The organism is Kitasatospora sp. NPDC101108 (assembly GCF_055584725.1).
The window spans coordinates 1-56,645 of record NZ_JBVJLM010000024.1 but is presented as its reverse complement, the minus strand read 5'-3'; the positions used below and the strand labels follow the sequence as shown (position 1 = coordinate 56,645).

The following is a 56,645-nucleotide window of genomic DNA, read 5'->3' as shown; positions in this document are numbered from 1 at the left end:
CCGCCGCCGCTACGGAGGCGGCTTCCTGACCGCGCTTTAGCGGCGGTTAGCCGGGGGTTTGGGCCCGTCACCTAGGGTCGGTGCCCGTGGCCGGGACCGCTCCGCCGTCCGCACCGTGCCGGACCCGCGCCCCGGAGGAGAGGTGAGGCGCCCTTGAGCACCGACGCGTCCCCGCTGTGGACCCCGCCGGAGGACGTCCTGACGCGCTCCCGCATCGGCGACTACCTGCGCTGGCTCGGCCACCACCGGGGGCTGCGCTTCGTCGGCTACCACGAACTGTGGCAGTGGTCGGTCGACGACCCGGCGGGTTTCTGGTCGTCGGTCTGGGAGTACTTCGAGGTCGCCCCCGGGCCCTCGCCCGCGCCCCTGGCCGGCCCCGCGACCATGCCGGGGACGGCCTGGTTCCCCACCGCCCGGCTGAACTACGCGCAGAACGTCCTCCGGATGCCGGGCGCCGAACCCGACCGGCCGATGGTGTTCGGCCACTCGCAGACCAGGAAGCCCGTCGTGCTCACCGCGGAGCAGCTCCGCGACCAGGTGGCCCGGGCCCGGCAGGGGCTGCACCGGCTCGGGGTGGCCGAGGGGGACCGGGTCGCCGCCTACCTGCCCAACATCCCCGAGGCCCTGGTGCTGCTCCTCGCCTGCGCCGCCCTCGGAGCGGTCTTCTCCTCCTGCGCCCCGGAGTTCGGCGTCCGCTCGGTCCAGGACCGGTGGCGGCAGATCGAGCCCAAGGTCCTGGTGGCAGTGGACGGCTACCGCTGGGGCGGGAAGGACGTCGACCGCACGGCCGAGGTCGAGGCGATCCGGGCCGGGCTGCCCGGCGTCGAGCACGTGGTCTCCGTCCCGTACCTCGGAACGGGGCTGCCGTCCGGCCCGACCTGGGAGGAGCTGACCGCGCAGCCGGCCGAACCCGCCTTCGCCCCGGTGGACTTCGCGCACCCGCTGTACGTCCTGTACTCCTCCGGCACCACCGGTCTGCCCAAGCCGATCGTGCACGGCCACGGCGGGATCCTGCTCGAACACCTCAAGATGCTCGCCCTGCACCACGACCTCGGCCCCGGCGACCGCTTCTTCTGGCACTCCACCACCGGGTGGATGATGTGGAACTACCTCGTCTCCGGACTCGCCGTCGGCAGCGCCGTGGTGCTGTTCGACGGCAACGCGGGCCACCCCGACCCGGCGGCCCTGTGGCGGCTGGCGGAGGAGTCGGAGGCCACCTACTTCGGCACCTCGGCGCCGTTCCTGGCCGCGTGCCGCAAGGCGGGGCTCGTCCCCCGGGAGGAGGCCGACCTGTCCCGGCTGCGCGGGGTCGGGTCCACCGGCGCGCCCCTGCCCGCGGACTGCTACCGCTGGGTCTACGAGGCGGTCGACGCGAACCCCGACCGGCCGCTCCTGCTGACCTCCCTCTCCGGCGGCACCGACCTCTGCACGGGCATGGTCGGCGGGGTGCCCCTGCTCCCCGTCCACGAGGGGGAGATCACCTGCCGGTGCCTCGGCGCCAGGGTCGAGGCGTACGACGCCCAGGGCAGGCCGCTGATCGGGAGCACCGGCGAACTCGTCCTGACCCGGCCGATGCCGAGCATGCCGGTCGCACTCTGGGGCGACGCCTCCGGCGAGCGCTACCGCTCGACCTACTTCTCCGGCTTCCCCGGCGTCTGGCAGCACGGCGACTGGATCACCGTCACCGAACGCGGGAGCTGCGTCATCTCCGGCCGTTCGGACGCGACCCTCAACCGGGGAGGCGTCCGGCTGGGGACCGCCGAGTTCTACGCGGTGGTCGAGGAGCTCGACGAGGTCCTCGACTCCCTCGTGGTCCACCTGGAGGGACCGGCCGGCGACAAGCTGCTGCTCTTCCTGCGGCTCGCCGACGGGCTCCGCCTCGACGGGGCGTTGCGGGTGCGGGTCGCCCGCGAGCTGCGCACCGCGCTCTCGGAACACCACGTCCCCGATCACGTGCACCAGGTCCCGGCGATCCCCCGGACCCTCTCGGGCAAGAGACTCGAAGTCCCGGTCAAACGGATCCTGCGCGGCGAGAAGTCGTCTGACGTAGTGTCACCGGGGACGTTGGTCGATCCCGGCGCGCTGGCGGCCTTCGAGGACATCGCACCGCGCTACCGCGGTTGACCACGTGTTCTGACGACAGCACGGAGAGCAGGAGCGGAGCACATGGGCACGACGACCCTGGGCACGGCCGACTTCACCACGGCGATCGACGACCGCTACTTCGAGGACTACGTCCCGGGGTCGACCTACTGGTACGGCAGCATCACCGTGACCGAGGAGGAGATCCTGGAGTTCGCCCGGCGCTTCGACCCGCAGAGCTTCCACGTGGATCCCGCGGCCGCCGAACTCGGCCAGTTCAAGGGGCTGATCGCGAGCGGATGGCACACCACGGCCGTCATGATGCGGCTGTACGCGGACCACTACCTCAGCAAGGTCGCCAGCATGGCGTCGCCCGGGGTGGACGAGCTGCGGTGGATCCGGCCGGTCCGGCCGGGCGACGCCCTGTCGATGCGGGCCACGGTCGCCCAGGCCCGGGTGTCGCGCTCCAAGCCGGACCGGGGCCTGGTCCACACCCACGTCGAACTCCTCAACCAGCACGAGGAGCCGGTGCTGACGATCACCATCATGAACATGCTCCGCCGGCGGCCCGACGGGGCCTGACGCTCACCGCGGGAGGACCAGCACGATCTTGCCGAGGTGGCGGCCCGTGGTCATCCACCGGAACGCGGCCGCCGCCTCGGCGACGGGGAAGGCGCGGTGGGCCGGCGGCCGCAGTTCCCCGGCCGCGAACAGCGGTTCCAGTTCGGCGAGCAGCGTACCGACCAGGTCGGGGGCGGTCCGGCCCAGCAGGATGAGGTCGACGCTGTGCAGGCTGAGGTTCCGGCGGAACGGCGAGAGCGGGAGGGTCGATCCGCCGTGGATGTCCCGCTTGCCGAGCTCCACGAACCGCCCGCCGAAGCGCAGCAGCTCCAGGCCGGCCAGGAGGGACGGGCCCGGCAGGGAGTTGAGGACGGCGTCGACCCCCTCGCCGCCGGTGGCCGCGCGGACCCCGTCGGCGAACGCCGGCGTGCGCGAGTCCAGCACGTGGTCGATGCCCCGCTCGTTCAGCCAGGCCCGCTTCTGCGCGGTGCCGGCCGTCGCGAGGACCTCGGCGCCCAGGTGACGGGCGACGGCCACGGCCGCCTGGCCCACCCCGCCGGCCGCCGAGTGGACCAGCACCCGTTCGCCGGCCGCCAGTCGGGCCAGCCGGGCCAGGCCGTACCAGGCGGTGAGGTAGGCCACCGGCAGCGTGGCCCCCTCCTCGAAGCCCAGGTGGTCGGGCAGGCGGAGCACCCGGGCGGCCGGGACGGCGACGGAGCTGGCGAACGCTCCCTCGGCGAAGGCCATCACCCGGTCCCCCACCGCGAAGCCGCGGACCTGCTCGCCGACCCGGCTCACCACCCCGGCGCAGTCCAGGCCCAACTCCGGCGCGTCCCCGGGGTAGTTGCCGGTCGCGACGAGCACGTCCACGAAGTTCAGGGCGGCCGCGGCGACCCGGATCTCCACCTCGCCGGGCCCCGGCCGGCAGCGCGGCAGCTCCCGCGGCTCCAGCGAGTCGAACCGCCCCGGCCGGGCGATCCGCAGCCCGGTACGGGGGCGGTCCGCCGCGGGCGGGGTCAGCAGGTGCTCGGTCACTCGGCCGCTCCTCGGAAGAAGTCGACGAGCAGCCGGTTGACCTCGTCCGGCCGCTCCAGGAAACCGAAGTGGCCGCAGTCGGCCACCTCCTCGTAACGGCAGTCCGGGATCGCCCCGGCCACCGCCCGCCCCATCGCGGGCGGCATCACCAGGTCGTGGGCGAAGGCGACCACCATGGCCCGGCACCGCAGACCCGCGAGCGCCGGCAGCCGGTCCTCCCCCACCGTGGCCTCGAACTGGGCGGCCCAGCCCTCGCCCCGCTGCGGGAACATCGTGAAGGTCGCCAGCCAGTCCTCGGCCAGCCGGTCGTCGGCGAGCGTCACCGGGCCGAAGAGCTGGAGCATGGTGGCCACGGCCGAGTACGGCTCCGGGATCCCGCCCTTGGCCCGCATCAGCTCGGCGCCGCTCGCGGCCAGGGCGTCGCGGAAGGCGTCGGACCGCCCCCGGGTGGCCAGCAGCGCGACCGACCGCACGAGTTCGGGCCGGGCCAGCGCGAGCTCCTGGGCGGCCATCGCCCCCAGGGACAGCCCCATGACGTGGCAGGGGCCGACGCCCAGCGCCTCGACGAGGCCCGCCGCGTCCGCCGCCAGGTCACCCAGCCGGTACGGGCCGGGCGGGCAGTCGGACGGCGGCGTGCCCCGGCTGTCGAAGGTGACGACCCGGTAACCGGCCGCGGTCAGCGCGGGGACCTGGTGGCGGCCCCACAGCACCGACGGCGCGGCGGCCGGGCTCATCAGCAGGACCGGCTCCCCCTCGCCGTGGACGCGGTAGGAGATCCGGACCCCGTTCGACCGGACGACCGGCATGACGGCACCCTCCTCCGTTCCGTCCGATCCGTCGGCGCGCGGTCAGCCGGCCGCGGTTTCCGGTGCGCCGGATCCGGCGAAGAAGCGCTCCTCGATCCGGCGCAGCGTCTGGAAGTCCTCGACCGCCAGGTTCCGGCGGTCGACGGTGCGGCCGCTCGCGCTCTCGATCACCAGGACGAATTCGACGAGCGAGAGCGAATTGAGCAGTCGGGTGTCGAACAGGTCGAGGTCCGGGTCGATCTCGTCGAACTCCGGATTCTGGTTGAGTATCCAGGCGGTCACTTCACTGGGCAGCGTCGACATGACGACTCCTTTCGAATTCCCGACCACGGGGAGCGGAAACGGAGGAAGGGGGTGACCGGCGGAACCGGTACGGGGCTCAGCGCTTTCCGGCGGGCGTCGGGGCCCGGCGGACACCCAGCTTCGGAGTGGTGACCAGGAACAGTCCGGAGGCCGCGTCGTGGAGGTCGCCCGGCTCGATGCGCAGGGCCGCCAGGTTCCCCTGCTGGCCCGCGGGGGCGTCCCGGTCCGCCCGTTCGCGGGCCGCCTCGGCCTCCTCGATCAGCTCCGGCATGGCGGCGGTGCCCCGGGCGTCACCGGCGTCGAGCAGGTCCGTGAGACCGGCCGACAGCTCGGCGAAGGCGCCGTTGACGGTCCGGTAGCGCTCCTTCTCCCTGACCAGCCGCTGGGCCAGCCAGAAGTAGCTGTCCTTGCCGCGGTACTTCTCGTACACCCCCGAGACCAGCACCAGCAGTCGGGCGTAGGCGTTGCGGAACAGCGACTCGTAGAAGCCCTGGGCCTCGGCCTCGGTGATGGTCCCCTCGGCGTCGGCGATGACGGACGCCGAGGCGAGCAGCGCGCTGTACATCGCGAGGTGCACCCCGGTGGAGAGCAGGGGGTCGAGGAAGCAGGCGGCGTCGCCGACCAGGAAGTAGCCCGGCCCGCAGAAGCTGTCGGCCACGTAGGAGTAGTCCTGCTCGACGCGCACCGGGCCGACGAAGCGGCCGTCCTCCAGCAGGTCCCGCACCGCCTCCGTCTCCGCCACCAGGCTCCGGAGCATCTCCTCGTCCGAGGCGAAGTCCTTCCGCCGCTCCGCGAAGCGGGACTTGTGGGTGACGAAGCCGATGCTGAACTGCTTGTCGCGCAGCGGGATGATCCAGTACCAGCCGTCGTCCGAGGAGATCACGTTGAGGCCACCGGACGGCGTCTCCGGGAGCAGGCTGCCGCCGTCCCAGTAGCCCCAGATCGCGACGTTGCGGAAGATCTCGTGCGTGCGGCGGTTCCTGAAGTGCTGGTTCGACAGGACGCCGGCCCGGCCGGACGCGTCGACCAGGTAGTCGAACCGGATCGTCCGCAGCTCGTCGCCCTGCTCGGAGTGCACCCACTCCGCGGCCACCGGGCGGTCGCCCTCGAAGAGGACCCGCTTGACCTGGGCCCCCTCGACGACCTCGACCCCCTGCTCCTGGGCGTGCCGCAGCAGCACCTCGTCGAAGTCGGCCCGCTCGACCTGCCAGCCGCGCACGTCGGGGCCGAACAGTTCGGCCCAGTCGATCGTCCAGTCCTCGGTGCCCCAGCGGAGCAGCGCCCCGCGGCGGCTGGTGAAGCCCGCGGCGTCCACCTTGTCCAGGACTCCGGCGACCTCCATCATGACCCGGCAGGAGGACGTCAGAGACTCCCCGACGTGGTACCGCGGGAACCGCTCGCGCTCCAGCAGCGTCACGTCGAGCCCGGCACGTGCGAGCAGCGCGCCGGCCATCGAACCACCGGGCCCGCCGCCAATGATCAGGACCTTCTTCGGCATCGAATTCCTCTCGATCTCCTTCACGCGGGACCCACTGGCTACAGCGAATCACGCCGGACTTAACCCCCGGCCGGTGGGCGGCTAAATGGCTCCTTAACTCCCGCATAAAGCGGGCGGGTTGCGATTCGGAAGCGCCTGGACTCCCGGCGATGATTCCTCTTTGATGGGGGATCGGCCGGACCGGAGTCAGGCTCGTGGACGAATTGCGCCGCGCCCCGTGAGGAGTTCGTTTTGCATCACGCAACAGCCATGGCCGCCGGTGTCGACAAGAATCTCGACCTGACTCTCAGAGTCCTCCCGGCCCTCATCGTCATCCTCGTCGCCTCCGCGCTCTGCGGCCGGCTCGCCCAACTGGTGGCCCAGCCACGGGTCCTCGGCGAGATGATCGCCGGCGTCCTGCTGGGCCCGACCCTGCTGGGCTGGCTCGCCCCGGACGTCCAGGCCGCCGTCTTCCCGGCCGAGGTGAAGCCGATGCTGTACGTGCTCAGCACGATCGGGCTGACCCTGTACATGTTCCTGGTCGGTGCCGGCATGGAGCACGACGCGGGGACGGCGAGGGGGCTGTACCGGCGCGCCTCGGTGCTCGCGGTCTCGGGCATCGTGCCGGCGCTGGCACTGGGCGCGGGCGCCGGCCTGCTCTGGTGGCACGAACTCTCCCTGCCGGGCGTCGGCCGCTGGGAGTTCGCGTTCGTCATCGGCGGCGCGCTCTCCCTCACCGCGTTCCCGATGCTGGCCCGGATGCTGTACGAGCGCAACCAGCAGAACTCCCCGCTCGGCCGGATCAGCCTGGTCGCCGCGTCCGTCGACGACGCGGCGGCCTGGTGCATCCTCGCGGTGCTCTCGGCCGTGCACCTGGGGACGGGCGCCGGATCCGCCGTGCGCACCATCGGGCTGGGGGCGCTGTTCTGCGCCGTGATGCTGCTGGCGGTCCGCCCGCTGCTGAAGCCGCTGGCGCGACACGTGGTGCGGCACGGGGGGCTGGACGGCGGCGCGATGTACCTCGTCGTCCTGGTGCCGCTGGTGGCCGGCTGGCTCACCGACTGGATCGGGATCTACTCGGTGTTCGGCGGGTTCATCGCCGGGCTGGCCATGCCCCGGCACCCCGCGTTCCGCGCCGCCCTCCACGGCCGGATGCTGGACCTGGTCTCCACCCTGCTGCTGCCGGTGTTCTTCGCCTTCTCCGGGCTGAACACCCGGCTCACCGGGCTGACCGGGGCGACGATGCTCGCCGCCTTCGCCACCATCCTGGCGGCCGGGTTCTCCGGGAAGTACTTCGGGTGCTCGCTCGCCATGCGGTCGATCGGCTTCGGCTGGCGCGAGGCCTTCGCGGTGGGCGGGCTGATGAACGCCCGGGGGCTGATGATCCTGATCTTCATCAACATCAGCCTGGCGCAGGGCATGATCTCCCAGCAGGTGTTCGCGATGCTGGTCCTGGTCGCGGTGGCCACGACGGCCGGTGCGCTCCCGCTCTACCGCTGGGCGCTGCCCGACCGGCTGCAGCCCGCGCAGTCGCCCGCGGCCGAGCGGGCGACCGAACCGCAGCTCCGCTAGTCCGGGGGTCCGGGGGTCCGCCAGTCCGTGAGTCCGGGGGTCCGCCAGTCCGCCAGTCCGTGGGTCCGCCGGGGTTCCGGCCCGGTGTGCCGGGAGGGTGTCCGGCGGACCGGGCCGGACACCCCTACAGCGAGGCCCCGCCGTCGACCCGGATCACCTGGCCGGTGATGTACGAGGCGCGGTCCGACAGCAGGAACGCGACCGTCTCGGCGATGTCGTCGGCGGCGCCGAACCGGCCGAGCGGGATCCGCTCCAGAATCTTCGCCCTGGCGGGCACCGGGATGTCCTCCATCATCTGGGTCTCGGTGATCCCCGGAGCCACCACGTTCACCCGGACCCCGTACTGGGCGACCTCCCGTGCCAGGGACTTGCTCATCCCGATGACACCGGCCTTGCTGGCCGCGTAGTTGCTCATCGTGACGAAGCCGCTCAGCGCCACGATCGAGGAGATGTTGACCACGACCCCCGACCGCCGGCGCAGGAAGCCGTACATCACGGACTGACAGACGTTCCAGGTGCCGGTCAGGTTGGTGTCCACCACGTCGCCCCAGGACGCCGCGGGCAGCATGACCATCGGACCGTTCCGGGTGATCCCGGCGTTGTTGACGAGCGCGGTGACCGGACCGAGTTCGGCCTCCGCCTTCTTCACGAACTCGTCGACGGCGTCCCGGGAGCGCACGTCGCAGGCCCCGAAATGGCTGCGCACGCCCAGCGCCTCGACGTCCGCCGCGGTCCGGCGGGAGTCCTCGCTCTCGGAGCGGTAGCAGCCGACGATGTCGTAGCCCTCGCGGGCCAGCTGCAGCGCGGTGCTCCGTCCGATGCCGCGCGCGGCGCCGGTCACCAGGGCGCAGCGGGGGGCGGCTACGCCGTCGTCCGTGGTGCGCGGGCGGTTGCCGTCCTGCTGGGGCCGGTCGGGCATGCGGGCCTCCCTGTGGTGTCCGAGATCCGTCGGATCCCCAGCGAACCACCCGTCGACAAAACCTCGCTAAACTCCGGCCTACGCCGCACCGCGATCCGCGCCGACCCAGAACTCCGTCAGGTGCTCCAGCTTCGGATCGCGGGACAGCACGGCCCGTTGGAGGCGCTGCAGCCGGGCGCCGGGCTCCATCCCCAGGTCGTCGACCAGGATCCGCCGTATCCGGTCGTAGGTCGACAGCGACTCGGCCACCCGGCCGCTCCGGTACAGCGTGATCATGAGGTAGCCGTAGAGGTTCTCCCAGGTGGGCTGCTCCTCCAGCAGGGCGAGGAGTTCGCCGGTGAGCGCCTGGTGCCGGCCGAGGCTCAGTTCGAGCTGCACCCGCTGCTCGTAGGCCACCGTGCGCAGTTCGTCGAGGCGGCGCCCGATGTTCTCGAAGACGGGAGCCGATCGCAGGTCCTCCAGCGCGCTGCCCCGCCACAGGGCGATGGCCGTCCGCAGGGACTCGGAGGCGTCCTCCAGGTCGCCCTGGGCGCGCTGCGCCTGCGCCTCGGTACAGAGTCCTTCGAAACACTGGAAGTCGAGGGAGCCGTCGGGCAGGCTGAGCTGGTAGCCGGGCGGTCTGGTGGCGATCCGGGCGGTGCCCGGGCCGAGGCCCTGGAGGTGCTTGCGCAGCTTGGAGACGTAGACCTGGAGGGCGGTCGCGGCGGTGGCCGGCGGCGCCCCGGACCACAGCGCCTCGATCAGACGGTCGGTGGAGACGGCCTTCCCGTGGTGCACGCACAGGAACGCCAGCAGCGAGCGGACCTTGGGCGCACGCGGGCTCACCGACCTTCCGTCGGCCGTCTCGATTTCGACCGGTCCGAGAATGCGGAACAGCATCACATCACCCCTGCTTCGACGATCCCCCGTCAGGGCCTTCACGCGAATGCATGCCCGGTGACGCGAGCCTGCCAACCAGGTGGCGGCATGTGTCGGGCCGAGGGAGACGTCCGGCCTCAGCGCGTCCGGACCGGTCCGGGCGGCCGGGAGGCCGGGTCCAGCAGGCCGAACTCGCGGGCGGAGATCGCGAGTTCGGTGCGGTTTCGGACACCGAGCTTGTGCATCGCGGACTTGAGGTAGCCGGTCACGGTGTTGCAGGTGAGGCCCAGGTGGGCGGCGATCTCCGGGTTGGTGCGGCCGGTCGCCGCCCAGCGCAGCACCTCGTGCTCGCGCGGGGTCAACGGCCTCGCGGGGACGACCGGTCGGGGCTTCTCGCCGCTCCAGGCCGCGGCCCCGGCGAGTGCCCGGGTGGCCGCCGCCGCCAGCTTGCCGACGGCGGAGATCCGGACGTCGCCGAACGGCACGACGGTGCGCAGCGAGGCGTAGACCACGCCGTGCACCGTACCGCCGTGCAGCAGCGGGACGGTGAGCATCGCGTACAGGTCCTCGGCGGTGACGGCGTCGTCGTAGTGGTGCGAAATCGTCGTCGCCGCACGGTAGTCGGACACCCAGGTGGGCGCGCGCTCGGCCAGCGCCCGGCCGCCGAGGCCCAGTCCGGACGGGACGGCGACGTCGTGCAGCAGATCGGCCCGGGTGCCCGCCCAGTGGCGCAGCACCATACCGCCGTCGTTCCGGCCGCGGGCCGCGCCGCCGGGCAGCGGCTCGGGCACGCCGACCAGGCCGACATCGGCGCCGCACTCGGCCACCACCCGGCGGGCGAGGTCGCCGAGCACGGCGTCCCGGACCAGCTCGGCGGCGCGCGCGGCGAGTTCGGGGTCCTCGGCCTGCGTGGCGGGTTCGGGGACCTCGGCGCGCGCGGCGGCGAGCGTGTCCGGACGCGCGGCGCGGTTGTCCGGGCGCGCGGCGCGGGTGTCCGGACGCGCGACGCGGGTGTCCGGACGCGCGACGCGGGTGTCCGGACGCGCGACGCCGTCGACGGGTCGCGCAGCGGTGAGGGTGTCCGCAGCCCTGGTCATCGCGGAATTGTCACACGCGGTGGGTCCGGTGGCGAGAGGCCTGACGTGCGTGTTTCGTGGAGTGGCGGGCACCGGTGCCGGGCTCGGCGTAGGGTGCGGCGGCGGACTGCCGGCGGGTGGCAACCGCTCTCGACCGGAGGGACAGCCGATGACCGACCCGAACCCCGCGGGCGACGTCCTGCACGGCCTGCTGGCCGACCTGCGGGCCGAGAGCGCCGTCCTGGACGAGCTGGTGGCCGCCCTGCCGGCCGACGGCTGGGCCGGGCCCACCCCGGCCGAGGGCTGGACGGTCGCCCACCAGATCGCCCACCTGGCCTGGACCGACCACTGGACGGCGCTGGCCGCCCGCGACCCGGAGGGCTTCACCGCGGCGCTCGGCGGCGACTTCACCGCCCTGCTGGCCGCCGGGGCCGACCCGGTCGAGGAGGGCGCCCGGAAGGGTGCGGCCGCCGCCCCCGCCGCCCTGCTCGACCGCTGGCGCACCGGCCGGGCCGAGGTGCAGGCCGCGCTGGCCGCCGCCCCCGCGGACGTCCGGCTGCCCTGGTTCGGCCCACCGATGAAGCCCGCCTCGATGGCGACCGCCCGGCTGATGGAGACCTGGGCGCACGGCCAGGACGTCGCGGACGCGCTCGGCGTGACCCGGGAGCCCACCGCCCGGCTGCGCCACATCGCCCACCTGGGCCTGCGCACCCTCGGCTTCGCCTTCGCGGCCCACGGTCTGCCCGCGCCGGAACACCCGGTGCGGCTCGAACTGACCGCCCCCGACGGCGGCACCTGGGCCTTCGGCCCGGCCGACGCGGCGGACCTGGTGACCGGCCCGGCCCTGGACTTCTGCCTGCTGGTGACCCAGCGCCGCCACCGCGACGACCTGGCCCTCACCGCCACCGGCCCGGTCGCCACCGCCTGGCTGCCGATCGCCCAGGCCTTCGCCGGGCCCCCCGGCAAGGGTCGGGCGGCAGCCTCCGGCGCCTGAACGGCCCGGGGCCGGGCCGTGCACAGGGGTGGTCACGCTGTTCTCCGAACCGATCCGAACGGAACCGACCCGAACGGAACCGAACCGAACCGCGACCGCTACCACGCGCGGCACGACCGGAAGTCCGGTGATGCCATGCGCATCCCGGATCCGTTCGACTTCGAACTGGACCTGAGCGGCCTCGTGCGCTCCCCCGACTGAACGGCGCCGCCGCTCACAGGCCGATCCGCAGGGGAGTGAGCCGGGTGGCGACCAGATTGGTGGCGCCGCGGTCGCGCTCGACGTGGCCGTGGACCAACAGGCCCGCCCGGTCCAGGGCGGTGCGGCGCTGGGACTCCCAGACCGGGCGGTTGCAGATCACGTTGATCAGGCCGGTCTCGTCCTCCAGGCTGAGGAAGAGCACCCCGCCGGCCGTCGGCGGCCGCTGCCGGTGGGTGACCAGGCCGCCGACCACCACCGCCGTTCCCGGTGGTACGTCCGGGAGTTGGTCGGCGCGGAGCGCGCCGCCGCGGTCCAGGTGGGCCCGCAGGTGCTGGAGCGGGTGGCTGGTGGCGGAGGTGCCGGTGGCCCACAGGTCGGCGATGGTCTCCTCGACCGGGCTCATGCCGGGCAGGTCGGGCGCCTCGGTGCCGGGGGTGGTGCCGGGGAGCAGCTCGGCCGAGATCCCGGCGAACGCCCCCGCCGCCCACAGTGCCTGACGTCGCGTCAGCCCGAAGCAGTCGAAGGCGCCGGCCGTCGCCAGCGCCTCCAGGGCGGGTGCGGGCAGGCCGGTGCGACGGGCGAAGTCCTCCAGGTCGGCGTACGGCTGTCCGGCCGCGATCGCCTCGGCCTGCAGGGTGCCGATGCCGCGCACCGTCTCCAGGCCGAGCCGGATGGCGGGTTGCGGGCGGCCGGCGGTCAGCGGCGGCGCGGGGGTCGGGCCCCGGTACGGTTCCAGGGTGGGGCGCGGGCCGCTGGCGTTGACGTCCACCCCGCGCACCCGGACGCCGTGCCGCCGCGCGTCCGCGACCAGGCTGAGCGGCGAGTAGAAGCCCATCGGCTGGTTGGCCAGCAGGGCGCAGGTGAAGGCCGCCGGGAAGTGGTACTTGAGCCAGGCACTGGCGTACACCAGGTAGGCGAAGCTGATCGCGTGGCTCTCCGGGAAGCCGTAGTTGGAGAAGGCCTCGATCTTGCCGTAGACGTCCTCGGCCACCTCGGGCGGGATGCCGCGCTCGGCCATCCCGGTGAGCAGCCGGTCGCGCAGCCGGGCGACCCGCTCGTGCGAGCGCTTGGCGCCCATCGCCTGGCGCAGCCGGTCGGCCTCGGACGGGGTGAACCCGGCGCAGTCGATGGCGAGTTGCATCATCTGCTCCTGGAACAACGGCACCCCGAGGGTCTTGCCGAGGGCGTTCTCCATCAGCGGGTGGGGGCAGCCGGGCGGCTCCACCCCGGCGCGGCGGCGCAGGTACGGGTGGACGGAGCCGCCCTGGATCGGGCCGGGCCGGATCAGCGCGACCTCGACCACCAGGTCGTAGAAGTGGTCGGGCTTGAGCCGGGGCAGGGTCGCCATCTGCGCCCGGGACTCGACCTGGAACACCCCGACGGTGTCGGCCCGGCGCAGCATCGCGTACACGCCCTTGTCGTCGTCCGGGATGGTGGCCAGGTCGTAGCGCAGGCCGTGGTGTTCGGCGATCAGGTCACAGGCGTCGTGCAACGCGGCGAGCATGCCGAGGCCCAGCAGGTCGATCTTCACCAGTCCGGCACCGGCGATCGACTCCTTGTCCCACTGCAGCACGGAACGCCCGGGCATCCGGGCCCACTCGGTCGGGCAGATCTCCCCGATCGGCTCCTTGGTGAGCACCATGCCGCCCGAGTGGATGCCCAGGTGGCGTGGCAGGCCGTGGAGTTGGGTGGCGAGCGAGAGCACGTCGGCGGGGATGACGGCGTCCGCGCCGGGGGCGGAGCGGAAGTCGGTCTGCCGGCTGAAGGCGTCCACCTGGCCCTGCGGGTAGCCGAGCACCCGGGCGGCGTCGCGGATCGCCAATCGGGGCCGGTAGGTGATCACGTTGGCGACCTGGGCGGCGTGCTCGCGCCCGTAGCGGCGGTAGACGTACTGGATGACCTCCTCGCGGCGGCGGTTCTCGATGTCCAGGTCGATGTCGGGCGGCCCGTCCCGGGCGGTGGAGAGGAAGCGTTCGAACAGCAGCTTGTAGTGGATCGGGTCGACGGCGGTGATCCCGAGGGCGTAGCAGACCGCCGAGTTGGCGGCCGAGCCGCGGCCCTGACACCAGATGTCCTGGCTCCGGCAGAAGTCCACGATGTCGTGCACGATCAGGAAGTAGCCGGCCAGGTCGAGATCCTCGATCACGTCCAGTTCCTTGCCGAGCTGGCGACGGGCGGCGGCGTTGCCGGGGCCGAAGCGGGCCGGGCCGCCGGCCGCGACCAGGGCGCGCAGGTGGCCGATCTCGGTCTCGCCCTCGGGGACGGGGTAGCCGGGCAGTTCCGGGTCCAGCTTGGCGAAGTCGAAGGCGCAGGCCCGGCCGAGTTCGGCGGTGGCCCGCTGCACGCCGGGGAAGCGGGCCAGTCGGGCGGCCATCTCGCGGCCCGAGCGCAGGTGCGCGGTGCCGGCCGCCCGCGTCCAGCCGACCGCCTCCTGGAGGGTGCGGCGCTCGTGCAGGGCGGCCAGGCTCTGCGCGAGGCGGCCCTGGGCGGGGCCGGCGTGGTGGGCGTTGGTGGAGGCGACGACGGGCAGCCGCAGTTCGGCGGCGAGCGCGGCGAGGGCGTCGTTGCGGCGGTCGTCGCCGGGCAGCCACTGGTCGATCAGCTCGACGTGGACGTTCTCGGGGCCGAACGCCTCGGTGAGGGCGCGCAGTCGCCGCCGCGCCTCGTCCCGGTCGGGCAGCGCGGCCGGGACCCGGCCGAGCCGACAGCCGGTGAGCACCGCCCAGTGGCCGTCGTGCGCCCCGGCGAGCTCGGCGAGGTCGTACGCCGGGCGGCCCTTGGCACCGCCGGCCAGTTGGGCGGCGGCGATCGCGGCGGAGAGACGGCGGTAGCCGGCCGGGTCGCGGGCGAGGATCAGCAGGTGTTCGGTGTCGTGTCCGGCGTCGCGTCCGGTGCCGTGTCCGGTGGCGCGTTCGATGCCGTGTCCGGTGTCGTGTCCGGTGGCGCGTCCGGTGCCGCCTGCGCGGCTGATCGTCAGTTCGGCGCCGAACGCGGTGGCCACGCCCGTCCCCCGGGCGGCACTGGCGAGCCGCACGGCGCCGTACAGGCCGTCGTGGTCGGTGATCGCCAGGGTCTCCACGCCCAGCCGGGCCGCCTCGGCCACCAGGTCCTCCGGGTCGCTGGCGCCGTCCAGGAAGCTGAAGGCGGAGTGGACGTGCAGTTCGGCCCAGGGTTCGGCGTCCTCGGCCCTGGCGGCGGGGAATTCCTCGCCGGCTGGGGGTTCCTCGACCGCTGAGGGTTTCTCGGCGGGGCGGCGCAGCGGGACGACCGTGCGGTCCGGCGCGGCGCCGGTCATCCGGCGGTGCAGCTCGTTCCAGGGGATGGTGGGGTGGCTGGTGAAGCCCATCGGGGGTTGCCTTCGTCGTTCTCGTGCTCGTCCTGCTCCCCCCTGCCACGGGTTCCCGGGCCGCTAGTCGTAGCCGGCCTCCAGGTACCACGCACCCCCCTCCACGGTGAGCAGCAGCGCCCGGCCGCCGTCCACCACCATCTGGAACCGCGCCCGGCGGCGGGCGAGCGACTGGTCCCACCAGTACTCGACCGCCGGCCAGGGCCCCGTCCAGCCCGCCACCCGTTCCTCCCGGCCCCGGACCACGACCAGGGCCGGCCGGGCCGACACCCCCGCCCGGCCGTCCACCGTGACCGGCCGCCCGCCCTCGTCCAGCACCCGTACGGGCGCCGGCTCGCGCAGCACCACGGCCGGCCAGAGGTCCGCCGACCGCTCCGCGAGCCGCCCCGGCCAGGGCGCGTCGGCCGGGGCCGCCGCCTCGTACGGCTCGCCCCACGGCACCCTGACCTGCTGCTCCCCCGGGCCGCGCCCGCCGGCCGGCTCGATCCGGCGCAGCCCGGCGTGTCCGAGCACCGCCTGCACCCGGGCCACCGCGCGCTCCACCCGGTCGTCGGCGACGGCCTGGCCCCACAGGGCGAGCTGGCGGCCCTGGTCCGGGGAGAGGCCGTCGGGGGCGAGGCGGAGCAGGGTGAAGCCCGCTTGATCGGCCTGGCCGGGGCGGTCGCGCTGGTCGGGACGGTCGCTTTGGACACCACGGGTGCCCTGGTCGGGGCGGTCGCCCGTGAAGGTGCCCATGCCCTGCCAGGCCTGGAGTTGCCAGCGCACCCGCTCGGCCAGCGCCGTCGCGGACAGCCGGCCCTCGTGCCGCCACAGCCGCGACGCCGTCCGACCGTCCGCGCAGGCCACCTCGACGGCCACCCGGCGGCAGGTCAGCCCGGCCCCGGCCAGCCGCTGGTGCAGCTGCTCGGCCAGCGTGCGGGCGACGAACACCAGCGGCTCGGTCAGCGGCTCCGGCGGGTCGAAGCGCTGCTCGACGGCGAGGTCCGGCTCCTCGTCGCGGGGTACCAGCGGGCGCGGCTGCAGGCCCCGGGCCAACCGGTGCGCGACCGTCCCGGACGGGCCGAAGCGGTCCGCGACGGCCTCGGACGGCAGCGCGGCGAACGCCCCGACGGTGGGCAGGCCGAGCCGCCCGAGCAGTTCCGCCAACGCCTCGTCGCCCAGCGCACCCACCGGGTACGGGGCGAGGAACTCCGCCGTACGGCCGGCGGGGACCAGCACCCCGGCGCGGGCGGCGAGGACGGCGGCGAACAGGCCGTCGGCCACGCCGATCTGGGCGTGGGGCACGGTTCGGGGTGGTGTCGGTGCGGTTTCGGAGTCGGGTTCGGAGTCGGGTGCAGGTTCGGCTTCGGGTGCGGGTTCGGCTTCGGGGTGGTTCGCGGGTTCGGTCCCGGGCACCGTCACCGCGCCGGGGACGGCGTCCGGGACGGGCGGCCGTTCGAGGGCCTCCGTCACCGCCGCGCCGACCAGGGCCGCCAGCGCCTCCTCGCCGCCGAAGTAGCGGCCCGGGCCCTTCACCGGAATGGCGCACAGGCCCGGGCGGACCACCTCCACCCGGGGCGTGAACGCCTCCACCGCCGCGACCACCGGTTCGAAGCGGCGGGCCTCGGCCTCCGGGTCACGGTCGCGCAGCTCCAGCTCCGGGCAGAGCCGCTGGGCCAGCTTGAGCCGCTGCCCCTGCCGCACCCCGGCCGCCCGGGCGCCCGCCGAGCAGGCGAGGATCCGCCCGCCCTCGGTCACCGCCACCGGGTCGTCGCCGGTGACGGCCACCACCGGCCAGTCCGGGCACCAGACCACCAGCACCCGGGGGGTTCTTTCACTGCCGGGCATCGTCGACATGTCACACCACCGCCGCCACGAGCGGTTCCGCCGGCTCCGCCACGGGCTGCGGCTGCTCCCGGACCGGGCGCACCGCGCCGTGCTCGTCCGGCAGCCAGAGCCGGGCCGTCCGACCGCGCACCGCCGACCCGCGCCCCTCGGCCACCACCTCCACCTGCCGCCCGGCGAGCTGCCCGTGGCCGTCCCCCAGCCCGAACCATCGCCCGGACCGCACTCCCAGACGCAGCACCGCGCCCGGCCACGGGCCGGCCACCAGCAGCACGCAGCCGCTGCGCCGCAGCACGGCGGCCAGCCGGGTGGCCAGCTTCGGGGGCACCGGCCCGTCCGGGCGCAGCATGATCAGTTCGACCGCCCCGGCCAGCACCGACACCACCTCGGGCCAGTGCGGGCCCGGGTCGTCCGCGACCAGCAGGCGGCGCAGGTCCAGCCCGTACCCCTCGGCGGCGGCGAGCCCCAGGTCCGGCAGACCGACCGCCGCCGCCCAGCCGCCCTCGGTCTCCCGCACCCCGGCGGCCAGGGCCAGCAGCAGTCCGGCGTCCCCGCCCGCCACCGACACCGCCGTCCCCCGCCGCAGTCCGCCGTCCGGCAGCACCTCCCGCAGCGCGGGTGCCACCGGTACCAGCCCACGCCCCGGCGCCGCCTGCCCGTCCTCGGGCCCGGTGGCCGTCAGCGGCCCGGCAGCCGTCAGCGCCACCGGCCGCAGCGCGGGGCGTTCGGGCTGCTCGGCGGCAGATTCGAAAACAGATTCGAAAACGGGCACAACCCCAGGATCGAACATCCGTTCGTAAAGATTCAAGTCCGCCAGAGCACCCCGACCCGTCACGCTCCGTGTCGGATGCGGCGAGCGCAAGGCGGCGGATCGCCACCTTCGGCATCGACGCTCAGGTGCGGTTCGCCTCGGCGGCCGACCGGACGGCCTTCGCCGAGGAGCCCGCCCGGACCGTGCCACCCTGGTCAGCCGCTACCACGGCGAGCCCGCCTCCGGGGGCGCAGCCACCCCGTGGCCGTCGGACTGCACCAGGCCCCCGCGCCACCCCACCCCGGCACCGAACCGAGAGCCGGGGCCGAACCAGGAGCCGGGGGCCCACGCGTGGGTGTGGGCCCGTCCTTCGACGACTGACCATCAGGTGAGAAACCGGTGGACAGGCCCCCCGCGGTCAACAGACTGATCCCATGACGGTGAACGATGACAAGGACGACCTGCGGATCTACGTCCAGGATGCCCGCGACGCCCTGCTGTGGAAGCTGGACGGCCTCTCCGAGTACGACCTCCGGCGGCCACTCACCCCCACCGGAACCAACCTGCTGGGGTTGGTCAAGCACGTCACCGGGGCCGAAGCGCTCTACCTCGGCGAGACCTTCGGACGCCCCTTCCCCCTCCCCGAAGCGACCCCGCTGTGGATCGTCGGCACCGCCGAACCGAACGCGGACCTGTGGGCCCGGGCGGACGAGGGCACCAAGGAGATCCTCGACCGCTACCGCCGGGTCTGGGCGCACTCGGACGCCACCATCGCGGAGCTACCGCTGGACGCGATCGGCCAACTCCCCTTCGGCAACCGCCCGAAGCAGACCCTGCACCGGGTGCTCGTCCACGTCATCGCCGAGACCCACCGGCATGTCGGCCACGCCGACCTGGTCCGCGAGCTCATCGACGGCGCCACCGGCCAGCGCTCCGACGGTCCCAACACTGCCCCCGGCGACGCCGACTGGTGGCAGGCCCACCACGACCGTGTGGAACAGGCCGCCCGCCAGGCCGCCGGGCTCGCCTGAGTCCCGGACCCCCTACGGAGGTTCTTCGAGTATGGAGCAAGGAGCCGGAACGGCCGTCCGGTGCGGGGACTGCGGGGGCGTCGCCGTTCGGAGCTTCGGCCAGTTCCTGTACCTCGGCCGGGAGTTGTACTGGGACGCCGAGCTGCACTGCCCGTCCTGCGACCTGTACATGTGCGAGCACTCGGGCCCCGGGCCGATGCCCGAGGACCTCCGCACGGCGCTCCTGGCCACCCACGGGCCGGCCCGGCTGCGGCTCTCCGGGCCCCTCGGCGATCCGGTGGCGGCACTGCGGGCACTGCGGGAGGGAGCCGGGACTCCACTCGGCCGGACGCGCGAACTGCTCAACGAGCTACAAGAGTTCGGGTGGAACGGGACGGCCGTCGAGATGGCGCGGTGGCAGGTGCGGCTGGGCGAGCGGGGTGTCACGACGGAGTTCCAGAACGGCTTCGGGCGGGCCTACCGCTACGTGGGACCGCCGGAGCTGCGGGAGTTGGCGACGGGCGGCGGGCAGGCCGGCCAACCCGTCCGGACAGAGGGCGAGTTCGCCGCCTGGGTGGGCACCCGCCCGGCGGCGGAGCTCGCGGAGCCGTTCACCTTCGTGGTCGACCTGGGTGGAGCCCTGCGACTCGCACCGCGCCGTAGTGAGCACGTGGCCTGCGCGGATGGGGAGTTGGTGCTGAGCGCGGGCGAGATCGGGTTCCGGCGGTCGGACGGAGGCGGAGCCGACGGCGCGGGCGGCGCGGGCGGCGCGGGCGGCGCGGGCGGCGCGGGCGGCGCGGGCGGCGCGGGCGGCGCGGACTGGGAGGTCGGGACGGTCAGCAACCTCTCCACCGGCTACTGCCCGGACGTCGTCTCCTGGCCCGCCGTCGCCGCTGCCCTCGACCGGATCGGACTGCCGCATCCGGGCGGCTTCACCCAGGCCGTGGTGTTCCGCCGCTGCCCGGACTGCGGGCAGTGCGGCATCGTCCGGGAGGAGCACTACGTCTGCGTGTTCTGCGACGCGGACCTGCCGGAGCGGTGGAACGTGGACGAGGGGTGCTGCTTGCCGTAGCAGCGGTTCGCCGAAGGGGCGGTTTGCCGGAGCGGCGGTTCGCCGCAGGGGCGGTTCGCCGGAGCGGCGGTTCGCCGCAGGGGCGGTTCGCCGTAGCGGCCGTCGGCAGGGGCCGACCGAACCCGCCGTGGCAGTGTCGGGTCGGCCCGCTAGGGTCGGGTGGGTCAGGGGGCGGAACGGGGAAGGGTGGGGCACGTGGGGTGTGTGCGGGTGTCCGGGGTGCCGGGCGGGGTGGTGCACGAGGGGAGCCGGGAGTTCCTGGTGCGGGAGGGGCTGCCCGAGGCCGGGGCGTTCCTGGACTTCGGGGCGCTCGACGGCGGGCCGCTGAGGGCCGTCCCGACCGCCGGGGCGGACCGGCTGTTCGTCCTCGGGGAGACGGACTACTGCACCCCCTTCGCCGCCTTCGGCGACCTGGTGCTGCTGGACGGGACCACCGGCGAGGTGTACCTGGGCAACGGCGGCCAACGGCGGGACCGGCTGGCCTCCGACCTGGCCGCGCTGGCCGCACTGGTGCGGGAGATCGAGGCGGTGGGCGAGGCGGCCCGACGGCCGGAGGCACTGGACGGGCGGCGCGGGCCCGCCGTGGTGGCCGAGGTGACGGCCGGGGCCGAGCGGCGGCTGCGGGAGATCGACCCCCGGCTGTTCGACGGCGAGACCCCGCCCGCACACTGGGGGACGGCGCTGCTGGTGCGGGCACTGGGCTGGGGTGCGCTGCCCGGCGAGCCGGACGGCCCCGCGTACGAGGTCGGCCCGGAGCTGGTGGCCGAGCTGGCGACGCTCACCGACGAGGACGGCGGCGCGGGCCTGGTGCACCGGTTCCGGCCGGAGGGGCTGCCCGCCGCCCTGGTGCACGAGCCGACCCGGCGGCTGCTCACCGAGGTCGGGCTGCCGCTCGGCGGGGCGATGTTCGGGGCGTGCGCGGAGCCGCTGGTCACCATGGCGCAGGCGTACCCCGAGTACTTCGACGGCGAGGAGGAGCGCCCGTACCAGCGGGACTTCCTCGCCCTCGGGGACTGGCCGACCGACCTCACGATCGCCCTGGACGGCGCCACCGGCCGGCTCGAACTGCCGGACTGGTACGACGACGGCCAGCCCGAGGCCTACCTCAACCGCGACCTGTCCGCCCTGCTCTACGCGCTGTGGACGTACGAACGGCTGCGCGCCGAGTGGGAGCGCTGGGAGCACGACCGGAGCCGGGACACCTGGGCGGTGTTCGATCCGCAGTCGCTGCTGAGCACCGTGGTGGACCGGCTGGTCGAGGGCGTCGACCCGGAGGCCTTCGCCTCGCCCGGCCGCTCCTGGCGGCTGCTCGCCGAGGACGGGCACCTGGGCGGACTGCTCGGGTGAGCCGCTGAGTCCCTGAGGCACTGGGCCGCTGAGCTCCTGCGCCGGCGAGCCGCTGAGCTGCCGAGCTGCGGGATGCGGCCCGACCGGGGGCTTGCGCCGGTACGCTGCCCCGGTGACGAACATCCGTACGGCGGCGACCGGGCGAAGACGGACGGTGCTCCTCGGCATCAGCGCCGCACTGTCCCTCGCCTCGGCGGGCGCGCTGTACGCCCTGCTGTACGTACGGTCGCTGGACTACGGTGACCGCTGCGAGCGCGGCCTGGTCTCGGGCGGTGGCCGACTGCTGGAGACGGGCGCGTCCTGGCTGCCGCCGGACGCCTGGTGCCGGTTCGAGCACCGGAGCCTGTCCACCACGCCGTTCTGGGCGCTGCTGCTGTTCTACGTGCTGCTGACCGGGGTGGTCTGGACGGTCACCTCGCTGATGCGCGCCCTTCGTCCGCGCCCGACCCCGGGACCGGACTGGCAACCGGGGCACGGCGCCGGTCCGGGCTGGTAGCAGCCGCTTCCGTACCCGTCGGCGGTTCGGGCGGTCGGCGGCGGCGGCTGCGCAGCGGGGACAGGTAGACCGGCAGGAAGGCGGTCGCGAGCACCGCCCCGCCGAGCCAGAGCGTGGTGTGCGGCCCGAGGAGTTCGCCGAGCAGCCCGGAGATCGCGGAGCCGACCGCGAGCGCGCCGAAGAGCAGGAACCGGAAGGTGGCGTTCATCCGGCCGAGCAGCGGGTCCGGGGTCATCCGCTGGCGCAGGCTCACCCCGAGCACGTTGTCCATGCCGGTCTTCAGCGAGACCAGGAGCCAGCCCGCCCCGGCCAGGAGCAGCCACGGCCCGCCGCCGATCAACGGCACCAGCAGGCCGGCGGGCGCCAGGCACAGGCCCGCCAGCGCGAGGGTGCGGCCGTCGCCGAACCGGGCGGAGACCGGGCGGGCGCAGCGCGAGCCCAACAGGATGCCGACCCCGCCGGCCGCCCAGAACAGGCCCAACGCGCCTGCGGGAAGGTGCAGTTCCCGCACGAAGAGGACCGGGAGGAGCGTGTTGACCAGCTGCGATCCGAGGTTGTTGAGGGAGGCGGTGACGGCCAGCGCGCGCAGCTCCGGGGCGCCGAGGACGTGCCGCAGGCCCTCGGCGATCTGTCCGCCGAGGCCGGTGGCGGGGCCTGCGGCGGGGGGCGTTGGGGTGGGCGTCGCGGGGGTCGTGGGGATCGTGAGGGCGGGGATCGGGGTCGCGGGGGTTGGGGTCGCGGGGGTTGGGGTCGCGAGTGTTGGGATCGCGGGGCCGGGGGTGCGGCGCAGCGCGGTCAGTCGTAGCGCCGAGCCGAGGTGGCTGAGTGCGGTCACGGCGATCGCCAATGGCGCGGTGAGCAGTTGGACCAGCATCCCGCCCGCACCGCGTCCGGCGACGTTGCCGATCGCCATCAGGCCCACCACGGCGGCGTTCGCGTCCACCAGGTGCTTTCGGCCGACCAGCCCGGGCAGCACGCTCTGCGCACCGACGTCGAAGAACACCGTGGCGCCGCCGGTGAGCAGCGCGACCGCGTACAGCTGCCCGAGACTGAGCCCGCCGAGCCACCAGGCGAGCGGGACGGAGGCGTAGAGCGCGGCCTTCACCAGGTCCGCGACGACCATGACCCGGCGCTGGCGCATCCGGTCGACCCAGGCGCCTGCGGGCAGACCGATGAGCAGGAAGGCGAGGGTGCTGAGGGTGGCGAGCAGGCCGGCCTGTCCGGGGCCGGCGTCGAGCGCGGTGACGGCCACCAGGGGGACCGCGACGTAGCCGACGTTGGTGCCGAGTTGGGTGAGGGCGGTCGCGGCGAAGAGGACGCGGAAGTCGGGGATCCGCCAGAGGGAGTCGGGGCGCATGGTCCGTTTCAGTCGGTTTCAGTCGGTTTCAGTCGGTGAGCAGCGGAACGACGGTGCGGGGCTTCGGCCGGTGCTTCACCAGGAACACACCGGCCAGGACGACGGCCGTGCCGGCGACCGCCCGTACGGTCAGCTGCTCGCCGAGGAGCAGGGCGCCCAGCGCGGTGGAGACGACGGGCAGCAGGTAGCCGACGGTCGCGGCGCTGGTGGGACCCTCGGTGGCGATCAGGCGGTAGTTGAGGTGGAAGGTGAGCCCGGTACAGGCGACGCCGAGGACGGTGACGGCGGCCAGGCCGAGCGGATCGGCGCCGCCGAAGCCGCTGAACGGATTCAGCGGACCGCCTACCGGCAGGGCGATCGCGCTCAGTCCGGCGGCGGCGGTGAGCTGGGCGGCGGAGAGGGCGAGCGGGGCGGTACCCGTTCCGGCGAACGCCCGGGCCATGTAGGCGAAGGCGACCGCGTAGCTCGCGGCCGCACCCAGCAGGGCGAGCGCCCCGGGGGCACTGATGCCGCCGCTCTCGCGCCAGGGAGCGAGGATCAGCAGCACTCCGGCGAAGCCGAGCAGCAGGCCGGTGAGGCACCGTGAGGTGCGGGGATCACGGGGGCCGTGGGGGTCGGTGCTGGTCGATGGGTCGGTGCTGGTCGATGGGCGGTTGCTGGTCGCCCGGTCGGCGCCGGCGGCGCGGCCGGTGGTGATGGTTCGGTCGGTGCCGAGGACGAGGCCGATCAGCAACGACCAGAGTGGGGTGGTTGCATGCAGGACCCCGGCCGTACCGGAGCCGACGCTGCGTTCGCCGTACGCGGTGAGCAGGAACGGCAGGGCGTTGCAGAAGAACGCGGCCACGGCGAGCCGCCGCCAGAGGACGGCACCGCGCGGGAGGCGCTGCCGGGCGGAGCGGGCGAGCAGCAGCAGGACGGCGGCGCCGAGCGCGGCGCGCAGCACGGTGATCTGCACCGGGGTGAACCCGTGTTGCAGCGCGACCCTGATCCAGAGGAAGCCCGAGCCCCAGAACAGGGCGAGGACGGCCATCCGCAGCACGAGGTGCCTTCCGATAGGTGGTGGAGGAGGTTTCGGACGACGATCAGGCGGAGGGACCAAGTAGCACAAGCGAAAAGTTCTTCAGGATGCTTAAGCTGAGCTGCATGAATGCCGCCCCGCTCGACGTCCGCCGGATGCAGGTGCTGCGAGCCGTGGTCGACCACGGCTCGGTGAGCGCTGCCGCCGCCGCGCTCGGCTACACCCCGTCCGCCGTCAGCCAGCAGGTGACCACGCTGGAACGGGAGACGGGGACTGCCCTGCTGGAGCGGATCGGGCGGGGCGTACGGCCGACCGCAGCCGGGCTGCTGCTCGCCGGGCACGCGGCGGCCATCGACCGGCGGGTCGCGGAGGCGGGTGCGGCTCTGGCCGACCTGCGAGCCGGACGCAGCGGCAGCCTGACCGTCCGCTACTTCGCCACGGCCGGGGCCACCCTGGTGGCCCCGGCCGTCGCCGCCTTCCGCCGGAAGCACCCGGGCGTGCGGCTCGACCTGGGCCTGACCGAACCGACGGACCAGCTCACCGAGGTGCGGGACGGCCGGGCCGACCTGGCCGTGGTCTTCTGGTCCGGCGAGGCCCCGGCCGGCCTGCGGCTGGTGCACCTGCACGACGATCCGTACCGCGCCGTACTGCCCCGGGGACACCGGCTGGCCGCGCGGCGTGTCCTGGACCTGGCCGAGTTGGCCGAGGAGCCATGGGTGGGCGCCGAACCGCCCGGGCCCTGCCGGAGCCTCGTGCACGACGCCTGCGATGCGGCCGGGTTCCGCCCGGTGGTCGCGGTGGACGGCGCGGACTACCTGACCGCGCAGGGCTTCGTCGCGGCGGGGCTGGGGGTGTCGCTGCTCCCCGAGCTGGGCCTGACCCAGCGACACCCCGGCGTCACCGTGCACCGGGTGCGCGGACCGGAACCGGTCCGAGCGCTGCACGCCGCGGTGCGGGAGGGGGCCTGGGGGCAACCGGCGCTCGGGGCCATGGTGGAGGCGCTGCGCTCGGCGGCCGGCGGTGGGGGCCGCGCTGGGGCCGGAAGCCGCGCCGGGGCCGGGAGCCGGGCTGGGGTCGAGGGCCGGGCTGGGGCGGGGGGCAGCAGGGGGTCGGCGCCGTGACCGGCCCGGCGCTGCGGTGGGCTTGAAGTTGCCGCAGCGGCAGCTCCTACGGTCGTGACCAGGGCCGGAGGAACCGGCCCCGGTCCGAGCGAACGTGCACGTCGACGGACGTGGAATCGAGCGCCTGGAAGCGCAGGACCCGAGTGAGGAGACGGCAATGGCCTGGTCGATCGCGGAGGTCGCCCGGATGTCGGGCGTGACCGCCCGAACCCTGCGGCACTACGACGAGATCGGGCTGCTGCCTCCCGCCTGGATCGGCTCCAACGGCCACCGTTACTACGAGGAACGGCAGTTGCTGCAGCTGCAGCAGGTCCTCGTCCTGCGGGCACTGGGCGTGGGGCTGGCCGAGATCGCCCGGATCATCGGCGACCAGGTGGACGAACTGGAGTCCCTGCGGGGCCACCACCGTCGGCTGGTCGCCGAGCGCGACCGGCTCGACGCCTTGGCCACCACCGTCTCGCGCACGATCGCCGACCTGGAACGCTCCCGGAAGGACGGCACACCCATGACCAGCATCAACCGACCCGAGAACCTCTTCGAGGGGATCCAGCCCGCCGATGTCGACGCCAGCCTGCGCGACTTCCCCGAGCACCGCGAGGCGGCCCGGCACGCGACCGCCGCGATGACCCCGGCCGAGATCGAGGCCGGCCAGCGCGAGCGGACCGCGCGGATGGTCCACCTGGCGGAGCTGATGGCGGCCGGTCACCCGGCCGACGCCGAGCCCACTCAGCGCGTGATCGACGAGGAGTACCAGCTGCTCAGCGGGCTCCGAACGGTCCCGGTGACGGAGTACCTCGCCATCGCACGCTCGTGCACGGAGAACGAGCAGTGGAACGCGGCGTACGAGGCCATCACCCCGGGGCTGGCCGCCTACCAGCGCGCCGCCATGGAGGCGTACGCGGCGGCACGGCTCGCCTGAGCCGGCGGGACGGGGGCGCGGTCGGCGGCCGGTGAGGGCCGGGGCCAGGGACCCGGGGGACTGGCCCGGGAGGTGACTGGCCCGGGGGCACCGGGCCGGGGCCCGGGACCCGGGGGACTGGCCCCGGGCCACGGGTCCGGAGGCACGGGACCCGGGGCACCGGCCCGGTGGAAGCCGCCCGTCCTCTGTCCCGGCCACCCGGTGGTCAGCCCACCGGGTGACCGCCCCCAACTCCCCCGCCGTCGCCGCCGTCCCCCGGCCGTCCGTGCCGTCGCTGCCCCCACCGTCCCCGGCGCACCCGCCGTCACTCGGTCCGCAGGGCGGTGACCGTCCGGGTACGGGCGGCCCAGGTGGCCGGCAGCAGGGCTCCGGCCAGGGCCAGCACCAGGCCGCCGAGTATCAGCGGCCCCACCACCGATGGGGCGAACACGGTGAGGTCCGAGTCCGGCACATCGATCCCGGCGGCGCGGGCCATCGCGGGCATCACCAGGTGGTGCACCCCGACCCCGATCGGGACCCCGATCAGTCCGGCCAGCAGTCCGCTGCCGCAGACCGAGGTGAGCACCATGCCGATGGTCTGCCGGGGCGACATCCCGAGTGCCTTGAGCACCCCGAGGTCGTGCACCCGCTCCCGGGTGTCCAGCAGCACCGTGTTGAGCACCCCGAGCCCCGCCACCACGGAGAGCAGCAGAGTGAGCGTGCCGGCCAGCGTGTTCATCGCCAGCACCACGATGTTGATGTGGGCCTCCCCCGGATCGGCGCTCAGCCCCATCGGCGAGACGGCCGCGTCCAACCCGTCCGCGTAGGCCTTCACGTCGGTGCCCGGGGTCAGGTCGATGTGGAAGGTGATCGCCTCTGCGCGGATCGCGCCGCCGAGCAGCTCCAGTGTGGCCCGGTCCGTGAACACCACGTCCTGGGTGGTCAGGACCTCGCCGACGATCGTCACCGGGGTGTCGCGCCCGTGGTCGGTGAGGGTGACGGTGTCACCGACCTTCTTCTGGTCGGCCCGCAGGAAGGCCGCGCTGACCGCCACCTCGCCGGGGCCGCGGAACCAGCGGCCCGAGGCCAGTTGGAAGCCGCTCCAGGTGGCATCGCCCGCGAATGCCACCAGCTCGGAGCGTCCGGTGCTCCCGGCCACGGTGGCCGACACCGGCACACTGCTGTACCAGGCCTTGGTGCCGGGGCGGGACTCGATCGCCTTCGCCACGGCCGCCTCGTCCACGTGGTCGACGGGTTTGGCGCCGTCGAACGGGGCCTGGACCACGACCTTGCCCGCGCGGTCGGCCGTCAGCCCGTCCTGGAGGGAACTCAGGGAGAGCGTCAGACCGACGCACAGAGTGACCCCGACCGTACCGAGCACCACCGCGGCGGCGGTGGTGGCCGATCGACCCGGTCGGTTCAGCGGGGACGCAAGCCCGAGGCTGAGTGCGCGCGGCACCGGCAGTCGGCTGATCAGGTTCTGGGCCCGGGACAGCGGGCCCACCACTCCGGCCCGGTCAGCCGCTGCCCCGGCGGCCGCCCGCTTGGCGCCGGGCGCCGTCCGGCCGACCGCGAGCGCCTCCACCGTGCGCAGCCGTCCGGCCCGCAGCGCCGGCACCAGTGCCGTGCCGACCACGGCGCCCAGGGCCGCCACCGCGACCACCACGTCCACCCAGACCGGGATGCCGAGCAGACCGCCGCGCAGCGCCTTGTGGGCCATCCCGAGCACGGGTACGGACAGCAGGTTGCCCCCGAACACGCCCAGCGCGGTGCCGATCCCGGCGGGGATCAGCGCCTGGCCGACGTAGGCTCGCGCCACCTGGGCCGGCGTGAAGCCCAGGGACTTGAGGATGCCGATCCGCCGGGTGGCGGCGCTCACCGCGCCGCTGACCACGACGCCGATGATCAACACCGACATGGCCAGGCCGAGCACCCCGAAGGCGGTGACGAACGGGACGAAGGTCGAGGCCGTGCGGTTGGCCTCCTCCTGGGCGGGCCGGTAGGTGGTCGCCTTGGTGATCGCGCCGTTCGGCACCGCGGCGGCGATGGCCGCGTGGTCGGCCTCCATCTGGGCGTCGCTGCCGGCGTGGGCGAAACGGTAGAGGTACTGGGCGGCGGGCGTCGTGCCCGGCGCGGTCAGCCCGGCCACCTGCTCGGGGGCGACCCAGCCGTCCGCGCTCCAGGACACCGAGGCGGCCAGGCCGACCACCTTGAGCGTCGGGTGCCCGGGCAGGTCGGGGAGTTCCATACTGTCGCCGACGGCCAGCGGGGAGTGCCCGTCCAGGAACACCACCTCGCCGGGCCCCGCGATCCAGCGGCCCATGGTGATCCGCAGGTCGTCCATCGGGCCGTTCTGGGCGCGGCCGACCAGCGTCATCGACGGCAGCGGGCTGCCGGCCGGCGGGATCTCGGTGTCCGGGCCGGAGCGCGGCTGGACGGTCACGGCCGGGAGGGGGCCGGTCGAGGCCGTCACACCGGGCGCGTGCGCGGCCGCGGCGAGCTGGGCGGGGCTCGCCCTGGTCCGGTCGTACATCACATTGAGGTGCGCGCCGTGCTGGTCGGCGAAGGAGCGCTCGTACGGGCCCCGGGCGGCGACCAGCAGTCCGAGGGCGAGGATGCAGGCCGTCACCGACATCATCGTGGTGAGCACCATGACCAGGGTCTGGACCCGTTTGCGGCCGACGCCGGCCCGAACCACCTTGCTCATCGCGCTCATGCGCCCACCCCGCTCCGGCCCCCCGGCGCCGACACGGCCGCGGTGTCCCGGACCAGGCGGCCGTCGAGAAGTTCGATCGTCCGGTCGGCACAGGCGTCGGCGAGCGCGTTGTCATGGGTCACCAGCAGGATCGTCTGGCCCTCCGCGTTGAGCCCGCGGAGCAGGTCGCGGACGTCGGCGGCGGAGGCGGTGTCCAGCGCCCCGGTCGGCTCGTCGGCCAGCAGCAGCGGCGGGCGGTTCATCAGCGCCCGGGCCACCGCGACGCGCTGGCGTTCGCCACCGGAGAGCCGGCCCGGGAAGGCCTTGGCGTGCCGGGCCACCCCGAGCCGTTCCAGGAGTTCCCCGGCCCGGGCCCTGGCCTGTTCCCGCCGCATCCCGGCCAGTTGGGCCGGGAGCAGCACGTTGTCCTCCACGTTCAGGTCGTCCAGCAGGTTGAAGAACTGGAACACCATGCCGATCCTGGTCCGCCGGTACTCGGCCAGCGCGGCCTCGCCGAGTTCGTGGACGGCCACACCGTCCACCTCGACGCCGCCCTCGCTGGGGCGGTCGAGACCGGCGATCAGGTTCAGCAGGGTCGACTTGCCGCTGCCCGAGCGGCCGAGCACGGCCAGCGCCTCGCCGGCCCCCACCTCCAGGTCGAGCCCGGCCAGGGCGGGCCGGGCGCTGTCGGATCGGTCGTACGTCTTGCTGACGCCGCGGATCCTGATGATCGGCGCGTTCACGGGCCCTCCATGGTTCGGGGTCCGGTACCGGGGGACCCGGACCGGCTGACGGAACATCACGCTACGAATCCGCGGTCGGGTGCGGACAGCCGTCTGAGCGGCCTCCCGGGGGTGTATCCAGATACACCTCGAACTGGGTGTTCAGGCCTAGAGCATCGGGCTTCCGGGCGGGGCAGACTGACCCAGCGAAAGATCGGAACCGAGGCCCGCGGGGCTCCGGCGCCAAGGCTTCGGGCCCCCGGCGGGGCTCACGACGGAGGGGGTGCGGCATGAGGGCCGGATTGGTCGGCGAGGTGGCCCGGCGGGTGGGCCGGGCCTGTGTGGACGGCGTGCGCGCCTGGTACGTGGCGACGCTGGCCGTAACGGGGCTGATCTCGCTGCTGGCGGGGCCGATCCTGCTGGTCTCCGCGCTGTTCGGCCCCGCCGAGTCCCGGCCGTTCTCCTCACCCGGCGGGCCGCTGATCCTGCTCGTGGCGATGGCGCCGGTCGCCCTGTGGGCGCTCTGCTGGGCCACCGGGGGCGGCGGCCGGGCGGCCGGGGCCGTGCTGTTCGCCCCGGGCGCGCTCGCGGTGACGGCGGCCCACCTGTACGGCGGCGCCGCTCCCGGAAGCCGGTCCGTATCGCTCTGGCTGGCGCCCTCGCTGCTGGTGCTCGGACTGTTCGGCGCACGCTGGATCGCGACCGAGAGCCGGCGCGTCGTCGACCGGTGGAGCGGGCGGCCGGTCCCGGTGCCGTACCGCCGCCCGAGCGGCGATTCCGGCGCCTGGCAGCGGTTGCGGTCCGGCGGCTGGCTGACCGACCCGGCGACCTGGCGGGACCTCGCCTGGGCGTTCCTCACCGGCCTCGCCGTGCTGCTCACCGCCGCGGTCGTGCTGCTGACCCCGATCGCCCTGGAGATCTTCGGCCGGAACGGACTGCTGTTCCCGCTGGTCCTCGTCTACGGCGCGGGTGTCTGGGCGGCCCCGGTCGCCCTCCTGTGGGCCGCCCCGCCCGTCCTGCGGATCCACGAGAAGGCCGCCCGGTCCCTGCTCGGTCCCTCCCGGCGAGCCGAACTCGCCCGCCAGGTCAGCCACCTGGCGCGCACCAGGGCGGACACCATCGACGCCGGGGCGGCCGAGCTGCGCCGGATCGAGCGGGACCTCCACGACGGAGCGCAGGCCCGCTTGGTGGCGCTGGGCATGCTGCTGACCGTCGCCGAGCAGGTGAAGCACGACCCGGACGCCCTCGGGCCGCTGCTGGCCGAGGCCCGGACGTCCTCGGTGAAGGCGCTGGGCGAACTGCGGGACCTGGTCCGGGGCATCCACCCACCGGTGCTGGCCGACCGCGGCCTGGCCGACGCGATCGAGGCGACCGCGCTGGATCTGCCGCTGCCGGTCACCTTCACCGGTGGCCTGCCCGGCCGGGCCCCGGCACCGGTGGAGTCAGCCGCCTACTTCGCGGTGAGCGAACTGCTGGCCAACGTGGTGAAACACGCCGAGGCCTCGCACGTGTGGATCGAGATAGGGCACAGTGACGGGCTGCTGCGGATATCGGTCACCGACGACGGGCGCGGAGGCGCCGAACCGTCCCGGGGAACCGGCCTCAGCGGTACCGAACGCCGATTGGCCGCCTTCGACGGGGTGCTCGCGATCAGCAGTCCGTCCGGTGGTCCGACCATCGTGAACCTGGAGATCCCGTGCGCGTTGTCATCGCCGAAGACCTCTTCCTCCTCCGGGACGGGCTGACCCGGTTGTTGGAGGCCAACGGTATGAAGGTCACCGCGGCGGTCGAGAACGGCGAGCAGTTGCTCGCCGCCGTGGCCGCCGACCGGCCCGACATCGCTGTGGTCGACGTGCGGCTGCCGCCGACCTTCACGGACGAGGGGCTGCGGGCGGCACTGGCGGCCCGGAAGGCCCACCCCGGCCTGCCGGTGCTGGTGCTCTCGCAGTTCGTGGAGCAGCTGTACGCCCGCGAGCTGCTGGCCGGCAGTTCCGGCGGGATCGGCTACCTGCTCAAGGACCGTGTGCTGGACGGCGCGCAGTTCCTCGACGCCGTCCGGCGCGTCGCCCAGGGCGGTACCGCAATGGATCCGGAGGTGATCACCCGGCTGCTCACCCACAACTCCTCGGCCGGTCCGGTCTCCACCCTCTCCCCTCGGGAACGGCAGGTGCTGGGGCTGATGGCCGAGGGCCGCTCTAACGCGGCGATCGCCCAGCAGTTGGTGATCACCGAGCGGGCGGTCGCCAAGCACACCGCGTCGATCTTCGTCCGGCTCGACCTCCAGCCCTCCGATGACGACAACCGACGTGTCCTGGCCGTCCTGGCCTACCTCAACAACTCCTGAAGGCCCCGGACTCCTGAAGGCCCCCGAACAACTCCTGAAGTCTGGAACAGTCTCGACGCCCCTGGAAAGGAGCCGCCGATCACCAGCCACCACGCCATTGACAATCCACGAACAAGTGAGTGGTGACCCTCCGCGGTAGGGGGGCTCGCCCGCCACCGAACGGGTCATTTAGGCTGGTGGGGTGCTCATCCTTGTTCGCCGCCGTCACGTGGACCTGCTCCGCGTGACCAGCATGTCCTGTCGACGCTCCGGCTGAACCTCGCACCACCCACCCTCACGGCGGCCCCGAGCGGCCGCCACCACCTCCCGGCTACCGGAGCACCCGCCGCACCAGGCGCGGCTCCGGCCACCCCTGGTCGACCACCGGGACCAGCCGGGACGAGACCAGCGGATGTCACACATGACGCAGCAGTACACGCCCATATCCGGAACCGACGCCACCGCGGAGGCGCACCCCGAGGCCCTCCCGGTGATCGACCTCTCGCTCGCCGACGGCACCCCGGAGGACCGCCGCCGACTGCACGACGAGCTCCGCGCCGCGGCCACCGGCGTCGGCTTCTTCCAGCTCGTCGGCCACGGCGTCACCCCGGAGGAAACGGCCGCGCTCACCGGAGCCATGCGCGCCTTCTTCGCCCTCCCCGAGGCCGACCGGCTCGCCGTGAGCAACCTCAACTCCCCGCACTACCGCGGCTACACCCGTACCGGCGACGAGCGCACCGGCGGCAGCCAGGACTGGCGCGACCAGCTGGACATCGGCGCCGAGCTGCCCCCGCACGCCCCCGGCATCGGCGAGCCCCCGTACTGGTGGCTGGAGGGCCCGAACCAGTGGCCGGCCGCGCTCCCCGAGCTGCGCACCGCCGCGCTCGGCTGGATCGACCACCTCGGCGCGGTCGCCCGCCGCCTGCTGCACGAGCTCCTCGCCGCGATCGGCGCCCGCCCCGACTTCTACGACGACGCCTTCGCGGGCCACCCCCACCTGCGCCTCAAGCTGGTCCGCTACCCCGGCACCGCCCCGGACGGCGCGGGTCAGGGCGTCGGTGCCCACAAGGACTACGGCTTCATCACCCTGCTCCTCCAGGACACCGTCGGCGGCCTCCAGGTCGAGCGCCCGGACGGCACCTTCCTGGACGTGCCCCCGCTCGACGGCGCCTTCGTGGTCAACCTCGGCGAGTTGCTGGAGGTGGCCACGGACGGCTACCTCAAGGCCACCAGCCATCGGGTGGTCAGCCCGGCCGGAGCCCGTGAACGCTTCTCCGTCCCGTTCTTCTACAACCCGCGCCTCGACGCCCACATCAAGCCGCTCGACTTCCCCCTCGCCCACCACGCCCCCGGCGCCACCGCGGACCCGGCCAATCCGCTCTTCGCGGATTTCGGCTTCAACGAGTGGAAGGGCTACACCCGGGCCCACCCTGAAGTCACCCGCCGCCACCACGCCGCCCTCGCCTGACCCGCATCCCGTCCCCCATCCCCTGTCCCCCATCTCCCGGCCCCCGGTCTCTCGTCTCCCGTCGGAGCCTGACGGCCGACCACCGACGGCGAGGACCGGTAGCTCGGCAACCGAACCGGCACGCCCCCGCACACCGGGGCGCGTGCCGGTTCGCTCGTTCCAGCACCCCAACACCCCAGCACCTCAACCCCCCAGCCCCCCAGCACCCCAGCACCCCAGCACCCGATGGACCTGATCGCACCGCACTGTCACACTGCTGCTGTCACAGCAGGAATGTGCCAGCGCGGGAGGCAGCAGATGGGGGAGCACGGCGCCGGGGTGGGCGAGGTGCGGCTGACGGTGGACGAGTTGGCAGCGCGGGCCGGGGTGACGGTGCGGACAGTGCGCTTCTACGGCACCAAGGGCCTGCTGCCGCCGCCCGAGCTGGGCCCCCGACGGGTGGGCCTGTACGGCGCGGCGCACCTGGACCGGCTCGGGCTGATCGAGGAGCTGCAGCGGCAGGGGCTGACGCTGGCCGCGATCGAGCGGTACCTGGCGCGACTGCCGGAGGACAGCACACCGCTGGGCTTGGCGATCCACCGGGCACTGGTGGCGTCCTGGACGCCGGAGGCGCCCGAGGAGGTGGGCCGGGCCCAGTTGGAGCGGCGGGCCGGTCGGGGGCTGTCGGAGGAGCAGGTGGAACGCCTGGTCGCGATGGGTGCGCTGGAGCGGACGCCCGACCCCGAGGTGTTCCGCGCGGACCCGGGCCTGCTGCCGCTGGGCGTACGGATCCTGGACGTGCCGATCCCGTTGGAGACGCTGCTCGCCGCCCGGGCCGTGGTGCTGGAGCACAGCCGGGCCACGGCCCGGGAGTTGCAGCGGCTGTTCCGGGAGACGGTGTGGAAGCCGTACCGGGAGAGCGAGCCGGACCCGGCGGAGCTGGCCCGGATGAAGGAGCTGACCGACCACATCCAACCCATGGTGGCGCAGGCCCTGGTCACCGCGTTCCAGCGCTCCCTGCGGGACGAACTGGGCGAGGAACTGGGCGAGGAACTGGGTGAGGGACTGGGCAAGGAACTGGGTGAGGCCGTACCCCGCACGGCCTCGGCCTCACCCTGATCCACCCGCGGCCCCGGGTCAGTCGGTGAAGGTCCGCCCCTCCGCCGCGATCCGCTCCAGCAGCGCCGGCGGCGCGAACCGCTCGCCGTACGCGGCGGCGAGTTCGCGGGCGCGCGCCGCGAAGCCGGCCGGACCGCCCAGGTAGCCGTTGATGTACTGGAGGACGCCGCCCGTCCAGGCCGGGAAGCCGATGCCCAGGATCGAGCCGACGTTGGCGTCGGCGACCGAGGTCAGCACGCCCTCCTCCAGGCAGCGCACCGAGTCGAGCGCCTCGCTGAACAGCATCCGCTCCTTGAGGTCCTCGAACGGCACCTCGGCACCGGCACCGGCACCGGCACCGCCCGCGTCGCCGTCCCGCGAGAAGTGCTCCACCAGCCCCGGCCACAGCCGCCCGCGCTTGCCGTCCTCGCCGTACTCGTAGAAGCCCGCGCCGCCGCTGCGCCCGGGGCGGCCGAACTCGTCGACCATCCGGTCCACCACGGCGTCCGCCGGGTGCGGCGTCCAGGTGCCGCCGGCGGCCTCGACCGCGAGCCGGTACTCGTCGCGGATCTTGCGCGGCAGGGTGAGGGTGAGCTCGTCCATCAGCGAGAGCACCTTGGCGGGGTAGCCCGCCTGGGCGGCGGCCTGCTCGATCGAGGACGGGTGGATGCCCTCGCCGATCATGGCGACGCCCTCGTTGAGGAACTGGCCGATCACCCGCGAGGTGAAGAAGCCGCGCGAGTCGTTGACCACGATCGGCGTCCTGTCGATCTGCCGGACCAGGTCGAAGGCGCGGGCGAGCGCCTCGTCGCCGGTCTGCGGGCCGCGGATGATCTCCACCAGGCGCATCTTGTCGACCGGCGAGAAGAAGTGCAGGCCGATGAAGTCGCCGGTGCGCTCGACGCCTTCGGCGAGCACGCCGATCGGCAGGGTGGAGGTGTTGGAGCAGAGCAGCGCGTCGGGGGCGACCACGCCCTCGATCTCCTTGAACACCTTGTGCTTGAGCTCGGTGTTCTCGAAGACGGCCTCGATCACCGCGTCGCAGCCCGCCAGGTCGGCGGCCTCGGAGGTGGCGGTGATCCGGGCGAGCAGGGCGTCCCGCTCGGCCTCGGTGGAGCGGCCGCGCGCGATGGCCTTGTTCAACAGCCCCTCGGAGTAGGCCTTTCCGCGCTCGGCGGCCTCGACGCTGACGTCCTTGAGCACGACCTCGATGCCGGCCTTGGCGCAGGCGTAGGCGATCCCGGCGCCCATCATCCCGGCGCCGAGCACCGCGACCTTGCGGACCAGCCGCTTCTCGACGTCCTTGGGGCGCCCCGCACCGGAGTTGACCGCCTGCATGTCGAAGAACAGCGCCTGGATCATGTTCTTGCTGGTCTGCCCGCAGGCCAGCTCGGTGAAGTAGCGGGCCTCGATCACCATGGCGGTGTCGACGTCGACCTGGGCGCCTTCAACGGCGGCGGCGAGCACGTTACGCGGCGCCGGGTAGGGCGCGCCGTTCAGCTGCTTGCGCAGGTTCGCCGGGAAGGCGGGCAGGTTGGCGGCGAACGCGGGGGTGGCGGGGGTGCCGCCGGGGATCTTGTACCCCTTGACGTCCCAGGGCTGGACGGCGGTCGGGTTGGCCTCGATCCAGGCCTTCGCCCGGGCGGCCAACTCCTCCGGGCTGTCCACCAGTTCGTGCACCAGCCCGTTCTCCAGCGCCTGGGCGGGGCGGTACTGGCGGCCCTGCAGCAGGTACTTCAGCAGGGCGTCGGTGATGCCGAACAGCCGGACCGTGCGGACCACACCGCCGCCGCCCGGCAGCAGGCCGAGGGTGACCTCGGGCAGGCCGATCCGGCTGGCGGGGGTGTCCAGCGCGATCCGGTGGTGGCAGGCGAGGGCGATCTCCAGGCCGCCGCCGAGGGCACTGCCGTTGACGGCGGCGACGACCGGCTTGCCGAGGGTCTCCAGCTTGCGCAGCGAGCGCTTGATCCGCATGGACTTCTCGAAGACGGCCTCGGCGTCCTCGGGGCGGGCGGCGGAGAGCATCCGCAGGTCTCCCCCGGCGAAGAAGGTCTTCTTGCCGGAGGTGATCACGACCCCGCGCAGCGCGTCGGAGGAGGCGAGGCCGGCCAGTCGCTCGACCACGGCCTCGAAGTCGGCCGTGAAGGCCTCGTTCATGGTGTTGACGGACTGGGTGGGGTCGTCGAGGACGAGGGTGACCACGCCGTCCTGGTCCTGCTCCCAGCGGATGGTGGTGGTGTCGCTCATGAGTTCAAGGTCTCCAGGTCTACCGGGGAGGAGGGATCAGACGCGCTCGACGATGGTGGCGACGCCCATGCCGCCGCCCACGCACAGGGTGATCAGGCCGTAGCGCAGGTCGCGCCGCTCCAGTTCGTCGACGACGGTGCCGAGCAGCATCGCGCCGGTGGCGCCCAGCGGGTGGCCGAGGGCGATCGCGCCGCCGTTGACGTTCACCTGGTCGTGCCGGAAGCCGAGTTCGCGGATGAAGCGGAGGGCGACCGCCGCGAAGGCCTCGTTGATCTCGACCAGGTCGATGTCGGCGGCGGTGAGACCGGCCTTGGCGAGCGCCTTGCGGGTGGCCGGGGCGGGGCCGGTGAGCATGATGGTCGGCTCGGAGCCGGACACGGCGGCGGAGACGATCCGGGCGCGCGGGCGCAGCCCGTAGCGCTCGCCGACCTCGCGGTTGCCGATCGCGACGAGGGCGGCGCCGTCCACGATGCCGGAGGAGTTGCCCGCGTGGTGGACGTGATCGATGGCCTCCACCCAGTGGTACTTCTGCAGGGCGACGGCGTCGAAGCCGCCGGCCTCGCCGATCGCGGCGAAGGAGGGCTTGAGGCCGGCCAGGGTCTCGACGGTGGTGCCGGGGCGGATGAACTCGTCGCGCTCCAGCACGACCAGGCCGTTGCGGTCGCGCACCGGGACCACCGAGCGGTCGAACAGGCCGTCGGCCTGGGCCTTGGCGGCGCGGGCCTGGGACTCGGCGGCGAAGGCGTCCACGTCGGTGCGGGAGAGGCCCTCGATGGTGGCGATGAGGTCGGCGCCGATGCCCTGCGGGACGAAGTTGGTCTCGTACGAGGTCATCGGGTCGGCGAACCAGGCGCCGCCGTCGGAGGCCATCTTGACCCGGGACATCGACTCCACGCCGCCGGCCAGGATCAGGTCCTCCCAGCCCGAACGGACCTTGGCGGCGGCCAGGTTGACGGCTTCCAGGCCGGAGGCGCAGAAGCGGTTCTCCTGAACGCCGGCGACGGTGTCGGGCAGGCCGGCCGCGATGGCGGCGATCCGGGCGATGTCGGAGCCCTGGTCGCCGATCGGCGAGACCACGCCGAGCACGATGTCGTCGATCGCGGCCGGGTCCAACCCGGGGTAGCGGCGGCGCATTTCGTTGATCAGGCCGACGACCAGGTCGATCGGCTTGGTGCCGTGCAGCGAGCCGTTGGCCTTGCCGCGGCCGCGCGGGGTGCGGATCGCGTCGTAGACGTACGCTTCGGTGGTCACGATGGGATGCCTTTCGGGGCAGGGGTTCCTGAGGGTCCTGGGGTGCGGAGCGGGCGGGGTGCCTGAGCGGGGTGGGGTGACCGAGACGGGCGGGGGCGCCCGAGACGGGCGGGCGCTCAGCCGAGGACGGAGCGGCCGACGATCTCCTTCATGATCTCGGTGGTGCCGCCGTAGATCGTCTGGATGCGGCCGTCGGTGAACGCCCGGGCGACCGGGAACTCGCTCATGTACCCGTAGCCGCCGTGGAGTTGGAGGCAGCGGTCGGCCGTTCGCTTCTGCAGTTCGGTGGACCACCACTTGGCCATCGAGGCGTCCGCCGGGGTGAGCGCGTAGCGGTTGTGCTCGGTGATGCAGCGGTCGACGAAGGTCCGGGTGATCGCGCACTCGGTGGCGAGCTCGGCGATCTCGAAGCGGACGTGCTGGAGCTTGGCCAGCGGACGACCGAAGGCCTCGCGCTGCTTGACGTAGTCGGTGGTGATCTCGACCAGGTACTCGGCACCGGCGATGGCCGCGGCGGCGATGGTGAGCCGCTCCTGGGCGAGGTTCTGCATCAGGTGGAGGAATCCACCGTTGAGCTCACCGAGCAGGTTCTCCTTCGGCACCCGGACGTCTTCGAAGAACAACTCGGCGGTGTCCTGGGCCTTCTGGCCGATCTTGTCGAGGTTGCGGCCCCGCTCGAACCCGGGGGTGCCGCGCTCGACGGCCAGCAGGCTCAGCCCGTGGGCGCCGCCCTCGGGGGTGGTGCGGGCGACCACGATCACCAGGTCGGCCAGGATGCCGTTGGAGATGAAGGTCTTGGCGCCGTTGAGCAGGAAGTGGTCACCCCGGTCGACCGCCTGGGTGCGGATGCCCTGCAGGTCGGAGCCGGTGCCGGGCTCGGTCATCGCGATCGCGGTGATCAGTTCGCCGCTGCAGAAGCCGGGCAGCCAGCGGCGCTTCTGCTCCTCGGTGGCGAGCGAGGTGAGGTACGGGCCGATGATGTCGTTGTGCAGTCCGATCGCCAGCCCGGAGGCACCGGCCCGGGCGAACTCCTCGGCCAGTACGGCGGCGTAGCGGAAGTCCGGGGTGCCGCCACCGCCGTACTCCTCGGGCACCGCGATGCCGAGCAGGCCCTGCCGGCCGGCCGCCAGCCAGGCGGAGCGGTCGACGATGCCGGCCTTCTCCCAGCGGTCGTAGTGCGGCATCACCTCCTTGGCGAGGAAGGCCTTCACGGTGGCCCGGAAGTCCTCGTGCTGCTCGGTGAAGATCTCGCGCTGCAACGCTACTCTCCTTGCTCTGCTGCGGAGTTGAATGATTCCGCGCCGGGGGCCGCGGCGTCGAGGGACGGGACGGCCCAGTCCCGGGCCACCTCCGCGGTGTCCGCGCCCGGCCGGGCCGGCGGGAGACGCAGCGCGCCCGGGGTGACGGAGAAGCGCGGGGCGGGGGCGGGCTGGGTCAAGCCGTCCGCCTCGACGTACGTCCCGCGCGCCGACAGGTGTTCCTCAGCGGCTGCCTGACGCATCGTCAGCACGGGTTCGACGCAGGCGTCCGAGCCGGCGAAGACGGCCTCCCACTCGGCCCTGGTCCGGGTGGCGAAGCGGGCGGCGATCAGGGCGCGCAGTTCGGGCCAGCGGGCGGGCTCGTACTGGCCGGGTGCGTCCGGACCGAGCTCCAGCAGCCGGGCGAACTCGGCGTAGAACCGGGGCTCCAGGGCGCCCACCGCGAGGTGTCCGCCGTCGGCCGCCCGGTAGACGGCGTAGAACGGGGCGCCGCCGTCCAGCAGGTTGACGCCCCGACGGTCCTGCCAGTGGCCGGCCGCGAGCAGCCCCCACAGCATGCTGCCGAGGTGCGCCGCACCGTCCACGATCGCCGCGTCGACCACCTGGCCGGCGCCGGTGGCCCGGGCGTGGTGCAACCCGGCCAGCAGGCCGACGACCAGGTAGAGCGAGCCCCCCGCGTAGTCGCCGAGCAGGTTCGCCGGGATCCCGGGCGGCGCGTCGGCCCCTCCGGGCGAGGCGACCATCCCGAGCACCCCGGCCACCGCCGCGTAGCCGAGGTCGTGCCCGGCGGTGGCCGCCCGGGGCCCGTACTGCCCCCAGCCGGTCATCCGCCCGTACACCAGCGCCGGATTGCGCGCCAGACACGCCTCGGGCCCGACCCCGAGCCGCTCCGCCACCCCCGGCCGGTAGCCCTCGATCAGCAGGTCGGCCCGCTCGACCAGGTCCAGCACCTGCCCGGGCCCCGCGGGCGACTTGAGGTCGACCAGCACCGACCGCTTGTTCCGGTTGCTGAGGTCGTACGCCGGATCCGTCCCGAGCGGCGACGGCTCCGGCCGGTCGACCCGCACCACGTCCGCCCCGAGATCACCCAACAGCATCGCCGCGAACGGCCCCGGTCCGATCCCCGCGAGTTCCACCACCCGCACACCCGCCAACGGCCCTGGACCACCCGCACGGCCCGCCGGACTGCTCGTGTCACCCACTGGCTGCAGAACCCTTCGGGGTTTGACAGTAAAGCTGTAACACTCGCGATGATAGGCAAGCGACCCGCCGGTAACAAGACCTCGCCCCCGCCCCGGCGTCGCCGGATCCCCTTGGCGGACCCGAACGTGCCGGGGTAGGCCCACCTGCTTCCGGATGCACCGGAGCGGCTTCCGGGATCCTGCCCCTGACAGCGATGCGGCCTGGGAGCAGTTCCTCGCCGCCCGGGGGCAGGGCGGTCGAGTGCGAGCCGGTCCCGTGGGGAATTGGGCGGGCGGGTGGCCGTGTAATGGTCTATTGTGCGATCGGTCCATTACGTACGAGGTCGGGGGAAGCAGCATGACCACCACTGAGCAGGCCGTCATCACCGGGCGCACGATCGTTGCCGTGTCGGAGCGGCTGGTGTTGACGCGTCCGCAGGAGGGCGATGCCGAGGCGATGTTCGCGATCCACGGTGATCCGGAGACCAACCGGTACAACCCGAACGGGCCGCAGCGGGACATCACGCAGGCGCGGGAGCAGTTGGCCGGGTTCGTGGCGGACTGGCCGCGGGACGGGGTGGGGTACTGCATGGTGTCGACCCGGGAGGAGCCGGAGGTGATCATCGGGGTCGCCGGGCTGTTCCTGCACAGCCTGGACGGGGAACCGGTGTTCAACCTGTACTACCGGTTCCGGCCGTCCGCCTGGGGCAAGGGGTACGCGGCGGAGGCGTGCCGGGCGGCGATGGCGGAGGCGCTGCCGCGGTTCCCGGGGATCCCGGTGACGGCGCTGATCCGGGAGGACAACCTGCCCTCGCGCCGGCTCGCCGGGCGGCTCGGGCTGGTGGCGGACCCGGACGGGCGGGTGGACCAGGAGGACCGCCTGATCCACCGGATGGCGTGAGCGGCACGGCCGGGGATCCCCCGCCGGGGGGAGGAGGATCGCGCGCACGGCGGAGGTCGCGGGCCGGGCGCGGCGGCAGCCTGGGGGCATGAGGATCGATGAAGGGCGGGTCCGGGCCCGGGCCGGGCGGACCGCCGTGGCGACGCCCGGGCCGTACCCGACGCTCAAGGCTCTGTGGCCGACCGGGCATCCCGCGGGAACGGACGATCCCCGCGCGACGGCCCTGGTGCAGGCCGCACAGATAGTGACTGCTGTGCTGGGGCCGGCCGTCGGAGCGGTGGCGCCGGCCGAACGGGCGGCCGCTGCGTGCGGCCCTGTCGTAGAGTCACCCGGGTGGACACGGGGGGCGGCCGGATCCGGCGGGCGGGAGAGGTGTTGTTCGGGCGGCGCGCCCGGCTGCGCTGGGTGCACCTAGTGCTGGGCGGCGCGCTGCTCATGCCGTACTACCTGCTGTCGGTGGTGGCGCTCGGAGCGCTGAACCCCGACCAGGGGCACCTGCGTCAACTGCTGTTGCAGTTCCTCGCGTTGTTCACCTCGCTGCCGATGGCCGCGGTCACCGCGCTGGTGCCGACCGTCCGGGGACTGGAGGGGGCGGCGGCCCGGGCGCTGTGCGCGGTGGCCCGGCCGGAGGAGTTGGCCACCGGGCCGGCCCGGTCCTGGGCGGCCCGACGGCGCACCGCGCTCTGGTTCGTGCTGCACCTGTTCTCCGGCGGGGTGGTCGCCGGAATGACCCTGGCCGGGGTGCCGTTCGCGGTGGTGCTCCTGTTCGGCTTCGTCGGGGGCGAGGAACTCGCCCGGTACTGGACGGACCGCTTCCCCGACTGGATGCTCACCGGCCCGGTGCTCGGCCTCGCTCTGCTGCTGCTGATCGTCGGGACCAGCGCCGCCTGCGGCGCGCTGCTGGCCCGTTGGGCGCCCGTCCTGCTCGGCCCCACTCCGGAGGAGCGACTGGCCGCCGCCGAGCGCCGCGCCACCGTGCTCGCCCAGCGCAACCGGCTGGCCCGCGAGCTGCACGACTCGGTCGGGCACGCGCTCAGCGCGGTCGGCATCCAGGCCTCGGCGGCCGCCCGGGTACTGCGCACCGACCCTGACTTCGCCGCCGAGGCGCTGCGGGCGATCGAGGAGACCGCCCGCGGGGCGGTGGCCGAACTGGACACCGTGCTCGGGCTGTTGCGCGAGGAGGAGGACGCCGGCGCCGGACCGGCCGGGCCCACGCTCGAAGGACTGGACGACCTGCTGCGCCAACTCGCCCGCACCGGCGTGACGGTGGACGCCGAGCTGGCACCCGGCCTGGGCGCACTGCCGGCCGAGGTCTCCCGCGAGGCGTACCGGATCGTGCAGGAGGGACTCACCAACGTGCTGCGGCACGCCGGGCCCGCCCCGGCCGGACTGCGGGTCGCGCTCGACGCCGACCGGCTGGAGATCGAACTGACCAACCCGCTCGGCCCGACCCGCCCGAGCCGCCCCGGCGGCGGGCGCGGGCTGCGCGGGATCGGGGAACGCGCGACGGCCCTGAACGGCGGCAGCGCCGTGGGGCCGAGCGAGGACGGAACGACGTGGCGGCTGGCCGTGTGGCTGCCGGTGGGAGGGACCGCGGGATGAGTGACGAACACGAGACCGGGCACGAACGCGAGGACGAGCACGGTGGGAGCGGCACCGTCCGCGTGGTGATCGCGGACGACGAACGGCTGGTCCGGATGGGCCTGCGGGTGGTGATCGACGCCGAGCCCGACCTCACCGTGGTCGGCGAGGCCTCCGACGGCGCCGAGGTCGTCCCGCTGGTGCGCGAACTGCGCCCGGACGTGGTGCTGATGGACGTCCGGATGCCCGGCATCGACGGCATCCGGGCCACCGAGCAGCTGGTCGGCGGGATGGCCGAACCGCCGAGGATCCTGGTGGTCACCACCTTCGAGCACGACGACCACGTCTACGACGCGCTGCGCGCGGGCGCCGCCGGGTTCCTGCTGAAGCGGGCGCGGGCGGAGGAGATGGTCCAGGCGGTGCGGCTGGTGGCGCGCGGGGACTCGCTGCTGTTCCCGGCAGCCGTGCGCGAACTCGCGCTGCGGCACGGCGCGGACGGCCGGCGCGCGGCCGCCGCGGACCGGGGCCCGATCGGACGGCTGACCGACCGGGAGGGCCAGGTGCTGCGGCTGATGGCCACCGGACTGAACAACGGCGAGATCGCCCGGCAGCTGGTGGTCAGCCAGGAGACGGTGAAGACCCACGTCGGCAGCGTGCTGGCCAAGCTCGGCGCCCGGGACCGCACCCAGGCGGTGATCGCGGCGTACGAGTCGGGGTTCGTGCTCCCGGGCTGAGCCCGCGAGTCACCCGGCCGGTCCTCCGGGCCGCCGGGACTCCGGGCCTCCGGGCCGCCGTCCCTCCGGTCCGTACGCGGATTCCGAGCTCCCGCGGCGAGCAAGTAGAGTACGAAATTCCGCTCAACTGCCCGATACCTCCCGTATCGCCTGGAACGAACTGGTGGCCGCATGACCGTCCGGACCCGCCCGGCGCTGTGGTGGCGCGCGGGCATCGTGCTCTCCGCCGGCCTCGGCCTGGTCCTCGGGGAGTCCTCGCTGGTGTACTTCACCGTACAGAGCAACGTCATCGTGCTCGGCTACTTCATCGGCGCGGTGTACTGGATGGTCGAGCGCGGCACCGTGGACGCGCCCGCGCCCCGGCTGCGCGGGGCCGCGACCCTGTACATCCTGATCACCGGGTTGGTCTCGCACGTCCTGCTCCAGCACGGCGCCAACCCACTGCCCGGACTGGTCGGCGGGCCGGACCGGCTGGCGCACTGGTCGTCCTTCTTCCTCCATTACGTCACGCCGGTCATGGTGCTGGCCGACTGGGTGGTGCTCAAGCCGCGCAACGCGGTGGCCTGGAAGGACATCCCGCTCTGGCTGGCCTTCCCGCTCGGCTACGCGGCGGTCGTGCTCGCCCGGAACGCGCTGTTCGACGACTTCCCGACGCCCTACCCGTACTTCTTCTTCGATCCGACCACCAAGGGCTACGGCTACGTATGGGGCCAGATCGCCCAGCTGACGGTCGAGTTCGTCGTGCTCGGTGCCCTCGTGGTCGGACTGGACCGGCTGGGCACGCTGGCCGCGGGCAGGTTGAAGCCGGCCCGGGCGTAGCGGGAGAGCGGCGCGGAACAGGGACACGAACGGACACGATCGGAGCGGCCGGCCTCAGATCCGCCAGGAGCGGATCCGGTCGGCCGCTCCGTACACGTCCGCCCGGCCCCCGGCGATGTCACGGGCCGGCTCGACCAGCGCCCGTACGGCGGTTCGATCCCCTTCCCGGCCGGGTGCATGCGCCCAGGGCCGGGACCAGCACCAGCACCAGCACCAGCAGTAGCCGCTACATCGGATCCACCGCCCTCAGTCCGCCGTCCAGCTCCAGCCACCTGGTCAGCCCCAGGCCGCGCAGGAACGGCAGGTCGTGGCTGACCACGATCAGCGCGCCCCGGTAGGCGGCCAGCGCCTGGGTGAGCTGGCGGACGCTGGCGAGGTCCAGGTTGTTGGTCGGCTCGTCGAGCAGCAGCAGTTGCGGCGGCGGGTCGGCCAGCAGCAGGGCGGCCAGCGTCGCCCGGAACCGCTCGCCGCCGGACAGCGTGCCGGCCGGCTGGTCGGCCCGGCCGCCGCGGAACAGGAAGCGGGCCAGCCGGGCGCGGACGGCGTTGTCCCCGGCGCCCGGAGCGAACCGCTTGACGTTCTCCGCGACCGTCAGCCCGTCGTCCAGCAGGTCGAGCCGCTGCGGCAGGTGGCGCAGCGGCACCTGGGTGGTGACCATGCCGTCCAGCGGGGCGAGTTCGCCCGCGATGGTGCGCAGCAGCGTGGTCTTGCCGGAGCCGTTGCGCCCGACCAGGGCGATCCGCTCGGCGCCGCGCAGGTCGAGGTCGACGGTGGCGCCGTCGGGCAGCCGGACCTTCTGCAGGGTGAGCACCCCGCGCCCGGCCGGCACAGCGGTGCGCGGCAGGTCGACCCGGATCTCGGCGTCGTCGCGCACCGCCTCCTCGGCCGCGGTCAGCCGAGCCTTGGCGTCCTCCAGGCGCTCGGTGTGCATGCCGGTGAGCCGGCCCGCCGTCTCCTGGCCCTTGCGTTTGAGCATCCCGGCGAAGATGTGCGGGTCGTTGCGGGTGACCGAGCGCTTCCGGCCGTAGCCGGCGCTGCGCTCCAGCCTGCTGCGGGCCTCGACCAAGTCCCGCTTCTGCCGCTGGACGTCGGCCTCGGCGTTGCGCAGCAGCCGCTCGGCCGTCTCCTGCTGGGCCGCGAGGGTGCGCTCGTAGTCGTCGAAGTTGCCGCCGTACCAGGTGACTTCGCCGTCCCGGAGGTCGGCGATCTGGTCGACGTGCCGCAGCAGTTCGCGGTCGTGGCTGACGACCACCAGGACACCGTGCCAGCCGGCCACCGCCTCGTAGAGCCGCTCGCGGGCGGCCCGGTCGAGGTTGTTGGTGGGCTCGTCGAGCAGCAGCACGTCGGGGCGGCGCAGCAGCAGGGCGGCCAGTCGCAGCAGCACCGCCTCGCCACCGGAGAGTTCGCCGGTGGTGCGGTCGAGGCCGAGGCGGCGCAGACCGAGCCGGTCGAGGGTCGCGCGGGCGCGCTCCTCGACGTCCCAGTCGTCGCCGACGGCGTCGAAGTGCCGCTGGTCGGTGTCGCCGGACTCGATGGCGTGCAGGGCCTCGCGGGCGGCCCGGATGCCGAGCGCCTCGTCGACCCGCAGGCCGGTGTCGAGCGTCAGGCCCTGTGGCAGGTAGCCGAGTTCACCCGCGATCCGGACGGTGCCGCCGGTGGGGGTGAGCTCGCCGGCGATCAGCCGCAGCAGGGTGGACTTCCCGGCGCCGTTGAGGCCGATCAGTCCGGTGCGGCCGGGGCCGACGGCGAAGTGGAAGCCGTCCAGGACGGGCTTGCCGTCGGGCCACTCGAACGCGAGGTCGGTGCAGAGGACGGCGGTGGTGGGTTGTGCCATGCAAGGCCTCCCGGGTGGTTGCTGAAGGGGGTGATGAGCAACACGGGGAGACACCGCGGGTGCGGAACCGGAACGGCCGGAGGACAGGGCGGCGCTACAGGAGGCGCCACGGGGCCGTGACTGAGGTCGCACACTCGCACACCACGGGGCAACAGGGCCTGCGTGGCGGGGCGGTGTCCCGGGACCTCAGTAGATCAACGGCCTTCTCCTTGTCTGGCGGACGACGTGGACCACGCTAAGCAGGCCGACGGACGGGTGCAACCGATTTATCCGGCGCGGCCGTCCGGCCCCGACCACCGACCCCCCGACCACCGACCCCCCGGTCCCCCGACCGCCCGGCCGGCCCCCTGGCACCGGCCTCCGGCCCCCGCCCCGGTCCTCCGGCAAAGGCTCCGTGCCGATCCCGTGCCGATCCGGTGACAGCCCTGTCCCGGCCGGGGGCGGATGTAAGGAGTTCCTTATCCGCATGGCAGACTCCTCACCTGCCATACCTGCGGCCCCGGGGGCCGTACCCGAGGAATGGGGCGTATGGCAGTAGTCAACAGGGGGATTTGAACTCATGTCACCGATATCCCGGCCGAGCCGTGCCGTCCTCGGCGCTTCCGTCGCCGCGCTGACCATGGTGGTCGCCACCGGTTGCGGGCCGGACAACAGTGACCCGGCCGGCGCCCAGAGCGCGGCTCCGACGGTCGCCGCCTCCGCCTCCGGGAAGCCGGGCGCCGCGCCGCTCAAGCTGCCGACGGTCCAGGAGCTGAAGACCTGGAAGCTGGAGGACTGGGACAAGTGGGCCCAGGCCAACGTGATCACCCCGGCGGTCAAGGGCTACTGGACCCTGCAGAAGCTGCTGAACGCCAAGCCGAAGCCGCTGCCGCAGGCTCCGACTCAGGACCCGGGCCAGCCGACCGCGCAGCCGACGACCGCGGCCCCGGCCCAGCCCACCGCCGCTCAGCCGCCGACCGGACCGGGTGACCTGCCCCCGGTCGTCGCGGCGAAGCCCGTGGCGCACCCGTTCCCGAAGAACATGCACGTCAACGGCAAGATCTTCTTCAAGGACGGCAACGACGACTACGTGTGCTCCGGCACCGTCGTCTCCGACCCGGCCAACCCGGGCAAGAGCAACCTGGTGTGGACCGCGAGCCACTGCCTGCACGGCGGCAAGGGCAACAAGTACTACACCGACATCACCTTCGCCCCGGCCTTCAACAGCAACGGCGTGCTGAGCAACGGCAACAAGCAGAAGTCCAAGCTGGAGGACGCCGAGCCGTACGGCGAGTGGGGCGCGACCGCCGGCATGGTCTCCCCGCAGTGGACGCAGGAGGCCGACCCGGAGAAGGGCGGCCCCTGGAGCCAGTACGACTTCGGCATCATCAAGGTCGCCAACCCCGACCCGAACGGCAAGTCGCTGGAGGAGACCGTCGGCGGCTCGGTGCCGCTGTGGTTCAACGCCCCGCGTGACCAGTTCGCCTCCGTCTCCAACTACGGCTTCCCGGAGGGCAAGCCCTTCGACGGCGTCGAGCTGGAGCACTGCGACGGCGGCAAGCCGACCGCCAAGCCCGGCGTCCCGGACCGCCCGGCGATGCTGATGATCGGCTGCAACATGACCGGCGGCAGCAGCGGCGGCGGCTGGTACGCCACCAAGGACGGCAAGCCGGCCCTGGTCAGCGACACCTCCGTCGGCAACGGCGCCAACACCTACGAGGCCGGCCCCTACCTGGAGGACGTCGCGGCGCACATGTTCGACTACTTCTCCAAGAAGGCCAAGTGATCCGCTGAGCGGTGATCCACCGATCGCCCCCGGGGCCGCGGCTGCCACAGCCGCGGCCCCGGGCTTTTTCCGGCACGGGGCCCGGTCCTCCTACAATCGGCCCATCATGAGCGCCACACTCGTAGTCAAGGACCTCAGCGCCGGCCACGGCGAACGCACCCTCTTCTCCGGCCTGGACCTGGTCGTCGCCCCCGGCGACGTGATCGGCCTGGTCGGCGTGAACGGCGCCGGCAAGTCGACCCTGCTGCGGCTGCTGGCCGGGCTGGACACCCCCGAGGGCGGGTCGCTCCGGCTCAGCCCGGCGAGCGCCAACGTCGGCCACCTCCCGCAGGAGCCGGAGCGCCGGGAGGGCGAGTCGGTGCGCGACTTCCTGGCCCGGCGCACCGGCGTCGCGGCCGCCCAGGCCGCGCTGGACGAGGCCACCGAGGGCCTGGTCGAGGGCCGCCCGGGTGCCGACGACGCGTACGCGGCGAGCCTGGACCGCTGGCTGGACCTCGGTGGCGCGGACCTGGAGGAGCGCGCCGAGGAGGTGGCCGACTCGCTCGGTCTCAAGGTCTCCCTCGACCTGCCGATGACGGCGCTGTCCGGCGGCCAGGCCGCCCGCGCGGGCCTGGCCTCGCTGCTGCTCTCCCGCTACGACGTGTTCCTGCTCGACGAGCCCACCAACGACCTGGACCTGGACGGCCTGGAGCGGCTGGAGGCCTTCGTCAAGGGCCTGCGCGCCGGCACCGTGCTGATCAGCCACGACCGCGAGTTCCTGGCCCGTACCGTCACCAAGGTGCTGGAGCTGGACCTGCACCAGCAGCAGGTCAACCTGTACGGCGGCGGCTACGAGGCGTACCTGGAGGAGCGGGCGGTGTCCCGCCGGCACGCCCGCGAGGAGTACGAGGAGTACGCCGACACCAAGGCCTCGCTGGAGGCCCGGGCGCAGATGCAGCGCAACTGGATGGAGCACGGCGTCCGCAACGCCCGCCGCAAGGGCGGCGACAACGACAAGAAGGCCCGCGCGACCCGCGCCGAGTCCACCGAGAAGCAGGCCTCCAAGGCCCGGCAGACCCAGCGGATGATCGAGCGGCTGGACGTGGTCGAGGAGCCGCGCAAGGAGTGGGAGCTGCGGATGGAGATCGCCACCGCGCCGCGCTCCGGCTCGGTGGTCGCCACCCTGCGGGCGGCCGTCGCCAGGCGCGGCGACTTCGCCTTCGGCCCGGTGGACCTGCAGATCGACTGGGCCGACCGGGTCGCCATCACGGGTGCCAACGGCGCGGGCAAGTCCACCCTGCTGGCGGCCCTCCTCGGCCGGCTCGAACTCGACGGCGGCAGCGCCGCGTTGGGCTCCGGCGTGGTGGTCGGCGAGGTGGACCAGGCACGGGGACTGTTCCTCGGCGGGGAGCCGCTGGCGGACGCCTTCGCGGCCGCCGTACCGGAGTTCACCGAGGAGGAGGTGCGCACCCTGCTGGCCAAGTTCGGCCTGAAGGCGGTGCACGTGCTGCGCCCGGCCGGCACCCTCTCCCCCGGCGAGCGCACCCGGGCCGCGCTGGCGCTGCTGCAGGCGCGCGGGGTCAACCTGCTGGTGCTGGACGAGCCCACCAACCACCTGGACCTGCCCGCGATCGAGCAGCTGGAGTCGGCGCTCGGCTCGTACACCGGCACCCTGCTGCTGGTCACCCACGACCGGCGGATGCTGGACACCGTGGCGGTGAACCGGCGGATCGAGGTCCGCGACGGACGGGTGCACGAGCTGTAGCCCTGGGCGGTACGGTCGGCGGCTCCGGGAATTGGTCTCTACCTCTTCCCGGAGCCGCCGCCATGTGCTGTGCTGTCGCCCATGGTTGACAGCGCAGTGGCAGGGGCGTCCCACCCGACCGTCCCGCTCACCCCGATGACGGTGCCGGCCCACCAGGCCGAGGACCGCAGCAAGGCCTTCCACGACGTGATGGCGCAGCGCCGGACCGTCCGCGACTACGACACCCGCCCGATCCCGGACGGGGTGATCGAGTGGGCCGTCCGCACCGCGAGCACCGCGCCCAGCGGCGCGCACGTCCAGCCCTGGCGCTTCGTGGTGATCACCGACCCGGAGCGCAAGCGGCTGCTCCGCGAGGCGGCCGAGGCCGAGGAGCGCGAGTTCTACGACCACCGGGCGTCCGAGGAGTGGCTGGCCGCGCTGGCGCCGATCGGCACCGACTGGCACAAACCGTTCCTGGAGGACGCGCCGGCCGTGATCGTGGTCTTCGAGGTACACAAGGGGCCCAACTCGCCGCGCCCGTACTACACCAAGGAGTCGGTGGGGATCGCGGTCGGACTGCTGCTGGCCTCGCTGCACCAGGCCGGGCTGGCGACGCTGACCCACACGCCGAGCCCGATGCGGTTCCTCAACGAGGTGTGCGACCGCCCGGCGGAGGAGCGCGCGGCGTACGTGATCCCGGTCGGCTACCCGGCCGAGGGAGCGCGCGTGCCGGATCTGCGGCGCAAGGAGCTCGACGAGGTGATGGTCCGGCTCTGACGCGCCGGGGGCGCGCCGCCCGCACCCCCGACCGGGGGCTCCGGCCGCGCCCCCTCCGGATGTGGCAGGTCCGGGCCAAGGACATAATCGCGGCCATGAGCCGAGCACAGTCGCACTCCTGCGAGCCCGCCCGGGCGGCACCGGCAGGCACGACGGCGCCCGCAGGCACGGCGGCGCCAGCGACCCCGGAGGCACCGGTGGCACCGGTGGCACCAGCGGCGCCAGCGACACCTACGGCCCCGGCGGCACCCACGGACGCACCCGAGGTGACCACCGGGCGGCCGCCCGAGCTGCTGCGGCTGCCCGGCGGCCTGCGACTGCACCGCCGTCGCAGCGCCCACGCCCCGGCGCTGAACCGGGCCGTCCGAGCCAACCTGGAGCACCTGCGGCCCTGGATGGAGTGGGCGGCCGAGGCCCCCACCCGGGCCCGGACCGCCGAGCTGACCCGCGCCGGCACCGCCGCCTGGGAGGCCGGCACGGACTTCATGTACCTGGCCGACCTGGACGATGCGCCCGGCCGGGTGGTCGGCGCCTTCGGCCTGCACGGGCGGATCGGCCCGGGCGCGCTGGAGATCGGCTACTGGGTCGCCGCCCGGCACGTCGGCCGCGGCATCGCCACCGCCGCGGCCGGGGCGCTGACCGAGGCCGCGCTGGCCCTGCCGGGGATCGCCCGGGTGGAGATCCGCTGCGACCAGGCGAACGGCGCCAGCGCGGCCGTCCCGCGCAAGCTCGGCTACCGGCTCGACCGGGTCACCGAGGCCGCCGCCCGGGCCCCGGGCGAGACCGGACGGCAGCTGGTGTGGGTGAAGGAGCGCTGAGGATCGGCCGATCAGGTGTGGCGACCGATCAAGTCCCTTGGTGATCGGGCAGGTTACGGCCTTTGTCCAGCTTTGACCACCGAGCGGTTCATATGCTCATCGACCCACCACGGAGGTGCGAACAGGGCGCGCGACCCCGGGTTCACCACCGGGCTCCCGCACCCGGCCGTCGACCCCGGGCGTTCGTCCCGCACGGTCCGCCGGGCCCCTGCGGCCCCGGCCCCGCCAAACCGGCGCGCGAGCGCCCGCCTCCGGGCACCCCGCACCACCGGGCGCCGTCCACCCGGCCTTGGCACGGCTCGCCGGGACGGTCGACGCTCTGTTCGCGGCCGATCGACTCGGGCCGACAACACGGAAGTGACCGAAAGGTCACGGACCTCGGGGAGGAACCCATGTCGTTCTCGCGCACCCGCACCGCGGCGCTCGCCCTGGCCGTCGCCGCCACCACGGCCCTGACCACCACCGCGCTCGCCACCCCGGCCGAGGCGGCCGGCCACCGCGCTGCCAGCCGCTTCGACGACGGCAGCTTCGAGTCCCCCAAGGCCCCGGCGGGCAGCTTCGCCGAGTTCGCCGCCGGGCAGAGCATCGGCCCGTGGCGGGTCACCGGCGGCAGCGTCGACCTGATCGGCGCGGGCATGTGGCAGGCCGCCGAGGGCGACCAGTCGCTCGACCTCAACGGCGCCTCCGCCGGCACCATCGCCCAGACCTTCACCACCGTCCCCGGCGCCACCTACTCGGTGACGTACGCGCTGGCCGGCAACCCCGACGGCGGGGTCGCCCTCCGCACCGGGCGCGCGCTCATCGACGGGCAGGACTTCCAGGACTTCTCCTTCGACGTCACCGGCAGGACCCGGGCGGCGATGGGGTACGTGGGACGGCAGTTCAGCTTCGTCGCGCAGAACTCCAGCACCACGCTGACCTTCGCGAGCACGGTGGGCGGCCCGTACGGCCCGGTGCTGGACAACGTGCAGGTGAAGGAGTGCAAGTCCTGCTGCGGCTGAGCCGCCCCGCAGGGGCGGTCTACGTCCGGTCCACCGCCCAGCAGTTGGTGATCTTCACCCAGCAGCACCACCTCGGCCTGCTCGCCTTCTTGGACGCCACCCGGGACGCCAACGCCTGCACCGGCGGCTCGCCGGCCCAGTGCACCGACATCCCGCAGCAGCCGCACGAGCTCGCGAAGATCTTCAGCCAGTACGCGGACTGACCCGGCCGCGGGGATGAGGTGCCGGCCACCCGGGAGGGCGGTCGGCACCTCCGTGCGTTCCGGCGCGACTGTCCGGAAACCGCGCGTGACACCGGCCGTTCGCCCGGGAACCATCTAGCATGCGGTGACGCCGCCCACACGGACGGTAGTCGTTTCCCCGCGCCGAACGATTGGGAGCCCCCGTGCGCCACCGCCTTCTCCGCGCAGCCCTCGCCTCCGCCGCCGCGATCGCCCTCGCCGCCGCCACCGCGCCCGCCGTCCACGCCCTGCCGGCCGCCCCGCGGTGTCCCAAGGGGCACCTGTGCCTGTTCGAGGGACCGCACCAGACCGGGCGCATCCTGCTGAACGAGGACGCGCACGTCACGAGCGAGGGCTTCAGCCTGCGCGAGATCGACGACATCGAGCCGCCGATCCACCCGCGCTCGGCCGTCGACCCCCTCCCGAACGACTTCGGCTGCATCATCAGGCTCAACGACCTGCCACACTTCGCCGGTGACGAGCAGGAGCTCGACAACTTCGGCCCCCACGAGCTCGACGGCCGCCGGGTCGGTTCATTGACGCCCGACTGCGGCTGAGCACCCGCGCCGCCGCCCGGCGGAAATTGGCATCTCATCCTCCCGGACCGTCAACTACAGTCCCTCCCACCTGTACGGAACGAGGGGGCGGACATGACGGTCCGGTACGACCACCACCAGCTGATCACCGACACCACGACCAGCGAAGCCGCCTGCGCGGCGGGCCTCACCCCCGAGGAACTCAGCGCCTTCAGCCACACCCTGGGCCGGCTGCGCAGCCTCCCCTCCCACGACCGCACCCGGCTGCACGCCGAGCGGCAGCTCAGCTCCTTCGTGACGGAGAGCCGCAAGCGCCGCCGCCAGGAGGCCAAGGAGGCGCTCCGGCAGGCCGACGCCGACCTGCTCGCCGCGACCGCGACCGGCGCCCGGCACCGCCGCGAGGACGCGCCGCTCACCGCGCACCCCACCGGACCGGTCGGCGAGCTGCAGGTGCCGCGCCGGTGCTACGTCTGCAAGCAGCCGTACCGCCGGGTCGACGGCTTCTACCACATGCTCTGCCCGGACTGCGCGGCCGACAACACCGCCCGCCGCGGCCTCTCCACCGATCTGCGGGGCCGCCGGGCGCTGCTCACCGGCGGACGGGTGAAGATCGGCTTCCAGCTCGCGCTGATGCTGCTGCGGGACGGCGCCGAGCTGACCGTCACCAGCCGCTTCCCGCAGGACACCGTGCGCCGCTTCCGCGCCGCCGAGGGCAGCGGGCAGTGGTGGGAGCGGCTGACCGTGGTCGGCATCGATCTCCGCGACCCGCGCCAGGTCCTGGGCCTGACCGAGCAGTTGCGTCACGACGGCCGTTCGCTGGACATCCTGGTCAACAACGCCGCGCAGACGCTGCGCCGCCCGCCCGAGTCCTACGCCCTGCTGGCGGCGGGCGAGTCCACGCCCCTGCCGGCCGCCGACCGCAGGGCCGTCACCCGCGCGCCCGGGTTCCGGCCGTTCGCCGAGACGGCCCAACTCCCCTCCGGGGCGGGCTCCCTGCTGGACCTCACCGACGAGGCCGGACTGCTGCCCGACCTCGCGCCCGCCAACTCCTGGTCCGCCACGCTCGGTTCGCTCGACCCGGCCGAGGTGCTGGAGACCCAGCTGGTCAACGCCCTCGCCCCGGCCCTGCTCTGCGACCGCCTGCTGCCGCTGCTGCTCGCCTCCCCGCACCCCGCCCGCTACATCGTCAACGTCACCGCGGTGGAGGGCCGGTTCGCCGTCCGCAACAAGACCGCGCGCCACCCCCACACCAACATGGCCAAGGCCGCGCTCAACATGCTCACCCGCACCAGTGCGGCCGAACTCGCCCCGCAGGGCGTCCACATGTGCGCCGTCGACACCGGCTGGATCACCGACGAGAACCCGGCGCCCACGAAGGCCCGGATCGCCGCCCGGGGCTTCCGCACGCCCCTGGACATCGTGGACGGCGCCGCCCGGGTCTACGACCCGATCGTCCGCGGCGAGGCCGGGCACCCGGTGTCGGGGGTCTTCCTCAAGGACTACCGGGTCGCGGAGTGGTGAGGGGCGGGCCCCAGCCCGAACAGGGCTGAGGGCCCCCCGACGGTCCGGCCCGGGAGTTCCCGGGCCGGACCGTCGGGGTGGGGGTGCTCAGCGGCCGGTGGGAAGGTTGGCGCCGCCGGTGCAGTCGAGCACGACGCCGGTGACGAAGGTGTTGGCGGCGAACATGTGGATCGCCCGGGCGACGTCCTCGGGGCGGCCGACCCGGCCGACCGGGGTGGTGGCGGCCAAGCCGTCGAAGAGGGCGGTGCGCTGCTCGGAGGGGACGCGGTCCCACCACGGGGTGTCGATCACGCCGGGCGAGACGGCGTTGACCCGCAGCGGGGCGAGTTCGACGGCCAGCGGCGGGACCATCGCCTCCAGGGCGCCGTTGATGGCGGCCAGCCCGGCGGTGCCGGGGATGGCGGCGCGGGCCGAGGCGGCGGTGATCAGGGTGACCGAGCCGTCCTTGCGCAGGTGCGGCAGGGCCGCCTGGAGGACGCGGACCTGCGGCCAGAACTTGGCGTCGAAGCCGTGCGCGAGGTCGGCGAGGTCGAGTTCGGCGAACGGGCCGCTGCCCGCCGCGCCGCTGACCGCGACGACCAGGTGGTCGACGGCGCCGGCCCCGGTGAAGAAGGCGGCCAGGGCGGCCGGGTCGGTCGCGTCGAGTTGGACGCCGCTGGTGCTGCCGCCGATCCGGGCGACGGCGGCGTCCAGCTTCTCGCGGTCGCGGCCGGTGATCACGACCTCGGCGCCGTCCGCCGCGAAGGCGGTGGCGGTCGCCTCGCCGATGCCCGAGCTGCCGCCCATCACGACGATGCGCTGTCCGGCGAAGACGTTCGATGCAGATGCAGTGCTCATGGTTCTGGCCTTTCCGGCTTACCTGTTCGCCAGTTTGTCGAGACCATCAGTTCCGACAATGATGTTTGCCGAGACTGCTAGTCTTGTCAAGCGGGGGAAGAACGAAAGGGAGCACGATGAGCGAGACCGACCCGCAGGCGGCCGAACAGGCCCCCTCCACCCGGCCGCACACCGGCCGCCGCCGCAACGAGGCGGCCCACCGGGCGATCCTGGACGCGGCACTGCACCTGCTCGCCGACTCCGACGGCACGCCCGTCACCATCGACGCCATCGCCCGTACGGCCGGCGTCGGCAAGCAGACCGTCTACCGCTGGTGGCCCTCCAAGGGCGCCGTCCTGCTGGACGCCCTCACCGACCGCGCCGACCAGGACGTCTCCGACCAGCCGGACACCGGCAGCCTGCGCACCGACCTGCGCGCCTTCATCGAGACCACCTTCGACGCCGCGCAGCGCAGCACCACCGCCTCCGCGCTGCGCACCGTCGTCCGGGAGGCCGCCCGCGACCCCCACCTGGCCGAACTGATGCAGACCTTCACCGCCACCCGGCGGACCGCGCTGCACGAACTCCTCGCCCGGGGCCGCGAACGAGGCGAACTGGACGGCGACGCCGACCTGGACCTGATCGTGGACCAGGTCTACGGACTGTTCTGGTACCGCTTCCTGCTCGGCCACGCCCCGCTGGACGCCACCACCGCCGAACGCCTCGCCGCCACCCTCACCGAGGGGAACCGGGTCAGCTAGCGCTCCGGCGCCGGACCAGCGGCAGGTACACCTCGTCCACGATCTCGACCAGCACGTCGTCGGGCGCACTCGGCACGCCCCGGACGACGAACTCGTTGCGCAGCAGCACCACGGCCACCGTCGCCACCCGCGGGTGCAGTACCTCCGGCGCCGCCTCGCCGCGGGCGACGGCCCGGCCCAGCACGGTGAGCCAGGGGGCGGCCGCGGCGTCGCCGGACCGGTCCTGCAGCTGCGCCAGGAACTCCGTCGGGCCACCGGCCGCAGCCAGCGGTTCGCGCAGCACGCCGCCGAGCGGGGAGCTCCGGTGCCGAGCACTTCCACGGCAGGCTGACCCCGCGGTCGGCGAGTACTACCACACGCACTGAGACGCGGCGGTGCGCAGGAAGTCGGCCGGACGACTCTGCTGGCGAAGTATTTGATCTAGGTCAGGCCGCTGTTGCGATGCCGTGTTGGGTGCAGAGTGCGTGGATGCGGGTGGGGCGGCGCTCTG

At 73.7% G+C, this 56,645-nt stretch carries 48 protein-coding genes and 1 pseudogene (1 of these 49 running past the window's edge); 28 read left to right on the top strand and 21 right to left on the bottom strand.

Annotated elements, in window-relative coordinates; genetic code table 11:
- The 3 genes from ACZ6Z8_RS33310 to ACZ6Z8_RS33300 form a co-directional block, all read left to right on the top strand.
- Positions 1-29, top strand: partial view of an MFS transporter gene (locus ACZ6Z8_RS33310; RefSeq protein ID WP_465613766.1) — the 3' end only. The gene continues 1,216 nt to the left of window position 1, outside the view; only the last 29 of its 1,245 coding nucleotides appear in the window; its start codon lies beyond the left edge, outside the window; the stop codon is at positions 27-29.
- A gap of 124 nt (positions 30-153) precedes the next feature.
- On the top strand, positions 154-2,124 hold the full coding sequence (locus tag ACZ6Z8_RS33305; protein ID WP_465613765.1) for an acetoacetate--CoA ligase: 1,971 nt from the start codon (positions 154-156) through the stop codon (positions 2,122-2,124).
- Positions 2,125-2,166: 42 nt separating this feature from the next.
- Positions 2,167-2,664 carry a MaoC family dehydratase gene (locus ACZ6Z8_RS33300; protein ID WP_465613764.1) on the top strand — a complete coding sequence of 166 codons (498 nt, stop codon included), beginning with the start codon at positions 2,167-2,169 and terminating at the stop codon, positions 2,662-2,664.
- A 3-nt stretch (positions 2,665-2,667) separates the two neighbouring features.
- Here the strand turns inward: ACZ6Z8_RS33300 and ACZ6Z8_RS33295 are convergent, their stop codons facing one another.
- The 4 genes from ACZ6Z8_RS33295 to ACZ6Z8_RS33280 all read right to left on the bottom strand — a co-directional run bounded on the left by ACZ6Z8_RS33295 (position 2,668) and on the right by ACZ6Z8_RS33280 (position 6,285).
- Positions 2,668-3,678, bottom strand: coding sequence for a zinc-binding dehydrogenase (locus tag ACZ6Z8_RS33295; RefSeq protein ID WP_465613763.1), 1,011 nt, complete (start codon positions 3,676-3,678; stop codon positions 2,668-2,670).
- Positions 3,675-4,484 carry an alpha/beta fold hydrolase gene (locus ACZ6Z8_RS33290; protein ID WP_465613762.1) on the bottom strand — a complete coding sequence of 270 codons (810 nt, stop codon included), beginning with the start codon at positions 4,482-4,484 and terminating at the stop codon, positions 3,675-3,677. The genes ACZ6Z8_RS33295 and ACZ6Z8_RS33290 overlap by 4 nt, the downstream gene beginning before the upstream one ends.
- Before the next feature lie 42 nt (positions 4,485-4,526).
- A complete protein-coding gene (locus tag ACZ6Z8_RS33285) occupies positions 4,527-4,787 on the bottom strand; it encodes an acyl carrier protein (RefSeq protein WP_465613761.1) in 261 nt (86 codons plus the stop codon).
- A gap of 76 nt (positions 4,788-4,863) precedes the next feature.
- Complete coding sequence (locus ACZ6Z8_RS33280) at positions 4,864-6,285, bottom strand: NAD(P)/FAD-dependent oxidoreductase (RefSeq protein ID WP_465613760.1); 1,422 nt, start codon at positions 6,283-6,285, stop codon at positions 4,864-4,866.
- Between the two features lie 231 nt (positions 6,286-6,516).
- Here ACZ6Z8_RS33280 and ACZ6Z8_RS33275 point away from each other — a divergent pair, with 231 nt between their 5' ends.
- Complete coding sequence (locus tag ACZ6Z8_RS33275; protein ID WP_465613759.1) at positions 6,517-7,836, top strand: cation:proton antiporter; 1,320 nt, start codon at positions 6,517-6,519, stop codon at positions 7,834-7,836.
- Positions 7,837-7,960: 124 nt separating this feature from the next.
- Here the strand turns inward: ACZ6Z8_RS33275 and fabG are convergent, their stop codons facing one another.
- The 3 genes from fabG to ACZ6Z8_RS33260 form a co-directional block, all read right to left on the bottom strand.
- Positions 7,961-8,755 carry a 3-oxoacyl-ACP reductase FabG gene (gene fabG, locus ACZ6Z8_RS33270; protein WP_465613758.1) on the bottom strand — a complete coding sequence of 265 codons (795 nt, stop codon included), beginning with the start codon at positions 8,753-8,755 and terminating at the stop codon, positions 7,961-7,963.
- A 78-nt stretch (positions 8,756-8,833) separates the two neighbouring features.
- Positions 8,834-9,580 carry an AfsR/SARP family transcriptional regulator gene (locus ACZ6Z8_RS33265; protein ID WP_465613757.1) on the bottom strand — a complete coding sequence of 249 codons (747 nt, stop codon included), beginning with the start codon at positions 9,578-9,580 and terminating at the stop codon, positions 8,834-8,836.
- Positions 9,581-9,750: 170 nt separating this feature from the next.
- The gene (locus tag ACZ6Z8_RS33260; RefSeq protein WP_465613756.1) at positions 9,751-10,710 is read right to left on the bottom strand and encodes a helix-turn-helix transcriptional regulator; all 960 of its coding nucleotides are present in this window, start codon (positions 10,708-10,710) and stop codon (positions 9,751-9,753) included.
- Positions 10,711-10,858: 148 nt separating this feature from the next.
- On the opposite strand from ACZ6Z8_RS33260, the gene ACZ6Z8_RS33255 reads away from it, so the two are divergent.
- Positions 10,859-11,683 (top strand): TIGR03084 family metal-binding protein, encoded by an 825-nt coding sequence (locus ACZ6Z8_RS33255; protein ID WP_465613755.1) that lies wholly within the window; start codon positions 10,859-10,861, stop codon positions 11,681-11,683.
- A 214-nt stretch (positions 11,684-11,897) separates the two neighbouring features.
- Here the strand turns inward: ACZ6Z8_RS33255 and ACZ6Z8_RS33250 are convergent, their stop codons facing one another.
- The 3 genes from ACZ6Z8_RS33250 to ACZ6Z8_RS33240 form a co-directional block, all read right to left on the bottom strand.
- Positions 11,898-15,230, bottom strand: coding sequence for an error-prone DNA polymerase (locus ACZ6Z8_RS33250; RefSeq protein WP_465613754.1), 3,333 nt, complete (start codon positions 15,228-15,230; stop codon positions 11,898-11,900).
- A 63-nt stretch (positions 15,231-15,293) separates the two neighbouring features.
- On the bottom strand, positions 15,294-17,066 hold the full coding sequence (locus tag ACZ6Z8_RS33245) for a DNA polymerase Y family protein (protein WP_465613753.1): 1,773 nt from the start codon (positions 17,064-17,066) through the stop codon (positions 15,294-15,296).
- 1 nt (position 17,067) lies between these two features.
- The gene (locus ACZ6Z8_RS33240; RefSeq protein WP_465613752.1) at positions 17,068-17,826 is read right to left on the bottom strand and encodes a hypothetical protein; all 759 of its coding nucleotides are present in this window, start codon (positions 17,824-17,826) and stop codon (positions 17,068-17,070) included.
- 413 nt (positions 17,827-18,239) lie between these two features.
- On the opposite strand from ACZ6Z8_RS33240, the gene ACZ6Z8_RS33235 reads away from it, so the two are divergent.
- The 4 genes from ACZ6Z8_RS33235 (at position 18,240) to ACZ6Z8_RS33220 (ending at position 21,730) form a co-directional block, all read left to right on the top strand.
- A complete protein-coding gene (locus ACZ6Z8_RS33235; protein WP_465613751.1) occupies positions 18,240-18,836 on the top strand; it encodes a DinB family protein in 597 nt (198 codons plus the stop codon).
- A gap of 385 nt (positions 18,837-19,221) precedes the next feature.
- Positions 19,222-19,887 (top strand): hypothetical protein, encoded by a 666-nt coding sequence (locus ACZ6Z8_RS33230; protein ID WP_465613814.1) that lies wholly within the window; start codon positions 19,222-19,224, stop codon positions 19,885-19,887.
- Positions 19,888-20,097: 210 nt separating this feature from the next.
- Positions 20,098-21,234: an SUKH-4 family immunity protein gene (locus tag ACZ6Z8_RS33225; RefSeq protein ID WP_465613750.1), complete on the top strand. Its 1,137-nt coding sequence runs from the start codon at positions 20,098-20,100 to the stop codon at positions 21,232-21,234.
- Between the two features lie 112 nt (positions 21,235-21,346).
- Positions 21,347-21,730, top strand: a complete 384-nt coding sequence (locus ACZ6Z8_RS33220) for a hypothetical protein (protein WP_465613749.1) — start codon at positions 21,347-21,349, stop codon at positions 21,728-21,730.
- Here ACZ6Z8_RS33220 and ACZ6Z8_RS33215 read toward each other — a convergent pair.
- A complete protein-coding gene (locus ACZ6Z8_RS33215) occupies positions 21,645-23,087 on the bottom strand; it encodes an MFS transporter (protein WP_465613748.1) in 1,443 nt (480 codons plus the stop codon). The two genes, ACZ6Z8_RS33220 and ACZ6Z8_RS33215, sit on opposite strands and share 86 nt — an antisense overlap.
- Positions 23,088-23,115: 28 nt before the next feature.
- A complete protein-coding gene (locus ACZ6Z8_RS33210; RefSeq protein ID WP_465613813.1) occupies positions 23,116-24,117 on the bottom strand; it encodes a DMT family transporter in 1,002 nt (333 codons plus the stop codon).
- 143 nt (positions 24,118-24,260) lie between these two features.
- Between ACZ6Z8_RS33210 and ACZ6Z8_RS33205 the strand changes: the two genes are divergently transcribed.
- Positions 24,261-25,226: a LysR substrate-binding domain-containing protein gene (locus tag ACZ6Z8_RS33205; protein WP_465613812.1), complete on the top strand. Its 966-nt coding sequence runs from the start codon at positions 24,261-24,263 to the stop codon at positions 25,224-25,226.
- Between the two features lie 157 nt (positions 25,227-25,383).
- Entirely contained in the window at positions 25,384-26,145 is a 762-nt protein-coding gene (locus tag ACZ6Z8_RS33200) for a MerR family transcriptional regulator (protein WP_465613747.1), read from the top strand.
- A gap of 304 nt (positions 26,146-26,449) precedes the next feature.
- On the opposite strand, the gene ACZ6Z8_RS33195 is transcribed toward ACZ6Z8_RS33200, so the two are convergent.
- Together ACZ6Z8_RS33195 and ACZ6Z8_RS33190 are read right to left on the bottom strand one after the other, a co-directional pair.
- Positions 26,450-28,840: an FtsX-like permease family protein gene (locus ACZ6Z8_RS33195; RefSeq protein ID WP_465613746.1), complete on the bottom strand. Its 2,391-nt coding sequence runs from the start codon at positions 28,838-28,840 to the stop codon at positions 26,450-26,452.
- A complete protein-coding gene (locus ACZ6Z8_RS33190) occupies positions 28,837-29,562 on the bottom strand; it encodes an ABC transporter ATP-binding protein (RefSeq protein ID WP_465613745.1) in 726 nt (241 codons plus the stop codon). Before ACZ6Z8_RS33190 ends, ACZ6Z8_RS33195 begins: the two co-directional genes overlap by 4 nt.
- 269 nt (positions 29,563-29,831) lie before the next feature.
- Between ACZ6Z8_RS33190 and ACZ6Z8_RS33185 the strand changes: the two genes are divergently transcribed.
- From ACZ6Z8_RS33185 to ACZ6Z8_RS33170, 4 genes are all read left to right on the top strand, one after another.
- Positions 29,832-31,286 (top strand): sensor histidine kinase, encoded by a 1,455-nt coding sequence (locus ACZ6Z8_RS33185; protein ID WP_465613744.1) that lies wholly within the window; start codon positions 29,832-29,834, stop codon positions 31,284-31,286.
- Positions 31,238-31,885: a response regulator gene (locus ACZ6Z8_RS33180; RefSeq protein ID WP_380416412.1), complete on the top strand. Its 648-nt coding sequence runs from the start codon at positions 31,238-31,240 to the stop codon at positions 31,883-31,885. Before ACZ6Z8_RS33185 ends, ACZ6Z8_RS33180 begins: the two co-directional genes overlap by 49 nt.
- A 400-nt stretch (positions 31,886-32,285) precedes the next feature.
- A complete protein-coding gene (locus ACZ6Z8_RS33175) occupies positions 32,286-33,332 on the top strand; it encodes an isopenicillin N synthase family dioxygenase (RefSeq protein ID WP_465613743.1) in 1,047 nt (348 codons plus the stop codon).
- Positions 33,333-33,629: 297 nt separating this feature from the next.
- Entirely contained in the window at positions 33,630-34,430 is an 801-nt protein-coding gene (locus tag ACZ6Z8_RS33170; protein ID WP_465613742.1) for a MerR family transcriptional regulator, read from the top strand.
- An 18-nt stretch (positions 34,431-34,448) separates the two neighbouring features.
- Here ACZ6Z8_RS33170 and ACZ6Z8_RS33165 read toward each other — a convergent pair whose 3' ends face one another.
- The 4 genes from ACZ6Z8_RS33165 to ACZ6Z8_RS33150 form a co-directional block, all read right to left on the bottom strand.
- On the bottom strand, positions 34,449-36,656 hold the full coding sequence (locus tag ACZ6Z8_RS33165; RefSeq protein ID WP_465613741.1) for a 3-hydroxyacyl-CoA dehydrogenase NAD-binding domain-containing protein: 2,208 nt from the start codon (positions 36,654-36,656) through the stop codon (positions 34,449-34,451).
- Positions 36,657-36,692: 36 nt separating this feature from the next.
- Positions 36,693-37,907, bottom strand: coding sequence for an acetyl-CoA C-acetyltransferase (locus ACZ6Z8_RS33160; RefSeq protein ID WP_465613740.1), 1,215 nt, complete (start codon positions 37,905-37,907; stop codon positions 36,693-36,695).
- A 116-nt stretch (positions 37,908-38,023) separates the two neighbouring features.
- A complete protein-coding gene (locus ACZ6Z8_RS33155) occupies positions 38,024-39,166 on the bottom strand; it encodes an acyl-CoA dehydrogenase family protein (RefSeq protein WP_465613739.1) in 1,143 nt (380 codons plus the stop codon).
- Positions 39,167-39,168: 2 nt separating this feature from the next.
- Entirely contained in the window at positions 39,169-40,368 is a 1,200-nt protein-coding gene (locus ACZ6Z8_RS33150; protein ID WP_465613738.1) for a CaiB/BaiF CoA transferase family protein, read from the bottom strand.
- A gap of 337 nt (positions 40,369-40,705) precedes the next feature.
- Between ACZ6Z8_RS33150 and ACZ6Z8_RS33145 the strand changes: the two genes are divergently transcribed.
- The 4 genes from ACZ6Z8_RS33145 to ACZ6Z8_RS33130 all read left to right on the top strand — a co-directional run bounded on the left by ACZ6Z8_RS33145 (position 40,706) and on the right by ACZ6Z8_RS33130 (position 44,382).
- Complete coding sequence (locus ACZ6Z8_RS33145) at positions 40,706-41,248, top strand: GNAT family N-acetyltransferase (protein WP_465613737.1); 543 nt, start codon at positions 40,706-40,708, stop codon at positions 41,246-41,248.
- 333 nt (positions 41,249-41,581) lie between these two features.
- Positions 41,582-42,850 carry a sensor histidine kinase gene (locus ACZ6Z8_RS33140; protein ID WP_465613736.1) on the top strand — a complete coding sequence of 423 codons (1,269 nt, stop codon included), beginning with the start codon at positions 41,582-41,584 and terminating at the stop codon, positions 42,848-42,850.
- On the top strand, positions 42,847-43,563 hold the full coding sequence (locus ACZ6Z8_RS33135) for a response regulator transcription factor (RefSeq protein ID WP_465613735.1): 717 nt from the start codon (positions 42,847-42,849) through the stop codon (positions 43,561-43,563). Before ACZ6Z8_RS33140 ends, ACZ6Z8_RS33135 begins: the two co-directional genes overlap by 4 nt.
- Before the next feature lie 171 nt (positions 43,564-43,734).
- Positions 43,735-44,382, top strand: a complete 648-nt coding sequence (locus ACZ6Z8_RS33130) for a Pr6Pr family membrane protein (RefSeq protein WP_465613734.1) — start codon at positions 43,735-43,737, stop codon at positions 44,380-44,382.
- Between the two features lie 226 nt (positions 44,383-44,608).
- Here the strand turns inward: ACZ6Z8_RS33130 and ACZ6Z8_RS33125 are convergent, their stop codons facing one another.
- Positions 44,609-46,216 carry an ABC-F family ATP-binding cassette domain-containing protein gene (locus ACZ6Z8_RS33125; RefSeq protein WP_465613733.1) on the bottom strand — a complete coding sequence of 536 codons (1,608 nt, stop codon included), beginning with the start codon at positions 46,214-46,216 and terminating at the stop codon, positions 44,609-44,611.
- A gap of 559 nt (positions 46,217-46,775) precedes the next feature.
- Between ACZ6Z8_RS33125 and ACZ6Z8_RS33120 the strand changes: the two genes are divergently transcribed.
- The 8 genes from ACZ6Z8_RS33120 to ACZ6Z8_RS33085 all read left to right on the top strand — a co-directional run bounded on the left by ACZ6Z8_RS33120 (position 46,776) and on the right by ACZ6Z8_RS33085 (position 54,578).
- Positions 46,776-47,981 carry a trypsin-like serine peptidase gene (locus tag ACZ6Z8_RS33120; protein WP_465613732.1) on the top strand — a complete coding sequence of 402 codons (1,206 nt, stop codon included), beginning with the start codon at positions 46,776-46,778 and terminating at the stop codon, positions 47,979-47,981.
- A gap of 106 nt (positions 47,982-48,087) precedes the next feature.
- Positions 48,088-49,725 (top strand): ABC-F family ATP-binding cassette domain-containing protein, encoded by a 1,638-nt coding sequence (locus ACZ6Z8_RS33115; protein WP_465613731.1) that lies wholly within the window; start codon positions 48,088-48,090, stop codon positions 49,723-49,725.
- An 81-nt stretch (positions 49,726-49,806) separates the two neighbouring features.
- On the top strand, positions 49,807-50,481 hold the full coding sequence (locus ACZ6Z8_RS33110) for a nitroreductase family protein (RefSeq protein ID WP_402826869.1): 675 nt from the start codon (positions 49,807-49,809) through the stop codon (positions 50,479-50,481).
- Between the two features lie 266 nt (positions 50,482-50,747).
- Complete coding sequence (locus ACZ6Z8_RS33105; protein ID WP_465613730.1) at positions 50,748-51,299, top strand: GNAT family N-acetyltransferase; 552 nt, start codon at positions 50,748-50,750, stop codon at positions 51,297-51,299.
- Between the two features lie 392 nt (positions 51,300-51,691).
- Positions 51,692-52,300, top strand: coding sequence for a choice-of-anchor C family protein (locus ACZ6Z8_RS33100; protein WP_465613729.1), 609 nt, complete (start codon positions 51,692-51,694; stop codon positions 52,298-52,300).
- On the top strand, positions 52,279-52,503 hold the full coding sequence (locus ACZ6Z8_RS33095) for a hypothetical protein (RefSeq protein ID WP_465613728.1): 225 nt from the start codon (positions 52,279-52,281) through the stop codon (positions 52,501-52,503). Before ACZ6Z8_RS33100 ends, ACZ6Z8_RS33095 begins: the two co-directional genes overlap by 22 nt.
- A 182-nt stretch (positions 52,504-52,685) precedes the next feature.
- Entirely contained in the window at positions 52,686-53,078 is a 393-nt protein-coding gene (locus ACZ6Z8_RS33090) for a hypothetical protein (RefSeq protein ID WP_465613727.1), read from the top strand.
- 93 nt (positions 53,079-53,171) lie between these two features.
- Positions 53,172-54,578 carry an SDR family oxidoreductase gene (locus ACZ6Z8_RS33085; RefSeq protein WP_465613726.1) on the top strand — a complete coding sequence of 469 codons (1,407 nt, stop codon included), beginning with the start codon at positions 53,172-53,174 and terminating at the stop codon, positions 54,576-54,578.
- Positions 54,579-54,665: 87 nt separating this feature from the next.
- On the opposite strand, the gene ACZ6Z8_RS33080 is transcribed toward ACZ6Z8_RS33085, so the two are convergent.
- Positions 54,666-55,415, bottom strand: a complete 750-nt coding sequence (locus ACZ6Z8_RS33080; RefSeq protein WP_465613725.1) for an SDR family oxidoreductase — start codon at positions 55,413-55,415, stop codon at positions 54,666-54,668.
- Between the two features lie 116 nt (positions 55,416-55,531).
- Between ACZ6Z8_RS33080 and ACZ6Z8_RS33075 the strand changes: the two genes are divergently transcribed.
- Positions 55,532-56,155 (top strand): TetR/AcrR family transcriptional regulator, encoded by a 624-nt coding sequence (locus ACZ6Z8_RS33075; protein ID WP_465613724.1) that lies wholly within the window; start codon positions 55,532-55,534, stop codon positions 56,153-56,155.
- On the opposite strand, the pseudogene ACZ6Z8_RS33070 reads toward ACZ6Z8_RS33075, so the two are convergent.
- Positions 56,148-56,465, bottom strand: a pseudogene (locus ACZ6Z8_RS33070) (TetR-like C-terminal domain-containing protein); the annotation flags it as partial. The gene ACZ6Z8_RS33075 and the pseudogene ACZ6Z8_RS33070 overlap by 8 nt on opposite strands.
- Positions 56,466-56,645 lie beyond the last annotated feature (180 nt).

What these genes read in the sequence shown, in the direction of transcription:
- ACZ6Z8_RS33300 (WP_465613764.1), top strand. Translation starts at nt 2,167, where the DNA reads ATGGGCACGACGACCCTGGGCACGGCCGACTTCACCACGGCGATCGAC.
- ACZ6Z8_RS33290 (WP_465613762.1), bottom strand. Translation starts at nt 4,484, where the DNA reads ATGCCGGTCGTCCGGTCGAACGGGGTCCGGATCTCCTACCGCGTCCAC.
- ACZ6Z8_RS33285 (WP_465613761.1), bottom strand. Translation starts at nt 4,787, where the DNA reads ATGTCGACGCTGCCCAGTGAAGTGACCGCCTGGATACTCAACCAGAAT.
- ACZ6Z8_RS33280 (WP_465613760.1), bottom strand. Translation starts at nt 6,285, where the DNA reads ATGCCGAAGAAGGTCCTGATCATTGGCGGCGGGCCCGGTGGTTCGATG.
- fabG (WP_465613758.1), bottom strand. Translation starts at nt 8,755, where the DNA reads ATGCCCGACCGGCCCCAGCAGGACGGCAACCGCCCGCGCACCACGGAC.
- ACZ6Z8_RS33260 (WP_465613756.1), bottom strand. Translation starts at nt 10,710, where the DNA reads ATGACCAGGGCTGCGGACACCCTCACCGCTGCGCGACCCGTCGACGGC.
- ACZ6Z8_RS33255 (WP_465613755.1), top strand. Translation starts at nt 10,859, where the DNA reads ATGACCGACCCGAACCCCGCGGGCGACGTCCTGCACGGCCTGCTGGCC.
- ACZ6Z8_RS33250 (WP_465613754.1), bottom strand. Translation starts at nt 15,230, where the DNA reads ATGGGCTTCACCAGCCACCCCACCATCCCCTGGAACGAGCTGCACCGC.
- ACZ6Z8_RS33245 (WP_465613753.1), bottom strand. Translation starts at nt 17,066, where the DNA reads ATGTCGACGATGCCCGGCAGTGAAAGAACCCCCCGGGTGCTGGTGGTC.
- ACZ6Z8_RS33235 (WP_465613751.1), top strand. Translation starts at nt 18,240, where the DNA reads ATGACGGTGAACGATGACAAGGACGACCTGCGGATCTACGTCCAGGAT.
- ACZ6Z8_RS33230 (WP_465613814.1), top strand. Translation starts at nt 19,222, where the DNA reads ATGGCGCGGTGGCAGGTGCGGCTGGGCGAGCGGGGTGTCACGACGGAG.
- ACZ6Z8_RS33215 (WP_465613748.1), bottom strand. Translation starts at nt 23,087, where the DNA reads ATGCGCCCCGACTCCCTCTGGCGGATCCCCGACTTCCGCGTCCTCTTC.
- ACZ6Z8_RS33210 (WP_465613813.1), bottom strand. Translation starts at nt 24,117, where the DNA reads ATGGCCGTCCTCGCCCTGTTCTGGGGCTCGGGCTTCCTCTGGATCAGG.
- ACZ6Z8_RS33205 (WP_465613812.1), top strand. Translation starts at nt 24,261, where the DNA reads ATGCAGGTGCTGCGAGCCGTGGTCGACCACGGCTCGGTGAGCGCTGCC.
- ACZ6Z8_RS33200 (WP_465613747.1), top strand. Translation starts at nt 25,384, where the DNA reads ATGGCCTGGTCGATCGCGGAGGTCGCCCGGATGTCGGGCGTGACCGCC.
- ACZ6Z8_RS33195 (WP_465613746.1), bottom strand. Translation starts at nt 28,840, where the DNA reads ATGAGCGCGATGAGCAAGGTGGTTCGGGCCGGCGTCGGCCGCAAACGG.
- ACZ6Z8_RS33185 (WP_465613744.1), top strand. Translation starts at nt 29,832, where the DNA reads ATGAGGGCCGGATTGGTCGGCGAGGTGGCCCGGCGGGTGGGCCGGGCC.
- ACZ6Z8_RS33175 (WP_465613743.1), top strand. Translation starts at nt 32,286, where the DNA reads ATGACGCAGCAGTACACGCCCATATCCGGAACCGACGCCACCGCGGAG.
- ACZ6Z8_RS33170 (WP_465613742.1), top strand. Translation starts at nt 33,630, where the DNA reads ATGGGGGAGCACGGCGCCGGGGTGGGCGAGGTGCGGCTGACGGTGGAC.
- ACZ6Z8_RS33165 (WP_465613741.1), bottom strand. Translation starts at nt 36,656, where the DNA reads ATGAGCGACACCACCACCATCCGCTGGGAGCAGGACCAGGACGGCGTG.
- ACZ6Z8_RS33145 (WP_465613737.1), top strand. Translation starts at nt 40,706, where the DNA reads ATGACCACCACTGAGCAGGCCGTCATCACCGGGCGCACGATCGTTGCC.
- ACZ6Z8_RS33135 (WP_465613735.1), top strand. Translation starts at nt 42,847, where the DNA reads ATGAGTGACGAACACGAGACCGGGCACGAACGCGAGGACGAGCACGGT.
- ACZ6Z8_RS33130 (WP_465613734.1), top strand. Translation starts at nt 43,735, where the DNA reads ATGACCGTCCGGACCCGCCCGGCGCTGTGGTGGCGCGCGGGCATCGTG.
- ACZ6Z8_RS33125 (WP_465613733.1), bottom strand. Translation starts at nt 46,216, where the DNA reads ATGGCACAACCCACCACCGCCGTCCTCTGCACCGACCTCGCGTTCGAG.
- ACZ6Z8_RS33120 (WP_465613732.1), top strand. Translation starts at nt 46,776, where the DNA reads ATGTCACCGATATCCCGGCCGAGCCGTGCCGTCCTCGGCGCTTCCGTC.
- ACZ6Z8_RS33115 (WP_465613731.1), top strand. Translation starts at nt 48,088, where the DNA reads ATGAGCGCCACACTCGTAGTCAAGGACCTCAGCGCCGGCCACGGCGAA.
- ACZ6Z8_RS33110 (WP_402826869.1), top strand. Translation starts at nt 49,807, where the DNA reads ATGGTTGACAGCGCAGTGGCAGGGGCGTCCCACCCGACCGTCCCGCTC.
- ACZ6Z8_RS33100 (WP_465613729.1), top strand. Translation starts at nt 51,692, where the DNA reads ATGTCGTTCTCGCGCACCCGCACCGCGGCGCTCGCCCTGGCCGTCGCC.
- ACZ6Z8_RS33085 (WP_465613726.1), top strand. Translation starts at nt 53,172, where the DNA reads ATGACGGTCCGGTACGACCACCACCAGCTGATCACCGACACCACGACC.
- ACZ6Z8_RS33080 (WP_465613725.1), bottom strand. Translation starts at nt 55,415, where the DNA reads ATGAGCACTGCATCTGCATCGAACGTCTTCGCCGGACAGCGCATCGTC.
- ACZ6Z8_RS33075 (WP_465613724.1), top strand. Translation starts at nt 55,532, where the DNA reads ATGAGCGAGACCGACCCGCAGGCGGCCGAACAGGCCCCCTCCACCCGG.